We start from the raw sequence: 57,108 nt of genomic DNA, 5'->3' as shown, positions 1-57,108 counted from the left end.
TTCCTGTTATGCCCTGGCGTTTACGTTAGAAAATTACAGCGCTTCGCCATCAGCGACAAAAAAGCCCTGCGAGGTTTCCCTGGCAGGGCGTGAACGGATTAGGGGGCGATTAGCTGAACAGGGCGGTGATGGATGCGCTGCCGAGGCTATGGAAGTGCACGTTGAAGCCGACCATCGCGCCGCTGGCACCTTCATCAACGTCAATGCTTTCAACGTCCATCGCGTGGACGGTGAAGATATAACGGTGGGTTTCGCCTTTCGGCGGTGCCGCGCCGCCGTAGCCCGCTTTACCGAAGTCGGTCCGGGTTTGCAGGGCGCCTGCCGGTAACCCGACCAGACCAGAGCCCGCACCGGTTGGCAGTTCACGGGTGTCGGCTGGAATATTGGCAACGATCCAGTGCCACCAGCCGGAGCCGGTTGGGGCATCCGGATCGTAGCAGGTTACGACAAAGCTTTTGGTGCCCGCAGGAACGTCATCCCAGGCCAGATGGGGAGAAAGGTTTTCGCCATCGTAGCCCATGCCGTTGAACACCTGGCGATGAGGGAGCTTTTCACCGTCACGCAGGTCGTGGCTGACTAATTTCATCAACTGCCTCCTTTGTTAATCAACTGATTAACAAAGGAGTGTAGCGGTAACGTGGGGAGATTACCGCAGCTTATTGGATAAAAAATGTTTCCTGCTCAACCGCGAGACATATCGCCCGCGTCAGACGCGTCAGCTGCTGCGGCGTAATAGGGTACGGTGGCATCAGATAAATCAGGCGGCCAAACGGACGGATCCACACCCCTTGTTCGACGAAGAAGCGCTGGAGCAACGCCGGGTTCACCGGATAGCGCGTCTCGACGACGCCAATAGCCCCCAGCACGCGGACATCGGCGACCAACGGCGCGTCGGCGGCCGGGGCGAGTTCGCGCTTGAGCTGACGTTCAATTGCCGCCACCTGCGTTTGCCACTCGCCGCTCTCCAGCAGCGCCAGGCTTTCTGTCGCGACGGCGCAGGCCAACGGGTTGCCCATAAAAGTGGGGCCGTGCATAAAGCAGCCCGCTTCGCCGTTGCTGATGGTCTCGGCAACCTCACGGGTGGTGATCGCGGCGGAGAGGGTCATGGTACCGCCGGTTAGCGCTTTTCCGAGACACAGAATATCGGCGCTGATGCCCGCATGATCGCAGGCAAAGAGCTTGCCGGTACGGCCAAAGCCGGTGGCAATTTCATCGGCAATCAGCAAGATCCCTTCGCGATCGCACATCTTACGAATCCGTTTGAGCCACTCCGGATGATACATCCGCATGCCGCCCGCGCCCTGAACCACAGGCTCAAGAATAACGGCAGCAATTTCGTGACGATGCGCGGCCATCAGACGGGCAAAGGCCACCATATCGTACTCGTCAAACTCCCCGTCAAAGCGGCTATGCGGCGCGGGCGCGAAGAGGTTCTCCGGCAGGTAGCCCTTCCACAGGCTGTGCATCGAGTTATCCGGGTCGCACACCGACATCGCGCCAAAGGTATCGCCGTGATAGCCGTTGCGGAAGGTCAGGAAACGCTGGCGCGACTCGCCTTTGGCTTGCCAGTACTGCAACGCCATTTTCATCGCCACTTCCACCGCCACCGAACCCGAGTCGGCAAGGAACACGCACTCCAGCGGCTCCGGGGTCATCGCCACCAGTTTACGGCACAACGCCACGGCGGAAGGGTGGGTAATACCGCCAAACATCACGTGCGACATCTGGTCGATCTGCGTCTTCATCGCCGCGTTCAGACGTGGGTGGTTGTAGCCGTGAATGGCTGCCCACCACGAGGACATGCCGTCCACCAGATGCTCGCCGCTGGCGAGGTGCAGCTCGCAGCCCTCGGCGGAAACTACCGGGTAGACCGGCAGCGGTTTAGTCATTGAGGTATAGGGATGCCAGATATGGCGGCTATCGAAGGCAAGATCGTCCGTTGTCATAATCGACTTGTAAACCATTTTGAAAAGTTTTAGGTTTACGAGTATAAACCGAACCGAAAATTAACAAAACCCCGGAGAAGCCAATGGCTAACCCTTTACGCTGGACAATGTCGCAGGTCACCGCTCTTTTCGATAAACCGCTGCTCGATTTACTGTTTGAAGCTCAACAGGTTCACCGCCAGCACTTCGACCCTCGGCAGGTGCAGGTGAGCACGTTGCTGTCGATCAAAACCGGCGCGTGCCCGGAAGACTGCAAATACTGCCCGCAGAGCTCACGCTACAAAACCGGGCTGGAAACCGAACGCCTGATGGAAGTGGAGCAGGTGCTGGAATCGGCGCGCAAAGCCAAGCTGGCGGGCTCGACCCGTTTCTGCATGGGCGCGGCGTGGAAAAACCCGAACGATCGCGATATGCCGTACCTGGAGCAGATGGTCCAGGGCGTGAAAGAGATGGGGCTGGAAGCTTGTATGACGCTGGGCACGTTGTCCGATAGCCAGGCGAGCCGGCTAGCGACGGCGGGGCTGGATTATTACAACCACAACCTCGATACCTCGCCGGAATTCTACGGCAATATCATCACCACCCGCAGCTATCAGGAGCGCCTGGACACGCTGGATAAAGTGCGTGATGCCGGGATTAAAGTCTGCTCCGGCGGCATTGTGGGCCTTGGTGAAACCGTCACCGACCGCGCCGGGCTGTTGCTGCAGCTCGCCAACCTGCCAACGCCGCCAGAGAGCGTGCCGATTAACATGTTGGTGAAGGTGAAGGGTACGCCGCTGGCGGATAACGACGATGTTGATGCCTTTGATTTTATTCGCACCATTGCCGTGGCGCGCATCATGATGCCAACCTCCCACGTCCGCCTCTCCGCTGGCCGTGAGCAGATGAACGAGCAGACCCAGGCGATGTGCTTTATGGCGGGCGCGAACTCCATTTTCTACGGCTGCAAACTGCTGACGACGCCGAACCCGGAAGAGGACAAAGACCTGCAGCTATTCCGCAAATTAGGTCTTAATCCGCAGCAGACCACGGTGACGGCGGGTGATAACGAACAGCAGCAGCGTCTGGAGCAGGTACTGATGACGCCAGACACCGAGGATTATTACAACGCGGCGGCGGTATGAGCTGGCAGCAGCGCATTGAACAGGCATTAAGCGAACGTCGGGAGGCCCAGGCTTTCCGTTCTCGTCAGCCTTTGGAGCAAGGTGCAGGCCGCTGGCTGGTGCGCGGTGAGCGTCGCTACTGCAACTTTTCCAGTAACGACTATCTCGGCCTCAGCCAGCATCCGCAGGTGATCCAGGCCTGGCAGCAGGGCGCGCAGCGGTATGGCGTGGGCAGCGGTGGGTCCGGGCATGTGACCGGCTACCACCAGGCCCATCAACGCCTTGAAGAGCAATTGGCTGACTGGCTGGGCTATGACCGCGCGCTGCTGTTTATCTCCGGTTTTGCTGCCAATCAGGCGACGATCGCCGCACTTGCCGGGCGCGAAGACCGGATCGTTGCCGATCGTCTCAGCCACGCGTCGTTGCTTGAAGCCGCTACGCTAAGCCCGGCGCAGCTGCGCCGCTTTCAGCATAATGACAGCCAGCATCTCTCCAGGCTGCTGGCAGCCCCCCTCGACGGCCAGCAGCTTGTGGTGACGGAAGGGGTATTCAGCATGGATGGCGATAGCGCGCCGCTGGCGGATATCGCTGCGGCCGCGCGCGACGCTAACGCCTGGCTGATGGTCGATGATGCGCACGGCATTGGCATCAACGGCACAAACGGGCGGGGGAGTTGTCAGCAGCAGGGCGTTCATCCTGAGCTGCTGGTGGTGACCTTTGGCAAGGCGTTTGGCCTGAGCGGTGCGGCGGTGCTGTGCAGCCATGACGTGGCGGATTACTTTGTGCAGTTCGCCCGCCATCTCATTTACAGCACCGCCATGCCGCCCGCCCAGGCGGTTTCGCTACAGGCGGCGCTGGCAGTGATTCAGAGCGATGATGGTCAGCAGCGACGCGAAAAACTGGCGCAGCACGTGGCCGCGTTCCGTCACGGCGCACAGGGGTTGGCTTATACCTTAACCGACTCGCAAAGTGCGATTCAGCCGCTGATCGTCGGTGATAACCAGCACACTCTCAACCTGGCCGAACAACTGCGCGAGCAGGGCTGTTGGGTGACGGCGATTCGCCCGCCGACGGTACCCGCCGGGACGGCACGCTTGCGCTTAACGCTGACCGCCGCGCACGAAGCGCAGGATATCGACAGACTGCTGGAGGTGCTGCATGGCAACCGTCAATAAACAGGCGGTGGCGGCGGCATTTGGCCGTGCGGCGGCGCACTACCATCAGCACGACGAGTTACAGCGCCTGAGCGCACAGCAGCTGCTGTCCCAGCTGCCGTCGCGGGCGTTTGACCGCGTGCTGGACGCAGGCTGCGGGCCGGGCAGCTACAGCCGCTACTGGCGTAACAAAGGTAGCCACGTAACGGCGCTGGATCTCTCGGCTGAAATGCTTGAGCAGGCGCAGCGTCAGCATGCAGCCGACCGTTATCTCCAGGCCGATATCGAAGCTATTCCACTGCCGGAAGGCGGCTTTGATCTGGTGTGGAGCAATCTGGCTATTCAGTGGTGCAGCGACCTCCACGTGGCGCTGGAGGGGTTGTATCACCAGCTTAGCCCCGGCGGCACGCTGGCCTTTACCACGTTGACGGCAGGCTCACTGCCAGAGCTGAATCAGGCCTGGCGCGCCGTTGACCAGCGTCCACACGCCAACCGTTTTCTTCCCGAGACGGCGCTACAGGAGGCGCTGGTTGGCTACCGCAGCCTCAGCGTTGCTACCTCCATCACGCTGGCCTTTCCCGATGCGCTGAGCGCCATGCGTTCCCTGAAAGGCATTGGCGCGACGCATCTCCACGAGGGGCGCAGCCAGCAGCCGCTGACGCGCAGCAGGCTCCAGCAGCTTCAACTGGCGTGGCCGTCTCAGGCGGGAGAATTCCCGCTGACTTATCATCTTTTTACAGGAGTGATCTCGCGTGACTGAACGCTTTTATGTAACCGGCACCGACACCGAAGTCGGAAAAACCGTCGCCAGCACCGCGCTGCTCCAGGCCGCAGGTTCGCTTGGGCGGCGTACGGCGGGGTACAAGCCGGTGGCTTCCGGCAGCGAAATGACCGCCGACGGTTTGTGCAACAGCGACGCACTGGCGCTGCAACGCAACAGCGTGCTGCCGTTACGCTATGAGCAGGTGAACCCGTATACCTTTGCCGAGCCGACCTCTCCACATATCGTCAGCGCCGACGAGCTGCGGCCTATCGAGGCCAGCGTGCTTTCCGCTGGGCTGCGCGCGCTGGAGGCCGAAGCCGATTGGGTGCTGGTGGAAGGGGCTGGCGGCTGGTTTACGCCGCTCTCGCCAACGCTGACCCTGGCGGATTGGGTGAAAACGGAACAGATGCCGGTCATCCTGGTGGTGGGCGTGAAGCTTGGTTGCATCAACCACGCGGTGCTGACCGCGCAGGCAGTACAGCAGGCAGGGCTACGGCTGGCGGGCTGGATTGCTAACGATGTGACGCCGCCGGGGCGTCGCCACGCAGAATACCTGAGCACGCTCCAGCGGATGCTTCCCGCGCCGCTGCTCGGTGAGATCCCGTGGCTTGGCGATGAGGTTGAATCCCAACCGCTTGGGCAATACCTTGACCTGAGCGCTCTGTAAGCTGCTTTTCTGGCACGCCTTTTCCATCTTCATTCGTAAGCGCTAACCCGCAGATAACGTAAGGAAATCGCCCATGTTGATGGACAAAATGGGCGTGCTTTTTCGCTGATAAATATCAAAATCGGGGATAAAATATTTTTTTGCTTTCTCGTTGACACGCCGTTGCGCAAATCGCCGGGTGCCGGGGGATAGGGGCTAGCGGCAGTTATCCACTATTCCTGTGGATAACCCTGTGTATTAGAGTTAGAAAACCTGCGGTAAACGAGAGAACATGCGGCCTGCGCCTGAATTGATGCGAAACGCGGCTTTTCGATGTTTTTTATAAATTTCAACAAGATAAATAAAAGCAATGGCGTAATAAAAAGTGCTGCGGATTGCCATAAAACTTTCATGACCTATATTGACAAATGTTAAAAGAGAAAAAATTCTGGGGATAACCTTATCTGGCTGGTGTTTTATCTTGTCAGAGGATAAATTTCAGCCGCTCTTGCGTGCCGTTGCCCCTGGAACACGAAATACAGTAAGTGATTACTGTTTTTATATCCAGTATTTTTTATTGGCAATTCGGCAGGCGGCGAGTAGAATTAATCTCCAGCCCGGCCCATTCGTCATCAGGTAGCGTTGTCCATGAGTAAACCCTTCAAATTGCATTCTGCGTTTAGTCCTTCAGGCGACCAGCCTGCTGCCATTTCACGCCTGAAAGAGGGGCTGGAAGACGGCCTGGCGCACCAGACGCTTCTGGGCGTAACGGGGTCGGGGAAAACCTTTACCGTCGCCAACGTCATCGCTGACCTGCAGCGCCCGACAATGGTGCTGGCGCCGAACAAAACGCTGGCGGCCCAGCTGTACGGCGAAATGAAAGCGTTCTTCCCGGAAAACGCGGTGGAGTACTTCGTCTCCTACTACGACTACTACCAGCCGGAAGCGTACGTCCCAAGCTCGGATACCTTTATCGAAAAAGATGCCTCGGTGAACGAACATATCGAACAGATGCGTTTGTCCGCCACCAAAGCGCTGCTCGAACGCCGCGACGTGGTGGTGGTGGCCTCGGTGTCCGCTATCTACGGTCTGGGCGACCCTGACCTGTACCTCAAAATGATGCTGCACCTGACGGTGGGCATGATTATCGATCAACGCTCCATTCTGCGCCGTCTGGCTGAATTGCAGTACACCCGCAACGATCAGGCGTTCCAGCGCGCGACTTTCCGCGTGCGTGGCGAGGTTATCGACATCTTCCCGGCAGAATCTGACGATCTGGCGCTGCGCGTTGAACTGTTTGACGAAGAGGTGGAACGCCTCTCGCTGTTTGACCCGCTGACCGGCCACGTTGATTCGACCATTCAGCGCTTTACCATCTACCCAAAATCGCACTACGTGACGCCGCGCGAGCGTATTGTGCAGGCGATGGAAGAGATCAAAGTGGAGCTGGCGGACCGCCGCAAGGTGCTGCTGGCGAATAACAAACTGCTGGAAGAGCAGCGGCTGAGCCAGCGTACCCAGTTTGACCTCGAAATGATGAACGAGCTGGGCTACTGCTCCGGCATTGAAAACTACTCGCGTTTCCTCTCCGGGCGCGGGCCGGGCGAGCCGCCGCCGACGCTGTTTGACTACCTGCCAGCTGACGGCCTGCTGGTGATTGACGAATCCCACGTCACCATTCCCCAGATTGGCGGCATGTACCGTGGCGACCGCGCACGCAAAGAGACGCTAGTGGAATACGGCTTCCGCCTGCCGTCGGCGCTCGACAACCGTCCGCTGAAGTTTGAAGAATTTGAAGCGCTGGCGCCGCAGACAATTTACGTGTCGGCAACACCGGGCAACTACGAGCTGGAAAAATCCGGCGGCGATGTGATTGACCAGGTGGTGCGTCCAACCGGGCTGCTTGACCCGCTGATTGAAGTGCGTCCGGTTGGCACGCAGGTAGATGACCTGCTGTCGGAAATTCGTAAACGTTCGGTGATTAACGAGCGTGTGCTGGTGACTACGCTCACCAAACGCATGGCGGAAGACTTGACGGAATATCTGGAAGAGCACGGCGAGCGGGTACGCTACCTGCACTCTGATATCGACACCGTGGAGCGTATGGAGATCATCCGCGACCTGCGTCTGGGCGAGTTTGACGTGCTGGTGGGGATCAACCTGCTGCGTGAAGGCCTCGATATGCCGGAAGTCTCGTTGGTGGCGATTCTGGACGCCGATAAAGAAGGCTTCCTGCGTTCCGAACGCTCGCTGATTCAGACCATTGGTCGTGCGGCGCGTAACATCAATGGTAAAGCGATTCTCTACGGGGACAAAATTACCCCGTCGATGGCGAAAGCGATTGGTGAAACCGAGCGCCGTCGCGAGAAACAGCAGCGCTATAACGAAGAGCACGGCATCGTGCCGCAGGGGCTGGTGAAAGACGTTGTTGATATTCTGGCGATGGGTGAGGGGCTGGCGAAAACCAGGGCCAAAGGTCGCGGGAAGTCGAAAAACGCGGTCACCATCGTCGAGCCGGATGTTCAGGCGCTGACGCCAAAAGCGCTGCAGCAGCAGATTACCTCGCTGGAAGCGCAGATGCTCAAACACGCACAGAACCTGGAGTTCGAAGAAGCGGCAGAGATTCGCGACCGGTTGCATCAGCTGCGCGAACTGTTTATCGCCACGTCCTGAGTGGGTGCCGCCCCGGCGGCGCTTCGCTTGGCCGGGCTACAGTCTGGTGCGTGAAAATTAAGAAGGCCTGATAAGCGTAGCGCCATCAGGCGTTTGTGTAGCCCGGGCGAGGCGTTAACGCCGACCCCGGGGTGGCTCGAACGCCGCCCTGGGCACTATTTCTCTAAAATTGCGGCAGCCATCACGGGCCGGGAACCAGCCTTAAGGTTCGCTTAATATAATCTACTGATACTATCCGTAAAATTATTGAGGGTAGTGTTATGTCGAATCTGAACGTCCAACAGCTGTTCACCGTGCTCGTCTCTGTTGCCATCGTTGCCGGCTTTGTTTGCCACTGGATGCTCACCTTCTGAAGCGCCTTAGCGCTTCGTCGGTTGAAACTCTACCCATGCCCGCGTCCCGGTTGCGGTGTCGCGGTTTTGTAAAAAGAACGCCGCCTCATGTAGCTGAGCGATGCGCGTAACGATACTCAACCCCAGACCAATACCGCCATACCGGCTGTCCATGCGCACAAACGCCTGGCTCAGTTCGCCCACCTTCGACTCATCAATCCCCGGACCTTCATCTTCCACGACCAGCATCGGTCGCGCGCCCTGAACCAGCGACAGCGTAATCGCTGACGTTTTTGGACTATAGCGATGGGCATTCTCAACCAGATTTCGCAGCAGCAGGCGCATCAGCGTGGCATCGCCGGGAACGGTCACCGTCGGTGTCGGTTCTGCAATCACCAGCGTTTGCGCGCGCGTTTCCAGCATCGTTTCCAGCTCGCCCTTCAGTGGCTCAATCACGTCGCTCAACAGATTTACCTGCTGATAGCTCCCCGCGGAGAACGACTGGCCGACGCGAGCGAGCAGCAGCAGTTGCGCCACGCTATCGGTCATCTGGTCCAGGCGCTGTACTAACGGGGACAGGTTGAGCTTCTGGGTTTTCTCCAGCAGCTCAAGGTGCAGCTTTAATCCCGCCAGCGGCGTACGCAGCTCGTGGGCGACGTCGGCGGTAAACAGGCGCTCTCGGTTAAGCGTCTGCGTCAGGTTATCAACAAGCTGGTTGATAGCGTTGGTCACCGCCTCAACTTCGACGGTGGTCTGTTGAAGAAAGATGGGTTGCAAATTTCCCGGCGTCCGTGAATCCAGCTCTTGTTGCAGGTCGGCCAGAGGGCGGGTGATCCGCTTTACCGCCTGCAGGCAGAGGAAGAGCGCAAGGCCAATGATCAGCAGGCTGGGCACCAGCAGGCTGGCAATCGCTTCACGCACCTCGTGGCGGATGTGTTTGGCGTTATTGTGGTTATGCATCAGCATCGCCACTTCCAGCTCAATCTGCTCTTTGCTCTCATGCCAGAGCCAGAACACGCTAATGAGCTGACACACCACCAGAATCACGCCGATGGTGAGCAACAGCTGATGCCGCATTGGCCACTTGCGGATGGAAAATAGCGCCATGCCTTACTCCGCTTTACTGATTGCGTTAACCAACTGGTAGCCAAACCCGCGCACGGTGCGAATCCGCGCTTTACCCACCTTGTCACGCAGATTATGGATATGCACTTCCAGCGTATTGGTCGCCGGTTCGTTATCCCAGTTGTAGATATCGTTGTAGAGGATCTCGCGGTGCACCGGGCTGCCCGCTTTCAGCATCAGCCGTGAAAGCAGAGCGTACTCTTTCGGCGTCAGCTCCAGCAACTCTTCATCAAGCCAGACCTGACGGCGGGTGACGTTAAGACGCAGATTCTCGACCGTAATTTCGTTATCGCCCTGGTTCAGGTTACGTCGCAGCAGGGCGCGAATGCGGGCATTCAACTCTTCCAGCGCGAATGGCTTCACCAGATAGTCATCGGCGCCGGTATCCAGCCCCATCACGCGGTCTTCCAGCGTATCGCGGGCAGTCAGAATCAGCACCGGCACGCTCATTTTTTCCTGCCGCATGCGGTTTAAGAAGTGCAGGCCGTCTTCGTCTGGCAGACCTAAATCCAGCACTACCAGGCTGTAATGTCCGTTAGCCAGGCTCAGCGCTGCCTGCTGTGCGGTTTCTACACCATCACAGGCGTAGCCTTCGCTCTGCATTGCCAGAATCAGCCCCTGTAATAATAGGGTGTCATCTTCCACGACTAATATTTTCATCTGCTGGCCTCTATTTACAGGTGGCTAATATATCATCCGCTGCGCGATATTCCTGAGTCTCTACGCCCGTTAATCCCAGCATTGTAGAGAACAGATTATCCTGCGAGTAGTCATTTTCTTTGGCCTTTTGCTGCAGGCAGGCGTAATTAACGCCATAGCGCTTCTGATAATCATCAGATAACCATAACAGCATTGGCACATGTTTTTGCGTTTCCGGGGCAATGGAATAAGGCAGCCCGTGTAAATAAACGCCATTTTCACCCAGAGATTCACCGTGGTCGGAAAGGTAAACCAGGCTGGTGGTGAATTTATCCTGTTTTGATTGCAGCAGTTTTATCGCTTTATCGACAATATGGTCGACGTACAAAATCGTGTTGTCGTAGCTATTTTTCAACTGCTCCTGAGTACAGGACTGGATTTCGCTGGTATCACAGGTTGGCGTGAAGCGGCGGAATTCCGGCGGATAACGGTTGTAATAGGTCGGGCCGTGGCTGCCGATGGTGTGCAGCACGATGACGCCGTCACCCTGCATACTATCAATGGTTTTTTCCAGGTCGTGGAACAGCACGTCATCGTAGCATTCGCCGTTGATGCACTGCCCTGGTAGGTTCAGCGCGGTGACATCCTGGTGCGGCACGCGGTCGCAGGCGCCTTTACAGCCGCCATCGTTATCGTTCCACTGCACCTGAATCCCGGCCCGCTGAATGATATCCAGTAGCCCTTCCTGGTGGTGCGCTAACGACTCGTCATAACCAGTGCGCGGCATATTAGAGAACATGCACGGAACCGAGACCGCCGTGGCCGTCCCGCAGGAGGCTGTTTTCGGGAAATAGACGACGTTATCTTTTGCCAGCAATGGGTTGGTTTCACGTTCGTAACCGCCCAGTGAGAAGTTAGCGGCGCGTGATGTTTCGCCGACGATTAATATCGTCAGATTTTTACGCGGGCCGTTTTTCATCACCGCTTTTTGTTTGGCATCTTCGCCAATTTTCACCAGCGGCAAGTTATCCATCTCATGGTGAAAATACCAGGAGTTCATCGCCACAATGCTGTTCGACGGGTTAAGCGATTTCACCAGCTCTTTATTATTGCGGAACAGCGACGCGTAATCTTTATAGAACAGGCCGGCGACCAGAAGAATTAACAGCGCCGATACGAGAACGGTGCCCGCACGCATTATTGTGCCGCGCCACACGCTTGCTGCCGGTTTAATTTTGATCCACCAGGCCAGCGCAATAGAGAGCAGAGCGGTAAAGGCAAATACCATAATCATCTGCCCGGAGAGCAGGGCGTAGCTTTCCGCAGGGGTGGTATCGAGAATATTGGTAATCATCGAACGGTCGACAATGATGCCGAAGTTCATCATGAAATACTGCGCGCTGGCGCTGAGCAAAACAAACAGCGTCGCGGCAACTTTCTCTAAGTGAATCACCGAAGCCAGGGTCAGCAAAATAGCCATCACCGCGAAGGCGACTACCGGCATGGACAGGAACACCAGCGCGTTGTGCAGGCCATCGACCGGCAGCAGCGTAAAGGCCTGGCGATAGAATACGATGTTCAGCGCCAGAGCGATGTACAGCGAAAACAGGATGATGTAGGTCAGTCGGCTGACGGCAGGACGATGGCGAAACAGGCGAAGCATAGCGTTGAACCCAAATAGATTGATGTTCGCTATGCTGCCCGACGTTTTTTAAGACAACCTTAAGATTTTAAGGAAACGCGACCAAAAGCCTGAAGCGCCTCTTCTAGTGCAGCACGTAACAGATGGCGATCGTGGCGATACGGAATGTCGCTGGCCTCCAGCGGTTGCTGGATCACCAGTTTCCCTTCTACGCCGCTGATATCGGTTTTGGGGCCAGCAATTACGGCATCGATAACGGGTTTACCAATGTAGTGCTCCAGCAGCGCAAGGCGGTCGCTGAGGGTCAAGTGGCCTGCGGGGCTATGCTCCCGACCCAGGTTTTCAATGTAAACCATTTGTGCCGGGGTGCGGCGCAGCGCCTGGGCAATCTCTGGCAGCAGCAGAATAGGCAGCAGGCTGGTGTAAAAACTGCCGGGGCCAATCAGAATCAGATCCGCCTCGGCGATAGCCTGCACCGCCTCGCGGGTCGCGGAAACCGACGGCGTTAGCATCAGCTCCTGCGGCGGCAGCGCAAGCTGATCGATATTCACTTCGCCGTAGATTTCATGCCCCTCGCTATCGATCGCCATTAAATCGACCGGCTGCTCGGACATGGGAATCAGTGAAGCCTCAACTTTCAGCAGATTTCTTATTAAATTGATCGCCTCTAAAGGCCGTACGCTCAGGTGGTCGAGCGCTTTTAACATCAAATTTCCGAGGTTATGTCCAGAAAGTTCGCCGTTACCGCCAAAACGATACTCAAACATCGTCGAAGCAACGCTGGGTTCGGTAATTAACTGATTAAGACAGTTGCGCATATCGCCCCAGGCGATGCCGCCTTCCGAACGACGGATACGCCCCGTTGAGCCGCCGTTATCGGTGGTGGTGACAATGCCGGTCAGGCGAGAACCAAGGGAGGAGAGAGACGACATCACGCGTCCAAGTCCGTGCCCGCCGCCGAGCGCCACAACGCGGTCGAGATCGGCAAAAGTGCGATTGCGCATACAACTTCCTTATGTCTGAAAAACCTGCTTACATTAGCCTAACTACCTCTAAAAGACGATGCTCCACCCCCAGCAAAATGACGTATATCAATGCAAAAACGTGATTTTTACGTATTCTGTAGGGAAAGTGCACGATAGGCTCGCTATATACAAGTTTATATAGCGAAAGCGAAAATGGCGAAACCTTTATTCTCGCGCTACTATTCGGCATAACATGGTTCAGTCATCCTGCCATGCAGGTTGAACAACACACTCTAGCCTCTGTGCCTAAGTTGAAAAATAGGGCGCTTTGGCCGCAACAGCCAACGCTGTTGCCAGGGCGAAGGAAGAAATGATCTCGCCTCCCGTATTTGGAAAGGTGTCTATGGCTTCACAACTCACTGATGCGTATGCACGCAGCTTCTACTATCTGCGTTTGTCGATTACCGACGTATGCAATTTTCGCTGCACCTACTGCCTGCCAAACGGCTACCAGCCTAACGGAGTCACCAATAACGGATTTCTGTCTCTGGACGAAATTCGCCGGGTGACGCGCGCCTTCTCGGCGTTGGGTACGGAAAAAGTGCGTCTGACCGGCGGGGAACCCTCGCTGCGTCGCGACTTTACCGACGTTATCGCCGCTGTGAGAGAGAATGCCGCTATCCGCCAGATTGCCGTGACCACCAACGGTTACCGTATGGCGCGCGACGTCGCGGGCTGGCGCGATGCGGGCTTAACCGCGATTAACGTTAGCGTCGACAGTCTGGACGCGCGTCAGTTTCATGCCATCACTGGTCAGGATAAATTCCGCCAGGTTATGGACGGCATCGATGCCGCCTTTACCGCGGGCTTTGAAAAAGTGAAGGTCAACACCGTGCTGATGCGCGATGTTAACCATCATCAGCTCGACACCTTTCTGGCGTGGATCAAACCGCGCCGCATTCAACTCCGCTTTATTGAACTGATGGAAACCGGCGAAAGCAGCGAGCTGTTCCGCAAGCACCATATCTCTGGCATGGTGCTGCGCGATGAACTGCTCAAACGCGGCTGGATCCATCAAATCCGTCAACGCAGCGACGGCCCGGCGCAGGTCTTCTGTCACCCCGACTACGAAGGGGAAATCGGCTTAATTATGCCGTATGAGAAAGACTTCTGCGCCAGCTGTAACCGTCTGCGCGTATCGTCCATTGGGAAGCTGCATCTGTGCCTGTTTGGCGACGGTGGCGTTGACCTGCGTGAACTGCTGGCGGATGACGCTCAGCAGCAGGCGCTGGAAGCGCGTATTGCCGAAGCGTTAACCCACAAAAAGCAGACCCACTTCCTGCATCAGGGCAATACCGGAATTACGCAGAATTTGTCCTATATTGGTGGATAATTCCAAATCAAGGAGCACGTAAATGAGTCAGGTGAGCGCTGAATTTATCCCGACACGCATTGCTATTCTTACTATTTCCAACCGTCGCGGCGAAGAAGATGACACCTCCGGCCACTTCCTGCGCGACTCTGCCCAGGAAGCCGGGCACCAGATAGTCGATAAGGCCATCGTCAAAGAGAACCGCTATCAGATTCGCGCCCAGGTTTCCGCCTGGATTGCCCGCGACGACGTACAGGTGGTGCTGATTACCGGCGGTACCGGTCTGACCGATGGCGACCAGGCCCCGGAAGCGCTGTTGCCGCTGTTCGACCGCGAAATTGAAGGCTTTGGTGAAGTGTTCCGCATGCTCTCCTTTGAAGAGATTGGCACCGCGACGCTGCAGTCCCGCGCCGTCGCCGGTATGGCGAACCGGACGCTGATTTTCGCGATGCCGGGTTCAACTAAAGCCTGCCGTACCGCGTGGGACAACATTATTGCCCCGCAGCTGGATGCCCGTACGCGTCCGTGTAACTTCCACCCTCATCTGAAGAAATAAACGATGTCGCAACTGACCCATATCAACGCGGCGGGTGAAGCCCACATGGTGGATGTCTCCGCCAAGGCGGAAACCGTTCGCGAAGCGCGCGCTGAAGCGTTTGTTACCATGCAGCCGGAAACCCTGGCGATGATTATCGAAGGCAGCCACCACAAAGGTGATGTGTTCGCCACGGCGCGCATTGCCGGTATTCAGGCGGCCAAGCGCACCTGGGATCTTATCCCGCTGTGCCATCCACTGATGTTGAGCAAGGTGGAAGTTAACCTGCAGGCCGAACCAGAACATCACCGCGTGCGCATTGAATCGCGCTGTCGCCTGACCGGGAAAACCGGCGTTGAAATGGAAGCGCTGACGGCCGCCTCGGTCGCCGCGCTGACGATTTACGACATGTGCAAAGCGGTGCAAAAAGATATGGTCATTGGCCCGGTTCGTCTGCTGGCGAAAAGCGGCGGAAAATCGGGCGATTTCAAGGCGGATTCCTATGATTAATGTGCTGTTTTTTGCTCAGGTCCGCGAGCTGGTGGGCACCGATTCGCTGGCGCTGGCGCCTGAGTTTGCAACGGTTGAAGCGGTACGCCAGCATCTGGCGGCGCAGGAAGGGCGCTGGTCTCTGGCGCTGGAAGAGGGCAAGCTGCTGGCGGCGGTGAATCAGACGCTGGTGAGCTTCGACCATCCGGTTGCAGACGGCGACGAAGTGGCATTTTTCCCACCGGTAACAGGAGGTTAAGATGAGCGAGACCCGAATTATCGTCCGCCACGAACGCTTCAGCGTTGGGGATGAATACCCGTGGCTTGCCGAGCGCGATGAAGATGGCGCGGTCGTGACCTTTACCGGCAAGGTGCGTAATCACAACCTGGGCGATAGCGTCAAAGCGCTGACCCTGGAGCATTATCCTGGCATGACTGAAAAAGCGCTGGCGGAAATCGTTGATGCCGCGCGCGAACGCTGGCCGCTCGGCCGCGTTACGGTCATCCACCGTATTGGTGAAATGTGGCCTGGCGAAGAGATTGTGTTTGTCGGAGTGACCAGCGCGCACCGCAGCAGCGCGTTTGACGCCGGCGAATTTATCATGGACTACCTGAAAACCCGTGCGCCGTTCTGGAAGCGAGAAGCCACGCCGGAAGGTGAGCGCTGGGTAGAAGCCCGCGACAGCGATAAACACGCTGCCGAGCGCTGGTAAGCCGTGAATGTGATACGCTTAGAATAAGTTCTACTCACACTCAGGAGAAAGTCATGGAACGATTCCCTCGGTCCGATTCAATTGTGCAGGCGCGTAGCGGCCTGCAGACCTATATGGCTCAGGTATATGGCTGGATGACCTGCGGGTTGCTGCTGACGGCGTTTATCGCCTGGTATGCGGCAAACACTCCCGCGGTGATGATGTTTGTCTTTTCCAGCAAAATTACCTTCTTTGGGCTGATCATCGCACAGCTGGCGCTGGTGTTCGTGCTTTCGGGCATGGTTCAGCGTCTTAGCGCAGGCATGGCGACCACGCTGTTTATGCTCTATTCAGCGCTCACCGGGCTGACGCTATCGAGTATTTTCATCGTCTATACCTATTCGTCCATCGCCAGCACCTTCGTGGTGACCGGCGGGATGTTCGGTATTATGAGCCTGTACGGCTACACCACGAAGCGCGACCTGAGCGGCTTTGGCAACATGCTGTTTATGGCGCTGATTGGTATCGTACTGGCGTCGCTGGTGAACTTCTGGCTGAAAAGCGATGCGCTGATGTGGGCGATTACCTACATCGGGGTGATTGTGTTCGTTGGCCTGACCGCCTATGACACCCAGAAGCTGAAAAATATCGGCGAGCAGATTGACGTTCGCGATTCGTCGAACCTGCGCAAATACGCCATTCTCGGCGCGCTGACGCTGTATCTCGACTTCATCAACCTGTTCCTGATGCTGCTGCGTATTTTCGGTAACCGCCGTTAAATACCTCCTCGACGTCGCTGCGCTCGGCCGGACTACAGACTCGAATTTGTAGCCCGGCCGAGCGCAGCGACGCCGGGAATCTCACCTAATCCCCTGCATTTTCCTCTTCGTTAAATGAATGTTTAGGCACAATTCATCACTCTGTTGGTGAAAATAGTGACAACAGCGTCACAAAAAGCACCACTATTACGGAATTTTCCGTAGACTTGAGTACTCTGAATAAGCGAATAAAATTCTTCAGGAGAGAAGCCATGAAGTGGCAACAACGAATTCGTGTCGCAACGGGACTCAGTTGCTGGCAGATTATGTTGCATTTACTGGTCGTCGCCGCACTGGTGATGGGCTGGATGGGCGGCGCGCTGGTACGCGTTGGCCTCGGGCTCTGCGTGCTGTATGCCGTGACCGTCGTATTGATGCTGGCGCTGCAGCGCCACCCTGAGCAGCGCTGGCGTGCCTTCGCCGACGTGCTCGAAGAGTTAACCACCACCTGGTATTTCGGCGCGGCGATGATTGTCGTCTGGCTGTTGTCACGCGTGCTGCACAATAACTACCTGCTGGCGCTGGCCGGGCTCGCTATCCTCGCAGGCCCAGCCGTGTTCTCGCTGCTGGTGAAAGAGAAAGCCTCAGGCGATCTTGCGGCGAAACATCGCGTACGCCACTGATCCCGTCGTGGCCGCTATAAACAGTAGCGGCCACAAACTCCCCCAGATAATCGACAAACTCGCATCCTTCAAATAGATCTGCTTGGTGATATCGGTAAAGTGACGAATCGGGTTTATCCACGTCAGATGCTGCAGCCACAGCGGCATGTTCTCCACCGGCGACACGTACCCTGAAAGCAGAATCGCGGGCATCATAAAGACGAATACGCCGATAAACGCCTGCTGCTGCGTCGAGCACAGCGACGAGATAAGCAGCCCAAAGCCCACCAGCGAGAGTCCGTAAATCACCATCGTAAAGTAGAACAGCGCCAGCGACCCGGCGAAGGGGATCTGATAGGCCCAGATCCCGACTGCCAGCACGATGCTTGCCTGGAAGGTCGCCACAATCAGCGCGGGCACCGCCTTGCCGACGAAAATTTGCCAGGTGGCGAGCGGGGAGACCAGCAACTGGTCAAGCGTGCCCTGTTCGCGTTCACGCGCCACCGACAGCGAGGTCACGATCATCACGCCGATGGTGGTGATCATGGCGATCAGCGATGGCACTACAAACCATTTGTAATCGAGGTTGGGGTTATACCAGTTACGCACCACCAGCTCGCTGTTATTGGGCTTCGCTTTCCCCTCCAGCAGCTCCTGCTGATAGTTTTTGACGATCTGCTGGAGATAGTTAGCGGCAATCTGGGCGCTGTTCGAGTTACGCCCGTCGAGCAGCAGCTGCATCGGCGCGGTCTGGAACGTGTCGAGGTTACGTGAGAAATCAGCCGGGAAGCGCACTAATAGCAGCGCCTTCTGGGTGTCGATGGTCGGTTGGATCTCCTGCGGGCTTTGCAGCAGCAGAACGTGGGTAAACGCTTTGGCGCGGGCGAAGCGCTGGGTCAGCTCTACCGAATGTTTACCGTTATCCTCGTTATAGACGGCGATGGTGGCGTTGGTCACCTCTAGCGTGGCGGCAAAGGGGAACAGCAGTACCTGGATCAGCACAGGCATGATCAGAATGGCACGCGTCTGCGGCTCGCGCAGCAGCGACTGTAGCTCTTTGCGGATAAGCGTCCATAAGCGGTACAGCATGTGAATTCTCCATTGTCCCCGGGCGAGCGCAGCGACCCCGGGAAAGCATCAATCCAACCGACGTTTGGTTTGCATCCACGTCAGACCAATAAACATCACCGCCGAGGCAATCAAAAACAGCGTGTTGACCATCAGCACCACCGGAATATTCCCCGCCAGAAACAGGCTTTGCAGGGTGCTGACGAAATAGCGCGCCGGAATGATATAGGTCACCACGCGAATCGCCGCTGGCATACTGTCTATCTGGAAAATAAACCCGGACAGCATAATCGACGGCAGAAACGCGGCGTTGAGCGCCACCTGCGCGGCGTTAAACTGGTTGCGGGTGATAGTCGAAATCAGCAACCCCATTCCCAGCGTGCTGAGCAAAAACAGGCTGGTGATGAAAAACAGAATCACCAGCGAACCGCGATACGGCACGCCGAGCACAAACACCGACACCAGCATACAAAGCAGCATCGCCAGCATGCCGAGGAAGTAGTAGGGGATAAGCTTGCACAGCAACAGTTCGACGCGGGTTACTTCGGTGGAGAGCAACGCCTCCATGGTGCCGCGCTCCCATTCGCGGGCGATCACCAGCGAGGTCAGGATCGCGCCGATGACCGTCATAATGATGGTTACCGCCCCCGGAATAATAAAGTGCTGGCTGATGGCCGCCGGGTTAAACCAGTAGCGGGTTTGCACGTCGATAAGCGGTTCGAAGCTTTGTCCGTTGTCCTCGGCGCGCTGTTTCTGCCACAACTGCCAGATCCCCTCGACGTAGCCCTGCACAAAGTTGGCGGTATTAGGTTCGCTGCCGTCGGTGATCACCTGAATCGGTGCATCGTTGCCTGACCGGACCATATTTTTGTCGAAGTCGACCGGCACCACCACGAGGCCACGAATGCGCCCGGCCTGCATCATCTCAATCAGCTGCTGGCGGTTGTCGCTAATAGTGGCGTCGATATAGGGCGAGCCGGTGAGGGTATGGGTGAAGTCCAGCGCCTCTTTGCTCTGCTGTTCGAGCAGCACGCCAACCCGCAGCTTGCTGGAGTCGAGGTTAATGCCGTAGCCAAAAATAAACAGCAACATCAGCGGGATCACTACCGCAATCAGCCAACTGCTGGGATCGCGGACGATCTGCCGCGTCTCCTTCACGCACAGCGCACGCACGCGCCGCCACGATAGCCCTTTAGCGCTCATCGGCATGCTCCTTATCCCAGTCGTGGATGAGGGTGATAAACGCCTGCTCCATGGTGGGGTCAGGCTGTTGCTCATCCGCGGCTTTGGCTTTCAAATCGTCCGGCGTGCCGCTGGCAATCAGCTTGCCGCGATAGACCAGGCCAATACGGTCGCAGTACTCCGCTTCATCCATAAAGTGAGTGGTCACCATCACGGTGACTCCTTTTTCCACCATGCTATTGATATGCAGCCAGAATTCACGGCGAGTGATGGGGTCAACGCCCGAGGTGGGTTCATCGAGGAACAGAATATCCGGCTCGTGCATCAGCGAGCAGGCCAGCGCCAGACGCTGCTTAAAGCCCAGTGGTAAGGCGTCGGTGGTGTGGCGAGCAATCTCCTTCAGGCCAAACGCCTCGCTCATCCGTTCGATTTTGTCGTTCTGCACCCGACCGCGCAGGCCATATACGCCAGAGAAGAAGCGCAGATTCTGCTCGACGGTCAGGTTGCCGTAGAGGGAGAATTTCTGCGCCATATAGCCCAAATGCTGGCGAGCTTTGCCTGAACCGGTTTTCAGATCCATATCCAGCACTAACGCATTGCCGGATGTTGGCACCAGCAGGCCGCACATCATCTTGAAGGTGGTGGATTTTCCCGCGCCGTTTGGCCCGAGCAGGCCGAAAATCTCGCCGCGCTTGACGGCAAAATTCACGTGGTCAGTGGCGGCGAAATCGCCAAATTTCTTGGTGAGCTGTCTGGCTTCGATCACCGTCTCATCCGCCGTGCCCTGAACGGTGTGCAGAATCGCCCCCAGCGGAGACTCTGAGGTGCCCGCACCGCCGAGCAGATCGATAAACGCATCTTCAAAGCGTGGCGTCGTTTCTTCAATCTCCAGTTCCGGCATCCCCGGTGCGCGCTTAAGATCGTCCGCCGTTGCCGATTTCTTCAGGATAACCCTTACCGAGCGCCCTTGAATCATGCCGTCGCTGACCATCTCCTGCTTCAGCGCATGCTGTAGCAGCCGGCGGTTATTCTCCACCGGGCTATGCATTAAAAAGCTGCGCCCGGCCATGGTGCGTGTGAGGGCGGTGGGTTCGCCCTGATAGAGCAGCTCGCCTTCGTTCATCAGCAGCACGTCCTGGCACTGCTCGGCTTCATCGAGATAGGAGGTGCTCCAGAGGATCAGCATCCCGTCGCCTGCCAGTTCATGCACCATCTGCCACAGCTCGCGGCGGGAGATGGGGTCAACGCCAACGCCGGGCTCATCGAGCAGCAGCACCTTCGGTTCGCCAACCAGCGTACAGGCGAGCCCCAACTTCTGTTTCATACCGCCTGAGAGCTTACCGGCTAGCCGCGAGGTGAACGGGCCGAGCGCGGTAAACTCCAGCAGGCGAGCGAAGGTTTTCTCACGCGCTTCGCCGGTGACGCTGCGCAGGTCGGCGTAGAGGTTGAGGTTCTCCATCACCGTGAGGTCTTCGTAAAGACCGAACTTCTGCGGCATGTACCCCATCACTGAGTGCAGGGCGCTATCGTCTCGAATCGGGTCGAGCCCCAGCACCACAGCGCTGCCGTCGTCAGGCTTCAATAAACCCGCCAGCATGCGCATCAGCGTGGTTTTCCCCGCACCGTCCGGGCCGACCAGCCCGGTGACGTAGCCGGCGTTAATCGTGCAGTCCAGCTTCGCCACCGCCGGTTTATTCATGCCTGCGAACTGTTTAACCAGCCCGTGCAGCTGAATCTGCTGGTCACTCATGGCGCGACCCATCGCTAAAACGCAGGGTGACTGGCATCCCCTGGCGCAGGCTATCGTCGGCATCGGTCACGATAATGCGCAGACGGTAGACAAGGTCGGTACGCAGGTCCGGCGTTTCAACGGTTTTCGGGGTGAATTCTGCGGTAGGCGAAACAAAGCCAATTTTACCGTGGTATGGCTTATCAGGGCGACCGTCGGTATAGAGCAAGATTTCGCGTCCCGGCTGCGCCTGACTGAGATTTTTTTCATCGACATAGGCGCGAACCCAGACCGGGCGAGTCAGGGAGAGCGTCAGCACCGTGCTGCCTGCGCTGAGCATGCTGCCGGGTTCCACGGCGCGGGTGAGCAGCGTACCGTCGGAAGGGGCGGTGAGCACGGTATCCTGTAAGTCCAGCGTGGATTGCGCCAGCTGCGCCTGCGCTTGTTCCAGATTGGCTTTGGCTTGGGCGATTTCCTGCGGACGGTTACCGGCGCGGTACTGGCTCAGTTTATCCTGCGCAGATTTCAGCGTTGCCAGCGCCTGGTCACGTGAGGATTTCGCGTTTTCCAGATCGTTTGCCGACAACAGCCGTTTGCTCCACAGTCCCTGCTGGCGCTGCAAGAAGCTCTGCGCGTAGTCATAGGCGGCCTGCGCCTGTTTGACGGCCGCTGCCGCCTGCGCAATCTCTTCGGCCCGGTAGCCCGCCATCATCAGGTCGTACTGCGCCTGGGCGGTGGCGACGTTGGCTTTTGCCTGCATCAGCGCGTTTTCAAACGGTGCTTTATCCAGTTCGCCCAGCGTCTGCCCCTGTTTGATGGCGTCACCCTCGTCAACCGATAGTGACTGTAGGCGGCCGCCGACGCGGAAGCTCATATTGACGGTGCGGATATCGACGTTCCCGTACAGGGTCAGGCCGTTATTTTGCCGACTCTGATACCACCATGTTCCGCCGCCAATCAGGGCGACGATGACCACCACGACCAGAATAAGCGCTACCGGTTTTTTCATGACTTCAGGCTCCTTTGCGTCAGTCCTTGCAAAATCAAATCGATGTGGCAGGTCACCACCTGGAAAATCTGCTCGGCCTTGTCGGCATCAAACTGTGACCAGCCGGTACGCATCAGGATGGTTTCCCGTCCGAGGCGAAAGGCCAGCACTTCGCCGAGCAGCGCGTGGGTATGGAGGATCATCTGTGTACTGTTGGCGTCGCAGCCAGTATAGGCGGCAATCAACCGGGTGAGGTGCGCGTGCAGCGGGGCGATGACCTGATCGTGGATCCGCTGGTAGGCGGCGGTCGGCGAAAGCTGCTCGCGGGAGATAAACTTGCTGAGGTTCAGGGTATCGTCCTGGGTCAGCAGCAAAATCATGTTCTGGCAGGCATGGAGGATCAGCGTGCGCATGGCGTCTCTGTCCGGCTCTGGCTGGGCAAAGAGCTGTTCTGCCGCTTCGGCATGCGATCGGAAATTCTCACCGATAAAGTCGGCAATCCACTGCGCGCAGGCCTGGTATAAATCTTCTTTTGAGCCAAAATAGTAGGTAATCGCCGCGATATTCTGCCCGGCCTGGGCGGCGATGTCTCGGGTGGTGGCATGGAGCCCGTACTCGCCAAACTGGGCGAGCCCCGCGGCTATCAGCTGGCTTTTGGCCTGTTCACCTTTGCTGGTTATTGGCGTTGTGCTCATGGCGTCACCAAAATTAATCAAACGATTGATTAAGATTATGCCGCGTTTTTAAACTTGTCCAGTCTGGTGAATAATCTTGTTTTCTCCCCCGGAGGGGATAATTTATGCGGTGCATCACAAAAACTGCTACACTCCGCCCCTTCATGACATTGTGGTTTTTGTCATTCCCCCGTTTTTTATCCCCTCGAAAACTACACCGCGTGCGGTCGGGGTGGGTGTGGAGTATGTATGTCTTTTGATTCCCTCGGACTGAACCCCGATATTCTGCGTGCCGTTGCTGAGCAGGGCTACCAGGAACCCACTCCTATTCAGCAGCAGGCGATTCCTGCTGTACTGCAGGGCCGTGACCTGATGGCGAGCGCGCAGACCGGCACCGGTAAAACCGCAGGCTTTACCCTGCCACTGCTGCAGCTGCTGGTTTCCCGCGAGCCGCACGTTAAAGGCCGTCGCCCGGTGCGCGCGCTGATCCTCACGCCAACCCGTGAGCTGGCCGCCCAGATTGGCGAAAACGTCCGTGAATACAGCCGCTACCTGAACATCCGTTCGCTGGTGGTTTTCGGCGGCGTGAGCATTAACCCGCAGATGATGAAGCTGCGCGGCGGCGTTGACGTGCTGGTGGCAACGCCGGGTCGACTGCTGGACCTCGAACATCAAAACGCCGTGAAGCTGGACCAGATTGAAATTCTGGTGCTGGACGAAGCGGACCGCATGCTGGATATGGGCTTTATCCACGATATCCGTCGTGTGCTGACTAAGCTGCCAGCCAAACGCCAGAACCTGCTGTTCTCCGCGACCTTCTCTGACGACATCAAAGCGCTGGCTGAAAAGCTGCTGACCAACCCGCTGGAAATCGAAGTGGCGCGTCGCAACACCGCTTCCGAGCAGGTGACGCAGCATGTGCATATGGTCGATAAAAAACGTAAGCGCGAGCTGTTGTCGCAGATGATTGGCCAGGGTAACTGGCAGCAGGTGCTGGTTTTCACCCGTACCAAACACGGTGCGAACCATCTGGCAGAGCAGTTGAACAAAGATGGCATCCGCAGCGCGGCAATCCACGGCAACAAATCGCAGGGTGCGCGTACGCGTGCGCTAGCAGATTTTAAATCCGGTGATATTCGCGTGCTGGTGGCAACCGACATCGCGGCGCGTGGCCTGGATATCGAAGAACTGCCGCACGTGGTGAACTACGAGCTGCCGAACGTGCCGGAAGATTACGTGCACCGTATTGGCCGTACCGGCCGTGCGGCGGCCACCGGTGAAGCGCTGTCTCTGGTGTGTGTTGATGAACTCAAACTGCTGCGTGACATCGAACGTCTGCTGAAGAAAGAGATCCCACGTATCGCCCTCGATGGCTATGACGTCGATCCGTCAATCAAAGCAGAGCCGATCCAGAACGGTCGCCAGCAGCGTGGCGGTGGCAACGGCGGCGGTCGCGGTCGCGGCCAGGGTCAAGGTCAGGGGGCCGGTCGCAGCCAGCAACAGCCGCGTCGTAACGACGGCGGTGCGCCGAAAGCCAAACCGCGCAGCGCAGAGGGCAAGCCGGCTGGCGATAAGCCACGCCCACCGCGCCGTCCGCGTAAACCTGCAGCAGCGCAGTAAATTGCGAGCCCGGCCGAAAGCCGGGCTTTCTTTTTTGCGGCGGCGTACAGAAAATGCCACAATAGTGGCTGTTTATACAGTATCTCAGGTTTTCTCATGGCTTTGACCGCTGCGCTAAAAGCGCAAATCGCCGCCTGGTACAAGGCGCTTCAGGAACAGATCCCCGACTTTATTCCCCGCGCGCCGCAGCGGCAGATGATTGCGGACGTCGCCAAAACGCTTACCGGAGAAGAGGGACGGCACCTGGCGATTGAAGCGCCGACCGGCGTCGGGAAAACGCTCTCGTATCTGATCCCCGGTATTGCCATTGCCCGCGAAGAGCAAAAAACGCTGGTGGTCAGTACCGCCAACGTCGCCTTGCAGGATCAGATCTACAGTAAAGACCTGCCGCTGCTGCGCAAAATTATCCCCGACCTGCGCTTTACCGCTGCTTTTGGCCGTGGGCGCTACGTCTGTCCGCGTAATCTGGCGGCGCTGGCCAGTACCGAGCCGAACCAGCAGGACCTGCTGGCGTTCCTCGACGACGAACTCACGCCAAACAATCAGGAAGAGCAGAAGCGCTGCGCGAAGCTGAAGGGTGACCTCGACGGCTACAAGTGGGACGGCCTGCGCGATCACACCGATATCGCCATTGACGACGATCTGTGGCGTCGCCTGAGCACCGATAAAGCCAGCTGCCTGAACCGTAACTGCCACTACTACCGCGAATGCCCGTTCTTCGTCGCTCGCCGCGAAATTCAGGAGGCGGAAGTGGTGGTTGCCAACCATGCGCTGGTGATGGCCGCGATGGAGAGCGAAGCGGTGCTGCCAGAGCCGAAAAACCTGCTGCTGGTGCTGGATGAAGGCCACCATTTGCCTGACGTCGCCCGTGACGCGCTGGAGATGAGCGCGGAGATTACCGCGCCGTGGTATCGGCTGCAGCTCGATCTCTTCAGCAAGCTGGTGGCGACCTGCATGGAACAGTTCCGCCCGAAAAGCACGCCGCCGCTGGCGCTGCCGGAACGGCTAAACAGCCACTGCGAAGAGCTGTACGAACTGATTGCCTCGCTCAACAATATTCTGAATCTCTATCTGCCGGTCACTCAGGAGGCTGAACACCGTTTCCCGATGGGGGAACTGCCCGACGAGGTGATGGAGATTTGCCAGCGTCTGGCCAAGCTGACCGAGATGCTGCGCGGGCTTGCCGAGCTGTTCTTAAACGATCTGAGTGAAAAAACCGGCAGCCACGACATCGTGCGGCTGCACCGCATTATTTTGCAGATGAACCGCGCTCTGGGCATGTTTGAATCCCAAAGCAAGCTGTGGCGGCTGGCTTCGCTCTCTCAAGCGTCAGGCGCGCCGGTCACCAAGTGGGCGACGCGTGACATGCGCGATGGGCAGATGCACGTCTGGTTCCACTGCGTGGGCATTCGCGTGAGCGATCAGCTCGAACGTCTGCTGTGGCGCAGCGTGCCGCATATTGTGGTCACTTCGGCAACCTTGCGTTCACTGAACAGCTTCTCCCGTCTGCAGGAGATGAGTGGTCTGAAGGAGAAAGCTGGCGATCGCTTTGTCGCGCTGGATTCACCGTTCAACCACGTCGAACAGGGCAAAATCGTTATTCCACAGATGCAATATGAACCGCTTATCGACAACGAAGAGCAGCATATTGCTGAGATGGCGGCCTACTTCCGTGAGCAGGTTGAGAGTAAAAAACATCACGGCATGCTGGTGCTGTTTGCTAGCGGGCGCGCGATGCAGCGTTTCCTCGAGTACGTCACCGACCTGCGGCTGATGCTGCTGGTGCAGGGCGATCAGCCGCGCTATCGGCTGGTGGAACTGCACCGTAAGCGGGTGGAGAACGGCGAGCGCAGCGTACTGGTTGGCCTGCAATCTTTTGCCGAGGGTCTGGATCTAAAAGGTGACCTGCTCACCCAGGTCCATATCCACAAAATAGCCTTCCCACCGATTGATAGCCCAGTGGTGATCACCGAAGGGGAGTGGCTGAAAAGCCTCAACCGCTATCCTTTTGAGGTGCAGAGCCTGCCCAGCGCATCGTTTAACCTGATTCAGCAGGTTGGGCGCCTTATCCGTAGCCACGGCTGCTGGGGCGAAGTGGTTATCTACGATAAGCGGTTGTTGACCAAAAACTACGGTAAGCGTTTACTGAATGCGTTACCGGTTTTCCCGATTGAACGCCCGGAAGTGCCGGAAGTGAAGCAAAAAGCCCCCACGGCGAAACCCAAATCGCCGCGTCGTAAAAAACGGTAGCCCGGTCGAGCGTTGTGCCGTCGGGACGAAGCCGCCGAATGAGCATGTAAAAGGAGCAGCACATGGATTATCGCAAAATCATCAAAGAGATCGGGCGCGGTAAAAATCACGCTCGTGACCTGGACCAGGAGACCGCGTGCGGCCTGTATAGCCACATGCTGGATGGCGACGTGCCGGACCTGGAAATGGGTGCGATTTTGCTCTCCATGCGTATTAAGGGCGAAGGTGAAGCGGAGATGCTTGGCTTCTACGACGCGATGCAGCAAAAGACGCTGCGCTTAACGCCGCCGGCAGGCAAGCCAATGCCTATCGTCATTCCGAGCTATAACGGTGCGCGTAAGCAGGCCAACCTGACGCCGCTGCTGGCGATGCTGTTGCACAAACTGGGCTTCCCGGTGGTGGTGCACGGCGTGAGCGAAGACCCGACCCGGGTCATTACAGAAACCATTTTCGCCCTGATGGGCATTGAGCCTACCCGTCACGCCGGTCAGGCGCAGGCGAAGCTCGAAGGCCATCAACCGGTCTATATTCCGGTTGGCGCGCTGTGTCCGCCGCTGGAACGGCAGTTGAATTTCCGCTGGCAGCTTGGCGTGCGCAACAGTGCCCATACGCTGGCGAAGCTTGCCACGCCGTTTGAAGAGAATGCCGCGCTGCGACTGTCCAGCGTGTCACATCCCGAATATGTAGGGAAGGTGGCGAAATTCTTTGCCGATATCGGCGGACGCAGCCTGCTGATGCATGGGACGGAAGGTGAGGTGTACGCCAACCCACAGCGTTGTCCGCAGATTACGCTGATTGATGCGGAGGGGGCGCGAGTGGTCAATGAACGTCAGAGCGAGCAGCCGGAGACGGAAGTGGTGCTCCCGTCGAGCAAAGATCCTGAAATCACCGCTCAATGGATTGAACGCTGTGTGGCGGGCGTTGAGCCGGTGCCGCATTCGCTGAAAATTCAGCTCGCGTGCTGCCTGCTGGCGACGGGTGAAGTGCAGAGTATTGAAGAGGGGCTGGCGCGAGTGGCGCAGTCGTATTGAGCCGTAGTGCTTTCCCAGGGGCACAGTGTTCGCCCGGACGGGTAATGTAGCCCGGGCGAGGCGTTTACGCCGACCCCGGGAAATCACCATTCTCAAATTCCACGCAAAAAAAGCCCGGCGTGGCAGCCGGGCAAACAAGGGTATCAACAAGTTCAATGAGGGTTGGAGCACCCGTGAGAGGTTAGGCTCACGGGGTATTGCATCGGTTGGTTATTTGTAGATAACTGCGGTGCCGCTAACTTTGTTGTTGGTGTTAGCGGAGGTGATGCTGTAACCGGATGCGCCAGCGTCAGCAGCTTTCTGAGCCAGTTTTGCTTCCAGACCATCCAGCGTGCTTGCACCGTTCGCAGATACCACACCAATTTCATTCATTTTTTGCGCTTGTTCCTGAGTGACCGGTTGTGCAGCGAAAGCACCGAAAGACAGGGTAGAAAGGGCAATAGCAGCAACAGCATATTTAATCGTTTTCATCATTAATCTCTCGCAGGTGATGTTGTTCGGATGACGTTGTTTCCGTCGATGTGAGAAGTATCACGTTTTTTTTCGACGGAATAAATCGAAGAGAATTGATGTCCATGCTCAAAAAAATTGAATGATTATTAATGTATTGATTATTAATAAAATATTCATGAAATGAATGTGTTTGCGGAGAGTCTAGCGGTAAGAGCGCGATCTAGCGCACAATTTGCCACTTTATTTGCCAAAAAGCGTGCTCGTAAAGATAACCGATTGCTCTGTATATTCAGGTATAGATTTGTCACCAGGGCTGGGTTAATCGCCTTTAATTAGCATTATATTCCAATAAATGAATTAGACGTAAACTTTTGTCATGAGTTTGTTTTTTGATGGAGCGGTTTACCGTTGATAGCCACTGATAGCCGTATCATCCGCTGATCCCGTTTATCTCCATCATAAAATTTGAGAAATATTTTGGGCTAAATTTCCGACCATTCCCGCAGCAGGTTATGGTAGAGATTAAGCAGCGAAAGCGCCTCGTCCGACTCACCGTAACGACGTTTTAAAGACTGAATATTGCCATCAAGCTCAAACAGCATGGCGCGACGTTTGTCATCGCGAATCATTGACTGAATCCACATAAAGGAGGCAATGCGGACGCCTGAGGTCACCGGCGTGACGCAGTGCAGGCTGCTGGAAGGGTAGAGCACCAAATCGCCCGCCGGAAGCTTCACCGCGTGCTGGCCGTAGGTATCGTTAATGGTCAGTTCGCCGCCCTCATAGCTCTCTGGGGCGGACAAAAACAGCGTGGCCGAGAGGTCGGTGCGCATCCAGCCGCTTTGCGGATGCTGGCGTACCGCGCCATCGACGTGAAAACCGTAGGTCTCCTGCTGCTGATAGCGGTTGAACAACGGGCTGGAGATCGTTTTGGGCAGCGCTGCGGCAAAGAACAGCGAGTGGCGATTCACCGCCTCCAGCACTTTCGCCTGCAGGCGGACATAGCGTTCGCTGCGAGTGTCGACCTGCTGATTTTGCTTAACCTGCGCCCCCTGCGCGCCGACGGTCGCTCGACCGTCTACCCACTCCGCCTGGTCCAACTCTTCAACAAGCAGGCGAACCTCGTCAGCGTTCAACACGCCAGGAATGCGGTACATCATGGGAATCTCTCCTTAAAAAAAGTGGGGCTTGCGCCCCACGATGATACTTAGAAGTGTACGTTAGCCGTTAACACGAAGGTTCTCGGCTCGCCCGGATGATAGCGATAGCCGCTCTTGTTAATCGAGGCAACATAGTTGGTATCAAACAGGTTGTAGGCGTTCAACTGCAGGTCGAGCGTGCTGTTTACGCGATAGCCAATCTTGGCATCGGCAACCCAGTAGCTGTCGGTGGAGTCTGGCGTGCCGACGGCACCGTCTTTGCCGCGGTGCATGCTACCAATATAGCGTGCGCCCGCGCCGACGGAAATGGCATCGGTTGCCTGATATTGGCTCCACAGGGTGAACGCATGCTCCGGCGTGTACGGGAGCGAAGATGAACCGTCCTGCGCGACATCGGCACCCTGCTGGACGGTTGCGCGCTGCTGCGTAAAGCCGCCAATGACCTGCCATTCTGGGGTGATGTTGCCAGCAACGGAGATCTCATAGCCTTCTACGCGCTTGGTGCCGTACTGCGAATAGGTGCCGTCGTCGTTGGCTTCAACATCATTTTCAATATCGGTGCGGAACAGGGCTGCCGACAGCAGCAGGCGTTTATCCAGTAACTCCCACTTGGTGCCCGCCTCGCTGGTTTTGGCTTTCTGCGGCTTAAAGTCGGTACGGTTGGCGTTGTTACCCGTGCCGCCAGCAGCCAGCGCGAAGTTGCTGCCGCCCGGAGGCTGCTGGGAGATGGCATAGTTGACGTAGACGTTGCCGTTCTGCGTCAGGTGATACAGCGCCCCCGCTTTCCAGTTGACCAGATTACCGGATTTGGTCGCATCGACGGTGGTAACCGGCGTATTTTTGGCAACGCCCGCTGGGCAAGCAACCGCGCCACGTCCCGTACCGCCACACAGTGAGGCGCTGTCATATTCGGTGTGATAGCTATCCAGGCGAATGCCGCCGTTCAGCTCGAAATCACGGGTAATTTGCAGCGTGTCGAAGGCGTAGACGCCAAAGGTATCGGTCTGGCCGTTAGCGTTAGCGCCGCTACGACTCAGGTTGCCGATGTTGACGTTACTGTTCGGATTATACAGATTCACCGCCGGGGCGGTCATCGGATAGACGCCGTAGTTGGTCTGCTGCTCGTGGGTAAACTCAACGCCGGTGCTGATATCGTGGCCGATAGTGCCGGTGTAGAACTTCGAGGTCAGGTTGGTCTGGTTGGTCAGGATCTTGTTGCTGACGTCTTTGGTGTTGACGTTGCGCGTCCAGGTCCAGGTACCGACATCGTTAGGGTTTGGTTGATCGATGTTAGTTGCCCCGCCCATCACCGCCGTCATCAGATAGTCCTGCTTAATCTGCGACCAGCGGGTGGTGTTGCGGAGGGTGGTGGTGTCATTGAAATCATGTTCAAAACGCATCGTCACCGTATCGGTAGTGGAGTCGTCGTAGTCTGAGTTGGTACCGTAGAAGTTGTGCGTATCCACCTTGCCCGAGCTATTGAGCGCCGATGTCGCCGCATTTGGCGCGGAGTAGCCCGGCAGACCCACGGTTGGTACACCACCATCCGGCGTGTTGTGCTGGGTGACGTGCAGATAGTTCAGGTACAGACGGTTTTGCGTCCCGAGACCAAAGGCGATGGAAGGGGCAACGCCGTAGCGCTCGTTTTTCACGTTATCACGCCCGGCGTCGTGGGTCTTTTCCCCCATCAGGTTTAAGCGCACGGCGGTGGTGTCGCCGATGGCTTCGTTCAGATCCAGTGCGCCACGGCGATACCATGCGCTGCCTACGCTTGCTGAAGCATCGATACCAGAGTCCAGGCGCGGCTGCTTGCTGATCATGTTGATCGAGCCCGTCGGCGCGCTGCGGCCATAGTCTGAACCAGACGGGCCTTTAATCACTTCTACCTGTTCGGTGTTGAAGGTGTCACGCGTCACGCTGCCGATATCACGAATGCCGTCGATGTAGATACTGTTCGACGTATCCGCACCGCGCATATAGATGGTATCGCCAGTCGATGAACTGCCGTTTTCACCCGCAAAGAATGCGCCCACACCTGGCACGTTTTTCAGCGCGTCGGTCAGGTTAGTTGCACCCTGATCTTTAAGGACCTGCTCGGAAATTACCGTCACAGTACGCGTGGTGTCGGCAATTGGGCGGCTGAATTTCGGATCGGCTGATTTTGTCGGGGCATATAGCGACGGGGCTTGCGCTTCAACAACCAGCGTATCTCCCTGGCCTTTTTCTTTACTGTCCGCAGCCTGGGCAGCAGGCGTCAGGCCAATGCACAGTCCGGTAAAGAAGGTGAGCGAGCCAAAGCTGCTGAACGGGGTAGTGCGATTTTTATCCATATCAATGAGCGTCTTATAATTTTTAAAAGCGATGTTTAAGATGACAACCGGGCACACCATGTCCCCTTTGCCACTGCAGGTTGCTTAATTTTTTTAAATGATGTTGATAATGATTGTGAGAAGCATTATCAAAACGCGTAACTTTTTATCACTCATTGAGCTAAAAATAAATACATTGCTTTACAGTTTCTTCATTTTTTATACATAAGAATTACACATTAAGGGGGCTCTCGGGCGACAGGTTCATAGCCCGAACGAGGCGTTTACGCCGACTCTGTGGCGGCTCGGCGATAAAATTTGCGTGCTATTATCCACAAGAAAAACTGATGATTTGTGCCATACAGCGTTGAGGATTATGTTGTCGCAAGTGTGATAGGCAAGGCGCTATAACGGTACAAACCGGAAACATAGGTAACACTTTAGCGCGTAGCCCGGGCGAGGTGTTTACGCCGACCCCGGGGAGGTATTGCTCAGGCCTGACGGGCATCCGGGCGGATTAAGTCAAACCGATGACGCTCATCAATGGTGTAATAGGCCGACGGGCCACCGGCGCGGAGCACCGGCTGCGCTTTGGCGGTTTGGTAGATACCATTTTCCAGCAGCGATTCGTCAATGTGAATGCCGACCACTTCGCCGAGCACCAGCCAGGTTTCGACGGCGGTACCGTCCGCACCGGTGAGCTGAATGCACTGCGACAGGCGGCACTCGAAGTTAACCGGACTTTCAGCCACACGAGGCGCTTTCACCAACCGGCTGTCGATGGCCGTGAGCCCGGTGCGGGCAAACTCATCCTCGCCGTGCGGCAGCGAAGCGGAGGTTTCGTTCATGGCGATGGCTAAATCGCGCGTGGTCAGATTCCAGACGAACGCTTTGGTTTCGACAATATTCTGCACGCTATCTTTCCAGCCGCTGCTGGCGAAACCGATGATCGGTGGGCGATAGTTAAAGCAGTTAAAAAAACTGTAGGGCGCAAGATTGCGCCGCCCCTGCGGGTCGACGGAGGAAATCCAGCCGATAGGTCGTGGCCCGACGATGGCGTTGAGCGGGTCGTGGGGCAGCCCATGTCCGTGGGAAGGCTCATAAAAATACATAGCGCACCTGTTATTTAGAAGCAGGAATCCAGACTCCCTTATTTACCGCACCGTCGTCAACGGGTATCTTACGCCGCATTACGACAGGAGAAAGTCATGAGTACCCAAAAACCGGGTTTACACCCGCGTAACCGTCATCATAGTCGCTACGATCTTGAGGCGCTGTGCCAGGCCGTTCCCGCACTGCGCGATTTTATTACCCTCAGCCCGGCGGGCGAGCAGACTATCAACTTCGCTGACCCGCTGGCGGTGAAGACGCTGAACAAAGCGCTGCTGGCGCATTTCTATGCGGTCAAAGAGTGGGATATTCCAGAAGGTTTTCTCTGCCCACCGGTACCGGGGCGCGCGGATTATATCCACCACCTGGGCGACCTGCTCAGCGATGAGAGCGGTAACGTAGTAAAAGGAGCCAACATTCTGGATATCGGCGTCGGCGCGAACTGTATCTATCCGCTGATTGGCGCGCATGAATACGGTTGGCGCTTCACTGGCAGCGAAACGCACGCTGAGGCATTTACCAGCGCGCAGGCTATTCTGAGCGCGAATCCATCGCTGAACCGCATGATCCGTCTGCGTCGCCAGAAGGATATGACGGCGATGTTCAACGGCGTGATCCACAAAAACGAACAGTACGATGCCACCCTGTGCAACCCACCGTTCCACGACTCTGCGGCTGCGGCACGTGCGGGTAGCGAGCGTAAGCGTCGTAACCTGGGTCAGGACCGTGACGATGCGCTGAACTTTGGCGGCCAGCAGCAGGAACTGTGGTGTGAAGGTGGGGAAGTGGCCTTTATCAAACAGATGATCGCGGAGAGCAAAGGTTTTGCTCGCCAGGTGATGTGGTTTACGTCGCTGGTATCCAAAGGCGAAAACCTGCCGCCGCTGTACCGCGCTTTGACCGATGTAGGTGCGGTGAAGGTCGTCAAAAAAGAGATGGCGCAGGGGCAGAAGCAGAGTCGCTTTATCGCCTGGTCGTTTATGGATGACGAACAGCGTCGTCGTTTCCTGGCGCGCAAACGCTAAGAAAAAACGCCGTTTATCCCAAGGGAATAAACGGCGTTAGCATCAGGAGACGTGCTGCAGGAATTCTTGCAGACGCTGGCTTGGTGGGTTCTTCACCAGCTCCTGCGGGTTGCCATCCTCGGCAATCCGGCCTTTATCAATAAAGATCAGACGAGATGCCACTTTCTCGGCAAAACCGATTTCATGGGTCACGATGACCATCGTCATGCCTTCTTCCGCCAGATCCTGCATCACCTTCAGCACCTCATGGCGCAGTTCCGGGTCAAGCGCCGACGTAGGCTCATCGAACAGCATCATCTTCGGTTTCACCGCCAGCGCACGGGCAATGGCTACGCGCTGCTGCTGGCCGCCGGAAAGCTCAGAAGGGTAGTGATGAGCACGCTCGGCAAGGCCGACCTTCGCCAGCAGATCTTTGGCCAGCGTCTCCGCAGCGGCCTTATTAAGACCACGCACGCGGGTTGGGCCAAACATCACGTTCTCCAGCGCTGTCAGGTGTGGGAACAGATAGAACTGCTGGAACACCATGCCCGCTTCCTGGCGAATCAGGCGTTCGTCCACTTTCGGGTCGTTGACCTTCAGACCATCGACGATCAGGTCACCGCTGGTTATCTCTTCCAGCTTGTTGATGCAGCGCAGCAGCGTCGATTTACCGGAACCGGATGGCCCGATAATCACCACGACTTCACCCTGCTTGACGTTGAGATCGATGTTATGCAGCACCTGGGTTTGGCCAAAGTGCTTAGAGACGTTTTTAAATTCAATCACAGGATTTTCATCCTTCTTTCAAGAACGCGGAGCACGATGTTGAGTACCTGCGTGATAATGAGGTAGATAACGCCAACAGCGGTCCAGATTTCCAGCGCGCGGAAGTTCCCGGCGATAATTTCCTGACCGCTGCGGGTCAGCTCTGCGGCACCGATAACGATAAACAGCGAGGTATCTTTGATACTGATGATGAGCTGGTTGCCGAGCGCGGGCAGCATGCGGCGCAGGGCCAGCGGCATAATCACGTGACGAATGGTTTCGCGGCGGGAAAGACCAAGCGCGAGACCGGCTTCGCTGAAACCTTTATGGATCGACAGCACCGAGCCACGGGTGATTTCGGCAATGTAGGCGCCGGAGTTGATCATGATGGTGATCACCGCTGCGGTGAAGGTGTCGATGCGAATATCCGGGAAGGCCATCGGCAGGGCGAAGTAGATATACATCACCTGCACGACGATCGGCGTACCGCGGATCACTTCAATGAACACGAGGGCAATGTGGTTAGCAATCCAGCCGCCGTAGGTGCGGGCCAGGCCCGCCAGCAGACCGATAATAATACCGCCTGCCAGGCCAAGGATCGAAATCCACAGAGTCATTTTGGCGCCGTCCAACAAAATTGGAATGGCTGGCCAGATGACGCTCCAGTCAAACTGCATGATGTATTCCTGTATACCGTGGTGAAAATAAAAAATGAGTCAACGTGTGCTGACTAAAATTGTAGGCCCGGTAAGCGCAAGCGCCACCGGGCGTTACAGAACCTGAACAGTCAGGTGGGTTTATTTAGGTTCAGTACCGAACCATTTTTTGTAGATTTCGTTGTAGGTGCCGTTCTCGCGCAGCGTTTTCAGCGCGCCGTTAACTTTGGTGCGCAGCTCGTCGTTGCCTTTAGAGAACGCAATACCGTACTGCTGCGCTTCCAGAGATTCGCCTACCGCTTTGAACTGACCGTTACCGGCAGTTTTGATGAAGTAGAGAATGTTTGGCGTATCGTGCAGCACCGCGTCAGCGCGGTTGGTGCCTAATTCCATGTACGCGTTATCGATGTTCGGGAACTGACGCAGGTCTTTGGTTTTGATGTTGGCTTTCGCGTAATCAACAGAACCGGTACCGCTCTTCACGGCAACCACTTTGCCGTCGAGATCTTTCACGCTTTTAATGTCGTTGTTGTTGGCTTTCACCATCACCAGCAGGCCGCTTTTGTAGTAGCCGTCGGAGAAGTCGACCGCTTTTTTACGTTCGTCGGTAATGGTAATGCCTGCCAGCGCCAGGTCGATATTTTTGGTCTGCAGCGCGGGGATAATGCCGCTAAAGTCCATTGGCTTCAGGGTGTAATCCAGCTTCAGTTCTTTCGCAATCGCGGCCCACAGATCGATATCAAAGCCGACGTACTTGTCGCCTTGTTTGAATTCAAACGGAACGAACGCCGTGTCCGTTGCCACAACCAGTTGCTTGTCTGCAGCATGAGAAGAAACTGCAAAAGCCAGGGTGAGTGCAGCCAGTGAAACTTTAAACATAGACTTCATAGCATTTCCTTTTATATCCACGGGGCGATCCCCTGCGAGAACAATCGGTATATGAAAAAATCGTGCCAACATTACAATTCATTGTTTATCAACAAATAATGCTTTTGGCTTTGCACAATTTCGGCAGGATAAATGTCCATATGCACCATAAAGGGGCACCAAAGTAGTGCGTGAAAAGGATGTTGTTAAGTATGGTGATTTTTAGCGCAAACGTAGGGGAGAAAACAATCTTTTATTAACGATTGTGTGAGGTGATTATTACAATTGATTTACTTTGGCGGGGTTTATAACCGTTGTTGTGCACTTTTTTGGTGCGAAAGCCTTCCCGCCGGGCGACGGGAAGGAGACCGGTTTTCCTTAAGGTTATTCAATATTCGCTTCGATGAACCACAGGAATTTGTCGAGATCGCGAGACGCGGCGGTGAAAATGTCTGCGGTATCTTCATCTTTTGCTTCGCTAATGGCTTTACGCACGTCGTTAGCCACGATGGCGTAGCGTTCGGCCAACGCTTTCAGGTGGTCCTGCACGCTGGTGATATCCAGCGGATAGCTTTTCAGCGGGGTCTGGGCATTGATAACCTGAGTGGTCCCGAGCGCAATACCGCCGAGCTGCACGGCACGTTCTGCCATGGTGTCCAGATGATCGGTCAGTGCAGTACGGAAGCCGTCGAGCATCTCATGAACGGCGATAAAGTTGGCGCCGCGCATGTTCCAGTGCGCCTGTTTGGTAATCAATGACAGATCGATAAACTGCAGAACCTGACGATTGAGTAACGCAACGGTCGCCTGTTTTTCGCTATCCGGAACGTCGTTACGCGTATAGAGCAGATGGGCATTTTTCGTTTTAACCAGTTTTGCAGTACTCATAATCATATATCCTCTTGATCTGATACACCTATAAAGTCGTGTGTATCTGCGTCCTCATGAATTAACGAAAACAAGTATAGCACCGTCACCGGAACGGTATTTTCTGATTCTGCCTATAGGTTTGATAGTAACGGCAATGGATTTAATATTCTTCATTTAAAACAGATGGTTATAATATTTATTGCGGGGTGGTAATATTTTTAGGACTGTTTTATTGATATGAAATAAAAAATTATGCAATCGCATGGGGTTATTATGCATAGTGGCGTGCACTATGCATAATATAAAAAACTTAACTGACATCGACCTCTTTAATTTTACTTTCCTGCCGCATGGTTAGCGTTGAACCCATCGACGCAATAATAATGGCACCCATCGCCAGCGTCTGATTGAAGGTCAGCATCTCGCCGAGAAAAACCATCCCGGAGAGAGCGGCCAGCGCCGGTTCCATGCTCATCAACGTCCCGAAGGTTCGCGTCGGCAAACGGGTGAGGGCAATCATCTCCAGCGAGTAGGGCAGCGCTGTGGAGAGCACGGCGATAGCAAGCCCCAGCGGTAATATCGACCAATGCCACAGCGCGTCCGTTGCCTGCAATGCTCCCAGCGGCACAAACACGATGGCCGCAATCAGCGAGCCCATGGCCACCGTTGCCGGGCCATGCTCTTCACCGGCACGTCGTCCGCTCAGAATATACACCGCCCAGCCTGCACCGGCACCCAGCGCCAGCAGTGCGCCGGTTAAATCAACGTGCGCCACATCCTGGCCCAGCGGCAGCAGGAACCAGAGACCGGCGACTGCCAGAATCACCCAGATAAAGTCGATCGGGCGACGCGAGGAAAAAAGCGCCACCGCCAGCGGGCCGGTAAACTCCAGCGCCACCGCGATACCCAGCGGAATACGCTGCAACGATAAATAGAAGAGGTAGTTCATGGCGCCTAGCGAAAGGCCATAAAAGATCAGCGGCAGTCGCTGTTCTTTGGCAAAGCGCAGTCGCCAGGGCTTAAACACCACGACGAGGATTAGGGTGCCTAACGCCAGACGTAACGCGGTAACGCCAGGAGCACCGATCAGAGGAAACAATGATTTAGCCAGCGAAGCTCCGCTCTGGATAGAGACCATTGAGATAAGAATAACGAGTATGGGTAACCATGACGGTACCTTGCGGGGCGTGCCGGGCATCTTCTTCCTGTCAGCTTTTGTCAAAAGAGGTAAAACCGGCAGTGTAATTGAAATAGTCGGCTACGGTTGAGGGATTGTTGAAAAAAAAGTGTCATGGAAGGGGTAGAATTTCTTCAGTCGAGGACATTTTGGCCTGTCAAACCAGGAATAATCTGGAAAAATTAACCTGGATTTTACCGACGTAGAGATAAGACTTAAGGTAAAAATATGTGGTTAATGAAAGGGATAGCGATAGATGGAAACAAAGTGTTACATCATTGATGCCCTTAGACAGCGTTTGGCCGAAAGAGTTTCTTAACAATTTTTGATATATTTAAAACTTAGGATTTATTAGAAGCACATTTGAGGTGGTTATGAAAAAAATTGCATGTCTTTCAGCACTGGCCGCTGTACTGGCTATCTCCGCAGGTACTGCCGTAGCTGCAACTTCTACCGTTACTGGTGGTTACGCTCAGAGCGATATGCAGGGCGTTGCTAACAAAGCGGGCGGTTTCAACCTGAAATACCGCTACGAAGAAGACAACAGCCCACTGGGTGTGATCGGCTCCTTCACCTACACGGCTAAGAGCGACACTCAGAACGACTTCTACACTAAAGGTCAGTACTACGGCATTACTGCTGGTCCTGCTTACCGCATCAACGACTGGGCTAGCATCTATGGCGTAGTCGGCGTTGGTTACGGTAAAGCACAGTACAACCAGTTCCCAGAAAACAACAACAGCACCAGCGACTACGGTTTCTCCTACGGTGCTGGTCTGCAGTTCAACCCGATCGAGAACGTCGCTCTGGACGTATCCTACGAGCAGTCTCGCATTCGTAGCGTTGACGTAGGTACCTGGATCGTGGGTGCAGGTTACCGCTTCTAATCACTTCGGTGATGTAAAAAAGGGGTCTTGATGACCCCTTTTTTTATGTCCATTTTTCAGCAGGCTAGCAGCCTGCCGCGATGTAATCCCCGTTAGCGCTGATAGGAATGACCGTTAAAAACAGCACGGTTGCAAAGAGAATCAGCATCACGCCTCCGGCCACTTTAATTGCCGGCATCACCCAACGCTGTCCCGCCGCGCCGCCAAAAAAGGCGACCGTCCGTTCGCGCGCATAGCGTACGGCAAGCGATAGCCCAAGAATAGACAGCGCTGTACCAAAGGCCATTGTCATCACTGCCGCAATCCCCCAACTGACAATACCGAGCGCATTGGCGAACATCAGAATCATAATCGCGCCGCTGCACGGTCGGGCACCGATCGCCAGAATGACCCCCAGACGGGTTTTCCAGTCGCTTTGCGTCAGCGCGGCCCCCACGCCGTGGTGCCCGCAGCCGCACTGTTCATCGTGCTGGTGCAATGGTTTGAGCGATGAGATGGTCATTTTGCGCGGGCGCAGGCTTTTCAGCGCCTGATAGATAACGAATAACCCAAACGCACCAATCATGACCGCGCTGATTTTTTCAACGTACCAGCGACTGGTGCTGAGATCGCCGGAGGCCAGGTTAAAGCCCACCGCCAGAATAAAGACAAACAGAATCGCGCTGATGCCCTGCATCAGGCTGCCGATAAAGGGCACCACGCGGGCGGCAACCAGGCTCTCACGGTTGGTACTGAGATAGGTCGTGACGATAAATTTGCCGTGTCCTGGCCCAACCGCATGCAGCACGCCATAGAAGAACGCGCCGGTTAAAAGCCATAACCCACCGCTGTATTCGTGATTATTGAGCTGGAGTAAATACATCACCAGATAGCGGTGTAGGGTGATTTGCGTCGCCAGACACCACTGAATAAAGGCGTTCCAGTGGGTGTGCAGGCTGAATGCGGTAGCGAGGAAGAGCAGCAGCATCAGCCCGGCAGTAGGAATACGCCAGTCGCGCGTAAGACGTTGTGCGATCATCATCAGGCTCGCGGTGAGAGGAGTTGAGAACAGTATAGTAATGCAGAGTCTGGCGGGTTTGCTATCCGCCCGCAGGATTTCACAGCGAGCGGATAGCAAGAGCAGGGCAGGAGTGAATTAGCTTTTGGGATCAAATAGATCTGTTTTCAGCGTGTCGTAGTCTACTTTTTGTAACTGGAAGTTGGTGATGTAGACCTTGCCAGCTTTCTGCGAAGAGACGAAGCGGTACTTCGGCACGATCTCCTGGGTCTGGATCCCCGTCCACTGGGAGAAGAAGCTTAGGAAATCATTAGCAGAACGGCGCGCCTTGATGACGTTGTGCTTTTTGTCATCGCTGGACAGCACCATAAACGGCACCTGGAAGTTCTGCTGGTACTTATCATCATGCGCCAGATACTGCACCGCTTTACCGCGCTCTTTAAACGCCAGCCCATGGTCGGAGAAATAGACCATGGAGAAGCTATCCGTATTGCGACGCAGCTGATCGTACAGTTGGCTGAGCAAGCTGTCGGTTTGTGTCATGGTATAGAGGTAGCATGATGTTTCTTTTGACTGCACAAACTGCGCATATTTGCCCTGGGTGCGGTCGCAGGCCTGCGGATGGGAACCCATCAGGTGCAGCACAATCAGCTGCGGCTGGCTACGGGCGGTCGACAGAACCTGCTCGGTCATTTTCAGCAGCGCTTCGTCGCGAGTATTTTTGTCCGCTTCGAAATCACCGTTTTTCAGGAAGTGCACTTCATCCGCGCGTTTGGCGATACTGGCAATTGCCGTATCGTATTCACCAATCTGCCCCTGGTTGGAGAACCACCAGGTCTGGAAGCCCGCACGGTTGGCGAGGGTGACGAAGTTATCCTGGTATAGCGGTTTACCATCCACCACGCGGTTCAGGGTCAGCCCCAGCGATTTCTGCGTTGAGCCGCTGGCGGCAATATAGTTGGTGAACAGGTTGCCGTTCACCGAACTGGCAAACGGTGTATTGTCCCAATGGCCGCCAAACGCGCCCAGCGCATCGCGGCGCGCGCTTTCGCCAATCACCACCACGTAGGTGTGATATTTCGGCTTCACGGCGAGCACATTCCAGGTGTCTTTCATATTGGAAAGCTCAGCCATGCGCCGCTGCTCGTCAATCACCTCGTTGTTGTTCACGATGATGTCTTTGACGAAACGGAAGGCCGGGTAGCCGGTATCTCTTAGTTTAAAGCCCCAGCCGGTCATCTGGTTTTGAATCGGCTGGACGAAGAACACACCGATGCAGAACACCAGGCACAGCGTTTCCATCATTCCCCAGCGCTTTTTGTCGGTGACTTTACGGCGAACGGCAATGACCCCGAGCGCAAAAATAAACAGGCCAACGAGGTAGCTGTACCACGGGAAGATGGTGAAGATTTCCGTCGACTCTTCGACGTTGGTGGAGTGCAGCGCCAGCAGGGTGTTGAAGTTCGGTGCGCCATAGGCCTGGCTAAAGGGGAAATAGAGCGCCCCTACCAGAGAATAAACCCCCAGAATGACCTTCTGCGTTTTCGGCACTGTGCACCACAGCAAATGCAGGACGCCGGTAAAGGCGACGGCATAGAGCAGGCTAAAGGGATAGCCCAGCGCCAGGTTAATCAGGATCGATTGTAAAAAATAAAATCCCGTCCACGGGCTCAGGGCAAGCCCACGTGCAGCGAGGGTTTCTTTCAGGGTTAGATTCATAGATAGCAACTATAAAAACGCCATGCGCATCCCCTGGCGTCAAGGGGTCTTTATTGGCCAGACAATGCGTGAAGAGGGGGAAGCAAAGTACAGGGCTGCGCAAAGATAAAGCGTGCTTATTATTGGGTCAACTACTGATAACGAATTGTTTTGGGAGGAGGATTGCAAAACCAGAAAATAATCGGGGTTTTTGGGCGAAATAGGGTAGGTTGCCACCGAATTGTGACGGAAAGATGAAGCGGCGATGCGCTCGCCGCTTAGCGGGACGGAGTGTCCTGTTGCGGTTTATTGTTGAACAGGTCGCACAGCATACCGATCAACATTAACCGGACTTTAAAAGGAGAATGACTAAACACGCTAATACACCTCTTGAATTCGTTCATGGTTCCTCCTGCGATTTGGCCCGTCATTCCGTGATGGGCGTTTGCATTACATACAGATATAGCACAGGCTATATTTTATAGCTATGGCTAAAACGTTAAATTTTTGTGCTCGGGTCACAATCCATTACAATGGGCCCACTTGATATGACGCGTTCAGGCGTCACACAGATGAGGAAGTGCTATGAGCCGCCGCGCAGGTACGCCAACAACAAAAAAAGCGACGCAGCTGGTTAACGTTGAAGAACACGTCGAAGGGTTCCGTCAAGTGCGTGAAGCGCATCGTCGGGAGCTGATTGATGACTATGTTGAGCTAATTTCTGATTTAATCCGCGAAGTAGGGGAAGCGCGACAGGTGGATATGGCCGCCCGTCTTGGCGTCTCGCAGCCGACGGTGGCGAAAATGCTTAAACGTCTTGCTGGCGTAGGGCTGATTGAACAGATCCCATGGCGTGGTGTATTCCTGACGCCGGAAGGGGAGAAGCTGGCGCAGGAGAGCCGCGAGCGTCATCAGGTGGTGGAGAACTTCCTGCTGGTGCTGGGCGTCAGCGCCGATACCGCCCGCCGCGACGCGGAAGGCATTGAACACCATGTCAGCGAAGAGACGCTGGACATGTTCCGCCAGTTTACCCAGAAACACGGGCAATACGTGGAATGAACCTCCCTTTTATACGGTCGCTCGCCCGCGACCGTTTTCTGCATCTGCTGATTATCGTCGGCGTACTGCTGAGCTTTTTCGTTCCCTTCACGCCATCACGCTGGCCTGCGGCCATTGATTGGCACACCATCATTACCCTGAGCGGCCTGATGCTGCTGACCAAAGGGGTAGAGCAGAGCGGTTATTTTGATGTCCTCGGACGCAAAATGGCGCGTCGCTTCGCCACCGAGCGGCAATTGGCACTGTTTATGGTGCTGGCGGCAGCGCTGCTCTCAACGTTTCTCACCAACGACGTGGCGCTGTTTATCGTGGTGCCGCTGACCTTAACGCTGAAAAAATGGTGTGCGTTGCCGATTAATCGGCTGATTATTTTCGAAGCGCTGGCGGTTAACGCCGGGTCGCTGTTAACGCCTATCGGTAATCCGCAGAACATCCTGTTGTGGGGGCGCTCTGGCCTGTCGTTCCCGGCGTTTACCCTGCAAATGCTGCCGCTAGCGCTGGCGATGATGGCTACGCTGCTGGCGCTATGTTGGTTTTGCTTCCCGGCGAAAAGGCTGCAGTTTCAGAGCAGTGACATCACACCGAGCTGGCAACCGCGGCTGGTGTGGAGCTGCCTGGCGTTCTACCTCGTCTTTCTTACCGCACTCGAAATGAAGCAGGAGCTGTGGGGCCTGGCGTTTGTGGCCGTCGGATTTTTGATTCTGGCGCGACGCGTCGTGTTCGGTGTGGACTGGACGCTGCTGCTGGTGTTTATGGCGATGTTTATCGACGTACACCTGCTGACCCAGCTTCCCGCGTTGCATCAGGTGTTGAGCGGGGTGAGCGGGTTGTCTGATGCGCCGCTCTGGCTTACGGCGATTGGGCTGTCGCAGGTTATCAGTAACGTCCCATCAACCATCCTGCTGCTCAACTACGTGCCGCCGTCGCTGCTGCTGGCGTGGGCGGTAAACGTCGGTGGCTTCGGGTTGCTGCCCGGCTCGCTGGCGAACCTGATTGCCCTGCGCATGGCGGCGGACCGACGCATCTGGTGGCGCTTCCACCTGTACTCTATTCCGATGCTGCTGTGGGCGGCGGCGGTAGGGTACGGGCTGCTGTTGATCCTTCGCTGATCTTTCCCCGGCGGGCCGGGCTACATTTGAAGCGCCGCCGGGAAAAAACCTCTCCGACTCACAAAAAACGATCTCCAGGGTTGCGCGCTTTTTCATCTTTGCGTTATATGACTAGTCATGAAATTTAAATGACTAGTCATATAGGAGCCGAACCATGAAACCATCACTGCCCGCCAACTTCCTTTGGGGCAACTCTGTTTCCAGCATGCAAACCGAGGGCGCCTGGAATGAAGGCGGCAAGGGGATGTCGGTATACGATATTCGCGAACCGAAAGAGTTCGCCTCTGACTGGAAGGTGGCGACGGATTCTTATCATCGCTATGAAGAAGATTTCGATTTAATGAAAGACCTGGGCATGAACTGCTACCGCTTCCAGATTGCCTGGAGCCGCGTGTGCCCAACCGGCGACGGCGAGTTCAACGAAGAGGGCCTTGCCTTTTACGATCGTTTTATCGATGCCCTGATTGAACGCGGCATTGAGCCGATGATCTGCCTGTACCACTTTGATATGCCGCTGGCGATGGCAGAAAAATACAACGGCTTTACCGACCGTCGCGTGATGGACGCGTTTATCCGCTACGGCAAAAAAGTGATCGACTGCTTCGGTGACAAGGTGACCTGGTGGCTGACCTTTAACGAGCAGAATCTCTACCATATGCCGGAAACGTTCCTGATCTCCGGCTATATGCGCGGCGACAAAACCCTGCGCGAGCTTTATGAAATCCAGCACCACGTGATGATGGCCCACGCGCATCTCACCAATTACTTGCATGAGACCAAACCGGGCAAGCTGATGGGTGGTATGCTGGCGCACGCTCAGGTTTATCCGGCCACCTGTAAGCCGCGCGATGTGTTCTGCGCCCAACAACTGGATGAGTTCTTCAACCAGAACCTGCTGCGTGCCTTTGCGGGCGAGGGCTACAGCCCGGAAGTGATGCACTTCGTTAAGCAGTCCGGCTTTGATGACATCTATCGCGAGGAAGACCTGGCGGTGCTGGCGACCATGAAAAACGATTACATGGCCTTCAGCTACTACGCCAGCCGCACCCTCAACAGCGACGCTGTTCCGGAAGGCACGGCGGTGAACAATTATATGCTGTTTGGCGACACGCCGAACCCGCACCTGAAAGCGACGGAGTGGAACTGGCAGATAGACCCGCTCGGTTTTCGCAGTATTATTACGCGCTATTACAATGACTGGCGTCTGCCGGTATTCCCGATTGAGAACGGCATTGGGGTGATCGAATCCTGGGACGGCGAACATATCATCGAAGATGACTATCGTATTGCCTATCATCGTGACCATATCAACGCCATGAAAGCGGCGATGTTTGAAGATGGCGCGCAGGTCATTGGCTATCTTGGCTGGGGGCTGATTGATATTCTGAGCTCGCAGGGAGATATGCGTAAACGTTACGGCGTGGTCTACGTCAACCGTGAAAACCACGATTTAAAAGACCTGAAGCGTGTGCCGAAGAAAAGCTATGAATGGCTGAAAAAGGCGATTCATAGCAACGGCGAAGAGATGTAATAACAGGAGTGGGTCATGGCGGCGAAATACATCGCGATAGCGCGGGAAATTAAAAAACGAATTATCAGTCGGCAGTATTCCGCCTCTGAACCATTGCCCGACCAGTTTGCACTGGCGGCGGAGTTCGGTACCAGCCGGATGACCATTCAGCAGGCTATGCGCCAGCTGATCGTCGAAGGGCTGGTGTATACCCGTCAGGGCCAGGGCACGTTTGTGCGTAAGAATTTCCTACAGCTTTCACAGTGGGACGTTCCCGGCGCCGACTACTCCGGGGCCACCGAAACCTGGGAGCATCTTGGCACCGTGGAAAGCCAGGTCATTCGCTTTGAACTGCGTTTTCCTACGGAAAAAGAGCAGGCTTCGCTGCTGGTTAACGCCGATGCGCCGGTCTATGACTTTGTCCGTCTGCGTCAGCTCAACGGCGAGCCGCTGTCGCTGGATATGACCGTGATGCCGGTGTCGCTGGTGCCGGGGTTAAGCAAAACGCATCTTGAAAGTTCGGTGTTTCGCTATGTGCAGGAAAATCTGGGTCTGAAGATGATGGGATCGTATCGGGTGGTGCGGGCAATCAAACCCGATGCGCTCGATCAGCAGCATCTAAGCTGCGAGCCCGGCGACCCGGTGCTGGAGGTGGAGCAGGTTATTTACCTGGATGACGGCACGCCGCTGGAGTACGCGCACTGCCACTATCGCTACGATCATGGCGGCATAGTGATAGTGAATAACGGATAAAAAAATGGCGGGTAATTAACCCGCCATTTTTATTTCGTCAGGCAATTAGTTCAGACGAACTGGCATACCGGAACGGTTTTTAACCGCCTGGTCAACGATGCTCTGGTCAACGTCAGCCTGGCTGGTCACGCTCTGCACCGCTTTAGTCAGCACAACCGGAACGGTTTCGCCGCCTTCAAACTGGGCTTCGGTGGTAGACAGTGGGTTGTGAACTTCCATAAAGCGGCTGCCGTCTGGTTCGGTGGTCACTTTTACAGGCTCATCAATGAACTGTACGCGAGTACCGACCGGCACGTTCTGGAACAGGAACTTGATGTCTTCGTTACGCAGACGTACGCAGCCGTGGCTTACGCGCAGGCCAATACCGAAGTTGGCGTTGGTACCGTGGATAGCGTACAGACGGCCGATATACAGCGCGTACAGACCCATCGGGTTATCCGGGCCAGCAGGAACGACGGCTGGCAGCGGGTTACCGGCTGCGGCATATTCAGCGTGCATTTTCGCCGTTGGGGTCCAGGTTGGGCCCGCTTTCTTACGTTCTACCTTGGTGGTCCAGTTGATAGGCGTATCTTTGCCCAGCTGGCCGATACCGATTGGCAGCACGATCACGGTGTTGGTGCCCTTCGGATAGTAGTACAGACGCATTTCTGCGCTGTTAATGACGATACCTTCATGCACGGTGTCCGGCAGGATCAGCTGCTGAGGAATGTTCAGCACGCTACCGCCTTTCGGCAGGTAGGTATCCACGCCAGGGTTAGCTTCCAGCATGTTAGACAGACCCATCTGGTACTGGGCCGCGAAGTATTCCAGCGGTTGCTTATTGTCTTCAGGAATGGTGATTACCTGATTCTGACCGACAATGCGGCTTCCATCGGTTGGCAGCGGGTAGGTTACCGCCGATGCCGAATTACAGAAGCCTACGACAGCAAGCGCCGCAGCGAAAAGCGTAGTTAATTTCATGTTCATGTTGTGCGAGGTATCAGTGCCATTACAGCGGTTGTTTGAGAATTCAGACTGTTGGTAGGAGCGCATTATATGTGCATTCCTCCCCGCAGGGAATTCGGATGTGTACGAAATCACATTTTTTTCACTTGAGTTACAGTTTAGTCACTGGCGAAGGCGGGCGCTTTTTATTCGGAATTGTGGCAGAATAGGCGGTTTGTCACATTCTTCAGGATACTCCCGTGTTAGTTACCAGCAACGTTACCATGCAGTTTGGCAGTAAGCCGCTGTTCGAAAATATCTCCGTCAAATTTGGCGGCGGCAACCGTTACGGCCTGATTGGCGCAAACGGGAGCGGCAAATCTACCTTTATGAAAATCCTCGGCGGCGACTTAGAACCGACGCTGGGCAACGTTTCCCTCGATCCGAACGAACGTATCGGTAAGCTGCGTCAGGATCAGTTCGCCTTCGAAGAGTACTCCGTACTCGATACCGTGATCATGGGTCACGGCGAACTGTGGGAAGTGAAGCAAGAACGCGACCGTATCTACGGTCTGGCTGAAATGAGCGAAGAAGACGGCTACAAAGTGGCTGACCTCGAAGTGCTTTACGGCGAAATGGACGGTTACTCTGCGGAATCACGTGCGGGCGAACTGCTGCTGGGCGTGGGCATTCCGCTGGAGCAGCACTATGGCCTGATGAGCGAAGTGGCTCCGGGCTGGAAACTTCGTGTGCTGCTGGCGCAGGCGCTGTTCTCTAATCCAGACATTCTGCTGCTCGATGAACCGACGAACAACCTGGACATCGACACCATCCGCTGGCTGGAGCAGACGCTGAACGAACGCGACAGCACCATGATCATCATTTCGCACGACCGTCACTTCCTGAACATGGTCTGCACCCACATGGCTGACCTCGACTACGGCGAACTGCGCGTGTACGCCGGTAACTACGACGAATACATGACCGCAGCGACCCAGGCGCGTGAACGTCTGCTGGCCGACAACGCCAAGAAAAAAGCGCAGATTGCTGACCTGCAGTCCTTCGTGAGCCGCTTTAGCGCCAACGCCTCTAAATCTCGTCAGGCGACCTCTCGTGCCCGTCAGATTGACAAAATCAAGCTTGACGAAGTGAAAGCCTCCAGCCGTCAGAACCCGTTCATCCGTTTCGAACAGGAGAAGAAACTGTTCCGTAACGCGCTGGAAGTCGAAGCGCTGACCAAAGGTTTTGATAACGGCCCGCTGTTTAAAAACTTCAACCTGATGATGGAAGTGGGCGAGAAGATCGCCATTATCGGTGCCAACGGCGTCGGTAAATCCACCATGCTGAAAACCCTGGTTGGCGAACTGGCACCAGATAGCGGTACCGTGAAATGGTCCGAGAACGCCAACATTGGCTATTACGCGCAGGATCACGCCGAAGATTTCGATAACGATCTCTCCGTGTTTGACTGGATGAGCCAGTGGAAACAGGAAGGCGACGATGAGCAGGTCGTGCGTGGCTTCCTTGGCCGTCTGCTGTTCAGTCAGGACGATATCAAGAAGCCTGCGAAGGTGCTGTCCGGTGGTGAGAAGGGCCGCATGCTGTTTGGTAAGCTGATGATGCAGAAACCAAACATTCTGGTGATGGATGAACCAACCAACCACCTGGATATGGAATCTATCGAATCTCTGAACATGGCGCTGGAAATGTATCAGGGCACCCTGATCTTCGTTTCCCACGACCGTGAGTTCGTGAGCTCGCTGGCGACCCGCGTGATTGAAATTACCCCTGAGCGCGTGGTGGACTTCAGCGGCAACTACGAAGATTACCTGCGTAGCAAAGGCGTGGAGTAATCTTTTCGTCGGCGCCATCCCGGCGTCGCGATGCTCGGCCGGGCTACAATAAACGTAGCCCGGCCGAGGCGTTTACGCCGACGCCGGGGACTCTCCGGCGCGGGTATTACTGCCATTCATTTCCTTCTTCGCCGTTAATCAACAGCCGACGTTTTTCCCCTTCCGGCAGCGTTACCTTCAACGCCTTCCACGCCGGACGATAATCGCCGCGCGCATTGACCTTCAGATCAATGGTACTGCCGGTGCAGACCATCTCCCACTCCAGCCACAGCGCGTTGCCCTGCTGGTATCCCCACGACTCGCCGTCATCCTCAAACAGCAGACCGGACGAACTGCCCACGCCTTTCAGCGGGTACAGCTTCAGCTCGCGCTGCGTATCCTCGGCGGCGTTAACAAAGGTAATGCGTTCGCTCATGGGAATACCTGCCCCGGCGCGAACCAGCAACGGCAGTTTCTCCAGCGGTGCATCAACCGTTATCCACTGACCGCCGCTGAACCACTCGCTGGTGTAAAAATCGTACCAGCCGGTCTCGTTATCCGGCAGCCAGACGCGGCGCTCGCGCTCGCCTGCTTCGACGACGCTGGCGACCAGAATATCGCGACCGAGCAGGAAATCGTCGCACTCCGCAAACGTCTGTTCATCGTGCTCGTGATCGAGGAACGTAGGGCGCAGCATTGGCTCGTCGTCGGCGTGCGCCTGCCACAGCAGGGTGTAGAAGTAGGGCAGCAGGCGGTAGCGCAGTTCAATGGCGCTGCGGATGGCTGGCGTGATGGCGGGGTACATCCACGGTTCGTTGACGGTATGGTCATCGTTCCAGGAGTGGATGGTAAAGCGTGGGTGCATCACGCCGTTTTGTACCCAGCGCACAAACAGTTCCGGGTCTGGTTTATCGCCGGAAAAACCACCGACGTCATGACCGAGGTTGTAGAGGCCAGATAGGCTCATGCCCAGCCCCATGCGGGTGTTGTAGCGCAGGGTATCCCAGTTGGTGCGGTTATCGCCGCTCCAGGTCTGCACGTAGCGCTGCATCCCGGCGCAGCCAGAGCGGGAAATCAGGTATGGTCGCTTGTTCGGTGCAAAGCGCTGCTGGGCTTCCATTGAGGCTCGAATCATCAGCAGCGGCATTACCGGGCGAATATGCTTGATGGCAATCTCTTTGCCAAATCCGTGGCAGCGCGCTTCGCCGTCCCAGACTTCAAACTCGTTGTTATCGTTCCAGGTGGAGTCGATGCCCATCTCCAGCAACTGGTTGGTGACGCCGTTCTGCCACCAGACCACGGTCTGCGGGTTGGTGAAGTCGAGGTGTGAGCCTTCGTCATCCCAGAAGCTGGAACGTTCCGGGCCGTCGCTTTCGGAATCGCGAATAAACAGCGACTGTTCCGCCACCTCGCCGTAGCGCGGGTGATCCTGCAGCAGACACGGCTTAATGTTCGCTGCCAGGTGCAGCCCGGCGTCGTGGAACGCCTGGCTCATCACCTTCGGCTGCGGCACCTTATCGTCGTTCCAGTTGAACACGTAGCGCTTGCCGTTAATCGAGGTGTAGCCGGAAGAGAGTTGGAACGAGTCGCACGGAATCGCATGCTCGTCGCACAGCCGAATAAAGTTCATCAGCTGATTCTGCGCGTCCGGCGCGTCGGTGTAGTGCATGGTGGAGCCGCTGTAGCCGAGGCTCCATTTTGGCCCGAACAGCGTTTTACCGGTTAAGCGGACGAAGGCTTTGGTCACGTCGAGCACGCGTTCGCCGGTAAACAGGTAGTAGTCGATATCCCCGGCCTCGGCCTGCCAGCGGCGGTAGGCGGTGTGGTAGTTGTCGATCTCGTTGCCGAGATCCAGCCAGCAACTGCTGAGGTTGTCGTAAAACAGCCCGAAGCTCACGTCATCGCGACGGGTGATGGTAAACGGAATGTGTTTGTACAGCGGGTCGGTGCTGACCGCGTTATAGCCCATCGCATCGAGGTTACGCATCTCATAGCGTTTGCCGGTGCGCTGCAGGTCACCCGCTTTATCGCCGAGGCCATAAAAACGTTCGTCCTTGCGGCGGCTCTGGTAGTGCGCTACGCCGTCGCCGTGGGCGTTGACCAGGTAGGCGCTAGTCGGGCGGTCATTCACCAACGGCTGCCACTCGCCCTCGGCGTTACGGTAATGCCATTCGATCCACAGCGGCTGGTGGACGGTAGCACGCAGGGATTCGGTCGCCACCTTCACGGTGTCGTCCTGCTGGCTCAACGTCCAGGCCGGTAGGGTAAAACCGCTGAGATCCTCACGGTCACGTCCTTCCCACGGCACATCCTGCGCTGGCGCGATACTCCAGGTGCGGTCCAGCGCCAGCTCGCCTTTGCGTTTTAACAGCACGCGGAACAGATTCTCCTCCAGCACGTACAGGCACAGCGTGTGCTGGCCGTCGACCAGCAGCTCGACGTGATGGGTTGACTGTTTTTGCAGGGTCCAGTTTTTCAGCGTTTTCATATCTACATCCACTCTCAGGCGCGTTTTGCGCGACGTTCAGCAATAAAGGAAACCAGGAAGATGGCGCCAATCAGGTCGAAGAAGCCCATGGCGATAAACAGCGGGTTGAAGCCGATTTTGTCGGCGGTCACCCCGATAATCAGGGAAAAGATGAAGCTCGCGATCCACGCGGCGGATCCACGCATGCCGTTCACGGTTGCCATCTGGCCCTTATCGAACGACTCCACCACTAGGGCACTCAACATGCAGGAGATGATCTGGTGGCCGAAGCCGCCAATCGACATCAGCACCACGGCGACGATAGGATCTTTGGTCAGTGCGACCACGGCGAGTGACACCATCAGGAACGCGCCGGTCACGGAGCTTGCCACGGTGGAGTTGACGCGTGAGCAGCCAAACAGACGGACATACAGGCGGGTTAAGTAACCGCTGGCGACGCTGCCGAGGTCGGCGGCGAGGAACGGCAGCCAGGCGAACAGGGCGATCTGCTTGAGATCCATGTTGTACTGTTTGGCGAAGTAGAGCGGCATCCAGAAGCTGAATACGGCCCAGGCCGGTTCCGCCATAAATGCCGGAATGGCAATACCGTAGAAGCGTTTGTTTTTGCCGACGGTTTTCAACGCGGTGAGGAACGGCAGCTTGACCGGCGGCGCTTCGTTATCCTGGCGGATATAGTCCAGTTCGGCCTTGCCCAGGTTCGGGTGTTTGTCCGGGTTATGGTAGAACACCCACCACAGCACCACCCACGCCGCTGCCAGCACGCCGGTAAACATAAATGCGCCCTGCCAGCCGAAGGAGGCATGGGCAAAGTAGATAATCGGTGGCGCCAGCATCGCGCCGATAGAAAAGCCTACGCCCGCCCATCCTGCCGCTACCGGGCGCTCGGATTTCGGGAACCACTCGCCAATCGTCTTGGCGTTTGCCGGGGTTGCCGCCGCTTCCGCGCCGCCCATAAAGAAGCGTAACAGCGCCAGATGCACCCAGTTACCGGCTCCCGCATGCAGCAGGCAGGCCAGTGCCCACAGACTGGCGCAGATCATAAAGCCCAGTTTGAGGCCAATTACGTCAATCAGCCAGCCGCACAGCGGCTGGAACAGGGTGTAGGCAATCTGGAAGGCCCCGACAATCCACGAATACTGTTCGGTGGTGATCCCAAGGCTGGTTTTCAGCTCCGGGGCCAGAATACCCAGCGAGTTGCGGGTGATGTAGTTGACGGTCACACCAAGTAAAAAGAGGACCAGCATCCACCAGCGCAGGTTTTTCACTACGCGGCGCGTTTTGCTGACGGCCATATCATTATTGATACCCTGGCTCATAGGGTTCTCCACAGGATGATGTAGGGGACGGTGCGCCAACTGCGTGGGGGGAGTTGTCACACCACTTTTATTAAGATTTTGATTGTTATCGTTTTTGTTTTTGTTCACTTCCACCGTTCTTGTATGGAAGTTGTTCTACCAATTCACAGTAGGAGACAATAAAAGCGGGGGAAAGCGGGTTTTGTGCACGTTTTTTCATAACTGGCTGATATAGATTACGTACAAGCATTCAAATCCCGTCAGCGTGCGGTTCTTATGTCATGAAAATTCTTTCATTTCTGAATTAGAGGCGGATCACATAATGGAAAAGAAGCTAAAAATCGCGGAAATTGCCATGCGAACTGGGCTCTCCGCCAGCACCGTTTCGCGGGTATTAGCAGGGAAAGCCAACACCAGCGACCGTGCCCGAGAAAAGGTGCTGGCCTGTGCGCGTGAACTGGGGGTAATGGACGGCATGGCAGCAGGCCGCATGTTGCTGAACAACCTGATAATTTTTGCGCCGCCAAGGGCGTTTGACGAGCGTTCGGATATCTTCTACTACCGTGTGATTCAGAGCATCAGCAAGGCGCTGGCGCCGCACGAGGTGCGCCTGCGCTATTGCCCGCTGGAAGAGAACGACGGTGACCCGATGCTATTTTTGTCACGTATGAATGAACCGGAGACGCAGGCGGCCATTCTGTTGGGTATCGACGATCCGCATATTCACGATCTGGCGGCCGATCTCGGCAAGCCCTGCGTGCTGATCAACTGCCGCGACGATCGTATGCGATTACCTGCTATCGCGCCGGATCACCGCACGATCGGCGCGTTTGCCGCCCGTTATCTGTTTGAAATGGGCCACCGCGAGGTGATGAACGTGATGTGCCTGCGCCGCTACACTATGGAGCAGCGACTGGCGGGCATTAAAGAGTCGTGGCGGCAGCACAACCTCGTTTTTCAGCATGAGCGTGACCTGCTCAATATCGGCAGCTTTAGCGCCAAAGGGGCGGAGGAAAAGGTGGGGGCGTGGCTCGACGCGCTGGGCAGCCGTCCGATGCCAACGGCGTTCCTGGTCGGCGGTGATTTTATGGCGGCGGGCACTATCAACGCGCTGCGTCAGCGCGGGCTGCGCGTGCCGCAGGATGTTTCGGTGATGAGCATCGACGGCTTTAACCTGGCGGCGATTGAAGATGTGCCGCTAACGGCGGTTCACGTTCCGCGTGATGAGCTGGGCGTTGAGGTGGTGCAGATGCTGCAACAGCGCTTAATTCGCCCGAATGCACCGGTGGGTTCACTGCTGTTGCACGGGCGGCTGGCGGTGCGGGAGTCGGTCAGGCGGGTGCGCCCCGGGAAAGGGCACACCGCCGTAGAGCGGGAAGGGCTGTACGACAATCAGCCGTCGATACCGAGCGCCCGTTTACCGTGAATGTTAAGGTCGGCGAGGGTGAAACGCCCTTGCCAGTCGGCTTCGTAATCTTCGCGCGGGAAGTCGCCAGGCGAGGCACCGCGCTCCAGCGCAGCCTTCACCTTATGGGCGTAGGCGAGGTTTTTCGCACACATCGGTGCCGCTGGAATATACATCACGTTGCCCCAGCCTTGCTGATTCTCGACCGGTGCTACCGAGTGAATCACGTCGCAGTGCCACCATACTGAATCCCCGGCCTCAATGGCAGGAATGGCGGTCAGCGCGCTGATTAACAGCGGGTGCCACTTCTCGGAAATCGGCAGTACTTTCCCCGGCGCGACGCCGCACAGTTCATCGTCCGGCACGTCATCCAGCAGTGGACGTAGCAGCACATAGGCCATCGCTTCTGGAATCGGCACGACGTGCAGCAATCCCTGATCGGGAATCATATCGGAGAGCGCCGTCCAGCCCTGGAAGGTGCGGAATACCGAGCATTTGGTGGTGTTATCGACGGTGTACTCTTCCACATCAGTGCGGTGCGCGGCGTTCCACGGATCGTACTGTTCAATATTGCCGTTAAACACGTTGGCAAACACCTGCTGGTAGGCCGGTAGCAGCCAGCGCTCCAGCGCACCAGAATCAGTATGCGCGCCCAGACCTTTAGAGGTGGTGCCCGGCGGGCGGCGGCGAATACGATCCGGGTAGATAACGCTGATATCCGGGTTAAACCACTGCTTACCGTCGCTTTCCACCTGCCACAAACGGTTCAGGAATGACTGCGCTTGCGCCATTTCCGGGCTCTGGCGGGCCTGCATCTGCGCCTGTGACCAGTAGATGGGGTAAATCTCCGGGCGTGAGGCATCAAGCGACCCGAAGAAGGTGTCGCCGGGACCTTTGTAGACATCGTCAAAGTGATTGAGGTCGAGGTAGTCTAGCATCGAACGATCCCAGGCTAATGCCTGTTCGCGAGGGAAATGACCTTTGATCACCGCACAGCCGCGACGCTTCACCTCAGCGCGGGTGGCTTCCGTTATCTTTCCGGCCGCGAGTTCGGCATACGGGATCTCCGGCCATACCGGCTGACCCTCAGCCTTCAGTGCGTTAATTTCCGCCACGCGGGCTTCAATGGTGGCGCTCAGGCGGTCGAACACCGCCTGCACATCGCCAATCTGGGCGCGCAGCGCCTGCTTCATCTGGCGAATCGCCGCTTTCGGGTCGGCGGGCAGCGTTTCGTGGGTAAAGGACATCGTCATATCAACCTCGCAATCTTTCATTCGAAAGTAAAATGCATTACAGGTGATACTTTAAGTTAAAATAAGGTTAATGCAAGTTTAAATTCTTGCGTTCGATCACGAAGGGGAAAAGTCGCCAGGCCGAGCGTAGCGACGCCGGGAAGGCACAAGATCTGGAAATGGGGAGAATCCCCGGAGTCGGCGCTGTGCGCCTCGTCCGGGCTATCTTCAGGAAGAGAAAGGCGCGGTGCTATCCAGCACGGCCTGAATCACATTCAGCGCGCCGTCGTGGTTGTTATCGTCGGTCTGATAGTCGGCGATGGCTTTAATGCTCTCGCCCGCGTTGCCCATTGCGAAGGCGTACTTCACAAGCTTAAGCATTTCGGCATCGTTGCCGCTGTCGCCAATCGCCACGCACTGCTGTGGCGAAAGCTGCCAGCGTTTCAGCAGTCGGCTGATGCCGTTGGCTTTGTGAAGGCCAGGAATAATGAGATCGACAAAGCCGAAGCCGCTGGTGACGGGCTTCATAATGCCGTCGAGGGAGACGTGCAGCTTATCAATCAGATCGGGAATGTCGCTATCCGGCAGGTTCAGCGAGAACTTGAACATTTTGTCATCGACGTCGTGGAAGTTCGCTACGCGCTTTAAGCGGTAGTAGTGTTTGGACATCAGCTCGACCAGCGCATCTGGCGCGCTCTCGCTGATGTAGGCGCTTTCCAGACCGCAGGCGACGAAGTACATCTGCGGGTCTTTCAGCAGCTCACCAATCACCACCTGGTACTCATGCTTCGTCAGCTCACCGTGGAAAAGCTGCTGCCCGTGTTCGTAAACCAGCGCGCCATTTTCAGCGACAAAAGAGATGCGGTCACGGATTTCAGGGAAGAAGGTAATCAGCTGGTAATACTGGTTGCCGCTGGCAACGACGAATTCAATGCCACGCTGTTGAAGCTGTTCAAACTGCGCCAGAAACCGCGAACGGTCGTAGGTCTTGGCGTCATTAAGAAAAGTTCCGTCCATGTCTGTGACGATAACTTTAACGGTCATGCGGGATGCTCCTGGAGTAACTTCGGCCAGAAACAATTTAATTACAATGTGAGCTAAAGCACAAATTTATTTCATTCGAAAGAAAACCCGGGGTCACTGCGGTACAAACCGGAAACATAGGTAACACTTTAGACCGGATACATGGGTAACAGTTATAACTGGCATAGAAGAGGAGACTCGCTATGCCCTGGACTGAGACCCGACCTATGCAAAAAACAAAAAAAGCTCGCCGAAGCGAGCTTTTTGAAAATGGCTGGGGTACGAGGATTCGAACCTCGGAATGCTGGTATCAGAAACCAGAGCCTTACCGCTTGGCGATACCCCAACGGGTGCGTCCACAAAAGTGAACGACTTTTTGAAAATGGCTGGGGTACGAGGATTCGAACCTCGGAATGCTGGTATCAGAAACCAGAGCCTTACCGCTTGGCGATACCCCAACAATTTTTTTTCGAATGTATCGATAACT

52 protein-coding genes, 2 tRNA genes and 1 riboswitch are annotated in these 57,108 nt (G+C 56.1%); of the genes, 23 read left to right on the top strand and 31 right to left on the bottom strand.

Going from position 1 to position 57,108, the window contains the following annotated elements; all coding sequences use genetic code 11:
* Positions 1–109: 109 nt before the first annotated feature.
* The gene (locus FHC49_RS01775) at positions 110–586 is read right to left on the bottom strand and encodes a kinase inhibitor (RefSeq protein WP_185666717.1); all 477 of its coding nucleotides are present in this window, start codon (positions 584–586) and stop codon (positions 110–112) included.
* A 70-nt stretch (positions 587–656) separates the two neighbouring features.
* Positions 657–1,946, bottom strand: coding sequence for an adenosylmethionine--8-amino-7-oxononanoate transaminase (gene bioA, locus FHC49_RS01770; RefSeq protein ID WP_220438411.1), 1,290 nt, complete (start codon positions 1,944–1,946; stop codon positions 657–659).
* 83 nt (positions 1,947–2,029) lie between these two features.
* Here bioA and bioB point away from each other — a divergent pair, with 83 nt between their 5' ends.
* The 4 genes from bioB to bioD are packed head-to-tail and all read left to right on the top strand — an operon-like array spanning position 2,030 to position 5,633.
* Positions 2,030–3,070, top strand: coding sequence for a biotin synthase BioB (bioB, locus tag FHC49_RS01765; RefSeq protein ID WP_185666715.1), 1,041 nt, complete (start codon positions 2,030–2,032; stop codon positions 3,068–3,070).
* Positions 3,067–4,224: an 8-amino-7-oxononanoate synthase gene (gene bioF, locus FHC49_RS01760; RefSeq protein WP_220438410.1), complete on the top strand. Its 1,158-nt coding sequence runs from the start codon at positions 3,067–3,069 to the stop codon at positions 4,222–4,224. The genes bioB and bioF overlap by 4 nt, the downstream gene beginning before the upstream one ends.
* Positions 4,208–4,963 (top strand): malonyl-ACP O-methyltransferase BioC, encoded by a 756-nt coding sequence (gene bioC / locus FHC49_RS01755; RefSeq protein WP_220438408.1) that lies wholly within the window; start codon positions 4,208–4,210, stop codon positions 4,961–4,963. The genes bioF and bioC overlap by 17 nt, the downstream gene beginning before the upstream one ends.
* Positions 4,956–5,633: a dethiobiotin synthase gene (gene bioD / locus FHC49_RS01750; protein ID WP_220438406.1), complete on the top strand. Its 678-nt coding sequence runs from the start codon at positions 4,956–4,958 to the stop codon at positions 5,631–5,633. Before bioC ends, bioD begins: the two co-directional genes overlap by 8 nt.
* Positions 5,634–5,876: 243 nt before the next feature.
* Here the strand turns inward: bioD and FHC49_RS01745 are convergent, their stop codons facing one another.
* Complete coding sequence (locus FHC49_RS01745; protein ID WP_220438404.1) at positions 5,877–6,014, bottom strand: hypothetical protein; 138 nt, start codon at positions 6,012–6,014, stop codon at positions 5,877–5,879.
* Between the two features lie 246 nt (positions 6,015–6,260).
* Here FHC49_RS01745 and uvrB point away from each other — a divergent pair, with 246 nt between their 5' ends.
* Positions 6,261–8,285, top strand: coding sequence for an excinuclease ABC subunit UvrB (gene uvrB, locus FHC49_RS01740; RefSeq protein ID WP_220438402.1), 2,025 nt, complete (start codon positions 6,261–6,263; stop codon positions 8,283–8,285).
* Positions 8,286–8,644: 359 nt separating this feature from the next.
* Here the strand turns inward: uvrB and pmrB are convergent, their stop codons facing one another.
* Genes pmrB through yvcK form a run of 4 tightly spaced genes read right to left on the bottom strand, consistent with a single transcriptional unit; the run spans position 8,645 to position 13,027 of the window.
* The gene (gene pmrB, locus FHC49_RS01735; protein WP_220438401.1) at positions 8,645–9,724 is read right to left on the bottom strand and encodes a two-component system sensor histidine kinase PmrB; all 1,080 of its coding nucleotides are present in this window, start codon (positions 9,722–9,724) and stop codon (positions 8,645–8,647) included.
* A gap of 3 nt (positions 9,725–9,727) precedes the next feature.
* Positions 9,728–10,402, bottom strand: coding sequence for a two-component system response regulator PmrA (gene pmrA / locus FHC49_RS01730; RefSeq protein WP_185666708.1), 675 nt, complete (start codon positions 10,400–10,402; stop codon positions 9,728–9,730).
* A gap of 10 nt (positions 10,403–10,412) precedes the next feature.
* Complete coding sequence (eptA, locus tag FHC49_RS01725) at positions 10,413–12,044, bottom strand: phosphoethanolamine transferase EptA (RefSeq protein WP_220438396.1); 1,632 nt, start codon at positions 12,042–12,044, stop codon at positions 10,413–10,415.
* Between the two features lie 59 nt (positions 12,045–12,103).
* Complete coding sequence (gene yvcK / locus FHC49_RS01720; protein WP_185666706.1) at positions 12,104–13,027, bottom strand: uridine diphosphate-N-acetylglucosamine-binding protein YvcK; 924 nt, start codon at positions 13,025–13,027, stop codon at positions 12,104–12,106.
* Positions 13,028–13,267: 240 nt separating this feature from the next.
* Positions 13,268–13,404, top strand: a riboswitch (molybdenum cofactor riboswitch).
* Between yvcK and moaA the strand changes: the two genes are divergently transcribed.
* From moaA to FHC49_RS01685, 7 genes are all read left to right on the top strand, one after another.
* Positions 13,392–14,381 (top strand): GTP 3',8-cyclase MoaA, encoded by a 990-nt coding sequence (gene moaA / locus FHC49_RS01715; RefSeq protein WP_220438394.1) that lies wholly within the window; start codon positions 13,392–13,394, stop codon positions 14,379–14,381. (Overlaps the previous riboswitch by 13 nt.)
* Before the next feature lie 22 nt (positions 14,382–14,403).
* Positions 14,404–14,916, top strand: coding sequence for a molybdenum cofactor biosynthesis protein B (gene moaB / locus FHC49_RS01710; RefSeq protein ID WP_035892242.1), 513 nt, complete (start codon positions 14,404–14,406; stop codon positions 14,914–14,916).
* Positions 14,917–14,919: 3 nt separating this feature from the next.
* On the top strand, positions 14,920–15,405 hold the full coding sequence (gene moaC / locus FHC49_RS01705; RefSeq protein WP_185666704.1) for a cyclic pyranopterin monophosphate synthase MoaC: 486 nt from the start codon (positions 14,920–14,922) through the stop codon (positions 15,403–15,405).
* Positions 15,398–15,643 carry a molybdopterin synthase sulfur carrier subunit gene (gene moaD, locus FHC49_RS01700; RefSeq protein WP_185666703.1) on the top strand — a complete coding sequence of 82 codons (246 nt, stop codon included), beginning with the start codon at positions 15,398–15,400 and terminating at the stop codon, positions 15,641–15,643. Before moaC ends, moaD begins: the two co-directional genes overlap by 8 nt.
* A 1-nt stretch (position 15,644) precedes the next feature.
* Positions 15,645–16,097, top strand: coding sequence for a molybdopterin synthase catalytic subunit MoaE (moaE, locus tag FHC49_RS01695; protein ID WP_035892247.1), 453 nt, complete (start codon positions 15,645–15,647; stop codon positions 16,095–16,097).
* Between the two features lie 53 nt (positions 16,098–16,150).
* Positions 16,151–16,855, top strand: a complete 705-nt coding sequence (locus tag FHC49_RS01690) for a Bax inhibitor-1/YccA family protein (RefSeq protein ID WP_035892249.1) — start codon at positions 16,151–16,153, stop codon at positions 16,853–16,855.
* Between the two features lie 251 nt (positions 16,856–17,106).
* Positions 17,107–17,517, top strand: a complete 411-nt coding sequence (locus tag FHC49_RS01685) for a YbhQ family protein (protein ID WP_220438392.1) — start codon at positions 17,107–17,109, stop codon at positions 17,515–17,517.
* Here the strand turns inward: FHC49_RS01685 and FHC49_RS01680 are convergent.
* The 5 genes from FHC49_RS01680 to cecR are packed head-to-tail and all read right to left on the bottom strand — an operon-like array spanning position 17,479 to position 23,158.
* Positions 17,479–18,585 carry an ABC transporter permease gene (locus FHC49_RS01680; RefSeq protein WP_185666701.1) on the bottom strand — a complete coding sequence of 369 codons (1,107 nt, stop codon included), beginning with the start codon at positions 18,583–18,585 and terminating at the stop codon, positions 17,479–17,481. The genes FHC49_RS01685 and FHC49_RS01680 overlap by 39 nt on opposite strands.
* A gap of 48 nt (positions 18,586–18,633) precedes the next feature.
* The gene (locus tag FHC49_RS01675; RefSeq protein ID WP_220438390.1) at positions 18,634–19,767 is read right to left on the bottom strand and encodes an ABC transporter permease; all 1,134 of its coding nucleotides are present in this window, start codon (positions 19,765–19,767) and stop codon (positions 18,634–18,636) included.
* Positions 19,757–21,496 (bottom strand): ATP-binding cassette domain-containing protein, encoded by a 1,740-nt coding sequence (locus tag FHC49_RS01670; protein ID WP_220438389.1) that lies wholly within the window; start codon positions 21,494–21,496, stop codon positions 19,757–19,759. Before FHC49_RS01670 ends, FHC49_RS01675 begins: the two co-directional genes overlap by 11 nt.
* Positions 21,489–22,484 (bottom strand): secretion protein HlyD, encoded by a 996-nt coding sequence (hlyD, locus tag FHC49_RS01665; RefSeq protein WP_220438382.1) that lies wholly within the window; start codon positions 22,482–22,484, stop codon positions 21,489–21,491. Before hlyD ends, FHC49_RS01670 begins: the two co-directional genes overlap by 8 nt.
* The gene (cecR, locus tag FHC49_RS01660; RefSeq protein ID WP_220438381.1) at positions 22,481–23,158 is read right to left on the bottom strand and encodes a transcriptional regulator CecR; all 678 of its coding nucleotides are present in this window, start codon (positions 23,156–23,158) and stop codon (positions 22,481–22,483) included. Before cecR ends, hlyD begins: the two co-directional genes overlap by 4 nt.
* Positions 23,159–23,386: 228 nt before the next feature.
* On the opposite strand from cecR, the gene rhlE reads away from it, so the two are divergent.
* The 3 genes from rhlE (at position 23,387) to ybiB (ending at position 28,038) form a co-directional block, all read left to right on the top strand.
* Positions 23,387–24,757, top strand: coding sequence for an ATP-dependent RNA helicase RhlE (rhlE, locus tag FHC49_RS01655; RefSeq protein ID WP_220438380.1), 1,371 nt, complete (start codon positions 23,387–23,389; stop codon positions 24,755–24,757).
* A gap of 96 nt (positions 24,758–24,853) precedes the next feature.
* Positions 24,854–27,007, top strand: a complete 2,154-nt coding sequence (gene dinG / locus FHC49_RS01650; RefSeq protein WP_220438379.1) for an ATP-dependent DNA helicase DinG — start codon at positions 24,854–24,856, stop codon at positions 27,005–27,007.
* A gap of 62 nt (positions 27,008–27,069) precedes the next feature.
* Positions 27,070–28,038 carry a DNA-binding protein YbiB gene (ybiB, locus tag FHC49_RS01645; RefSeq protein ID WP_220438377.1) on the top strand — a complete coding sequence of 323 codons (969 nt, stop codon included), beginning with the start codon at positions 27,070–27,072 and terminating at the stop codon, positions 28,036–28,038.
* 210 nt (positions 28,039–28,248) lie between these two features.
* Here ybiB and ybiJ read toward each other — a convergent pair whose 3' ends face one another.
* From ybiJ to FHC49_RS01625, 4 genes are all read right to left on the bottom strand, one after another.
* Positions 28,249–28,509, bottom strand: coding sequence for a DUF1471 family protein YbiJ (gene ybiJ, locus FHC49_RS01640; RefSeq protein ID WP_185666760.1), 261 nt, complete (start codon positions 28,507–28,509; stop codon positions 28,249–28,251).
* Positions 28,510–28,973: 464 nt separating this feature from the next.
* Positions 28,974–29,651 (bottom strand): PKHD-type hydroxylase YbiX, encoded by a 678-nt coding sequence (ybiX, locus tag FHC49_RS01635; protein ID WP_220438376.1) that lies wholly within the window; start codon positions 29,649–29,651, stop codon positions 28,974–28,976.
* A 47-nt stretch (positions 29,652–29,698) separates the two neighbouring features.
* Positions 29,699–31,981: a catecholate siderophore receptor Fiu gene (locus FHC49_RS01630; RefSeq protein ID WP_220438375.1), complete on the bottom strand. Its 2,283-nt coding sequence runs from the start codon at positions 31,979–31,981 to the stop codon at positions 29,699–29,701.
* Between the two features lie 470 nt (positions 31,982–32,451).
* Complete coding sequence (locus FHC49_RS01625) at positions 32,452–33,072, bottom strand: flavin reductase family protein (protein ID WP_220438367.1); 621 nt, start codon at positions 33,070–33,072, stop codon at positions 32,452–32,454.
* 96 nt (positions 33,073–33,168) lie between these two features.
* Here FHC49_RS01625 and rlmF point away from each other — a divergent pair, with 96 nt between their 5' ends.
* The gene (gene rlmF / locus FHC49_RS01620) at positions 33,169–34,095 is read left to right on the top strand and encodes a 23S rRNA (adenine(1618)-N(6))-methyltransferase RlmF (RefSeq protein ID WP_220438366.1); all 927 of its coding nucleotides are present in this window, start codon (positions 33,169–33,171) and stop codon (positions 34,093–34,095) included.
* A 42-nt stretch (positions 34,096–34,137) separates the two neighbouring features.
* Here rlmF and glnQ read toward each other — a convergent pair whose 3' ends face one another.
* The 5 genes from glnQ to rhtA form a co-directional block, all read right to left on the bottom strand.
* Positions 34,138–34,860 carry a glutamine ABC transporter ATP-binding protein GlnQ gene (gene glnQ, locus FHC49_RS01615; protein WP_185666689.1) on the bottom strand — a complete coding sequence of 241 codons (723 nt, stop codon included), beginning with the start codon at positions 34,858–34,860 and terminating at the stop codon, positions 34,138–34,140.
* Positions 34,857–35,516: a glutamine ABC transporter permease GlnP gene (gene glnP, locus FHC49_RS01610; protein ID WP_185666688.1), complete on the bottom strand. Its 660-nt coding sequence runs from the start codon at positions 35,514–35,516 to the stop codon at positions 34,857–34,859. Before glnP ends, glnQ begins: the two co-directional genes overlap by 4 nt.
* 120 nt (positions 35,517–35,636) lie before the next feature.
* Complete coding sequence (gene glnH, locus FHC49_RS01605; protein WP_185666687.1) at positions 35,637–36,383, bottom strand: glutamine ABC transporter substrate-binding protein GlnH; 747 nt, start codon at positions 36,381–36,383, stop codon at positions 35,637–35,639.
* A 363-nt stretch (positions 36,384–36,746) separates the two neighbouring features.
* Complete coding sequence (dps, locus tag FHC49_RS01600; RefSeq protein WP_123651747.1) at positions 36,747–37,250, bottom strand: DNA starvation/stationary phase protection protein Dps; 504 nt, start codon at positions 37,248–37,250, stop codon at positions 36,747–36,749.
* A 292-nt stretch (positions 37,251–37,542) separates the two neighbouring features.
* A complete protein-coding gene (rhtA, locus tag FHC49_RS01595) occupies positions 37,543–38,430 on the bottom strand; it encodes a threonine/homoserine exporter RhtA (protein WP_185666686.1) in 888 nt (295 codons plus the stop codon).
* Positions 38,431–38,783: 353 nt separating this feature from the next.
* Between rhtA and ompX the strand changes: the two genes are divergently transcribed.
* The gene (gene ompX / locus FHC49_RS01590) at positions 38,784–39,296 is read left to right on the top strand and encodes an outer membrane protein OmpX (RefSeq protein ID WP_185666685.1); all 513 of its coding nucleotides are present in this window, start codon (positions 38,784–38,786) and stop codon (positions 39,294–39,296) included.
* Between the two features lie 64 nt (positions 39,297–39,360).
* Here ompX and FHC49_RS01585 read toward each other — a convergent pair whose 3' ends face one another.
* The 3 genes from FHC49_RS01585 to mntS form a co-directional block, all read right to left on the bottom strand.
* Positions 39,361–40,314 carry a nickel/cobalt transporter gene (locus FHC49_RS01585; protein WP_220438665.1) on the bottom strand — a complete coding sequence of 318 codons (954 nt, stop codon included), beginning with the start codon at positions 40,312–40,314 and terminating at the stop codon, positions 39,361–39,363.
* 117 nt (positions 40,315–40,431) lie between these two features.
* Complete coding sequence (locus FHC49_RS01580) at positions 40,432–42,012, bottom strand: phosphoethanolamine transferase (protein ID WP_220438364.1); 1,581 nt, start codon at positions 42,010–42,012, stop codon at positions 40,432–40,434.
* Positions 42,013–42,269: 257 nt separating this feature from the next.
* Positions 42,270–42,395 (bottom strand): manganase accumulation protein MntS, encoded by a 126-nt coding sequence (gene mntS / locus FHC49_RS01575; protein WP_185666683.1) that lies wholly within the window; start codon positions 42,393–42,395, stop codon positions 42,270–42,272.
* 181 nt (positions 42,396–42,576) lie between these two features.
* Between mntS and mntR the strand changes: the two genes are divergently transcribed.
* The 4 genes from mntR to FHC49_RS01555 all read left to right on the top strand — a co-directional run bounded on the left by mntR (position 42,577) and on the right by FHC49_RS01555 (position 46,422).
* Positions 42,577–43,050 carry a manganese-binding transcriptional regulator MntR gene (gene mntR / locus FHC49_RS01570; protein WP_185666682.1) on the top strand — a complete coding sequence of 158 codons (474 nt, stop codon included), beginning with the start codon at positions 42,577–42,579 and terminating at the stop codon, positions 43,048–43,050.
* A complete protein-coding gene (locus tag FHC49_RS01565) occupies positions 43,047–44,159 on the top strand; it encodes an anion transporter (RefSeq protein WP_220438362.1) in 1,113 nt (370 codons plus the stop codon). Before mntR ends, FHC49_RS01565 begins: the two co-directional genes overlap by 4 nt.
* Before the next feature lie 154 nt (positions 44,160–44,313).
* On the top strand, positions 44,314–45,690 hold the full coding sequence (locus FHC49_RS01560; protein WP_185666680.1) for a glycoside hydrolase family 1 protein: 1,377 nt from the start codon (positions 44,314–44,316) through the stop codon (positions 45,688–45,690).
* Positions 45,691–45,705: 15 nt separating this feature from the next.
* Positions 45,706–46,422 carry a GntR family transcriptional regulator gene (locus tag FHC49_RS01555; protein ID WP_220438360.1) on the top strand — a complete coding sequence of 239 codons (717 nt, stop codon included), beginning with the start codon at positions 45,706–45,708 and terminating at the stop codon, positions 46,420–46,422.
* A gap of 45 nt (positions 46,423–46,467) precedes the next feature.
* On the opposite strand, the gene ldtB is transcribed toward FHC49_RS01555, so the two are convergent.
* Positions 46,468–47,388: a L,D-transpeptidase gene (ldtB, locus tag FHC49_RS01550; RefSeq protein WP_220438663.1), complete on the bottom strand. Its 921-nt coding sequence runs from the start codon at positions 47,386–47,388 to the stop codon at positions 46,468–46,470.
* A gap of 218 nt (positions 47,389–47,606) precedes the next feature.
* Here ldtB and FHC49_RS01545 point away from each other — a divergent pair, with 218 nt between their 5' ends.
* On the top strand, positions 47,607–49,199 hold the full coding sequence (locus FHC49_RS01545; protein ID WP_220438359.1) for an ABC-F family ATPase: 1,593 nt from the start codon (positions 47,607–47,609) through the stop codon (positions 49,197–49,199).
* 106 nt (positions 49,200–49,305) lie between these two features.
* Here the strand turns inward: FHC49_RS01545 and FHC49_RS01540 are convergent, their stop codons facing one another.
* A complete protein-coding gene (locus FHC49_RS01540; RefSeq protein WP_220438357.1) occupies positions 49,306–51,666 on the bottom strand; it encodes a TIM-barrel domain-containing protein in 2,361 nt (786 codons plus the stop codon).
* A 14-nt stretch (positions 51,667–51,680) separates the two neighbouring features.
* Positions 51,681–52,982: an MFS transporter gene (locus tag FHC49_RS01535; protein ID WP_185666676.1), complete on the bottom strand. Its 1,302-nt coding sequence runs from the start codon at positions 52,980–52,982 to the stop codon at positions 51,681–51,683.
* 301 nt (positions 52,983–53,283) lie between these two features.
* On the opposite strand from FHC49_RS01535, the gene FHC49_RS01530 reads away from it, so the two are divergent.
* Positions 53,284–54,387: a LacI family DNA-binding transcriptional regulator gene (locus tag FHC49_RS01530; protein ID WP_220438355.1), complete on the top strand. Its 1,104-nt coding sequence runs from the start codon at positions 53,284–53,286 to the stop codon at positions 54,385–54,387.
* Here the strand turns inward: FHC49_RS01530 and FHC49_RS01525 are convergent.
* From FHC49_RS01525 to FHC49_RS01510, 4 genes are all read right to left on the bottom strand, one after another.
* Complete coding sequence (locus FHC49_RS01525) at positions 54,354–55,619, bottom strand: DUF1479 domain-containing protein (RefSeq protein WP_220438354.1); 1,266 nt, start codon at positions 55,617–55,619, stop codon at positions 54,354–54,356. The two genes, FHC49_RS01530 and FHC49_RS01525, sit on opposite strands and share 34 nt — an antisense overlap.
* 207 nt (positions 55,620–55,826) lie before the next feature.
* A complete protein-coding gene (locus FHC49_RS01520) occupies positions 55,827–56,642 on the bottom strand; it encodes a Cof-type HAD-IIB family hydrolase (RefSeq protein WP_185666673.1) in 816 nt (271 codons plus the stop codon).
* 250 nt (positions 56,643–56,892) lie between these two features.
* Positions 56,893–56,967 (bottom strand) — tRNA-Gln (locus tag FHC49_RS01515).
* Positions 56,968–57,004: 37 nt separating this feature from the next.
* Positions 57,005–57,079 (bottom strand) — tRNA-Gln (locus FHC49_RS01510).
* Between the last annotated feature and the right edge of the window lie 29 nt (positions 57,080–57,108).

The organism is Kluyvera sp. EC_51, from assembly GCF_019584505.1.
Lineage (GTDB): Bacteria > Pseudomonadota > Gammaproteobacteria > Enterobacterales > Enterobacteriaceae > Kluyvera > Kluyvera sichuanensis.
Note: the sequence above shows the minus strand (reverse complement) of the source record. Positions and strands in the feature narration are given on the sequence as shown.

Bases quoted from the DNA above. Each gene is read 5' to 3' on its own strand.
- FHC49_RS01680 (WP_185666701.1), bottom strand. From the start codon at position 18,585: ATGCTGTACCGCTTATGGACGCTTATCCGCAAAGAGCTACAGTCGCTG.
- bioA (WP_220438411.1), bottom strand. From the start codon at position 1,946: ATGACAACGGACGATCTTGCCTTCGATAGCCGCCATATCTGGCATCCC.
- bioC (WP_220438408.1), top strand. From the start codon at position 4,208: ATGGCAACCGTCAATAAACAGGCGGTGGCGGCGGCATTTGGCCGTGCG.
- dinG (WP_220438379.1), top strand. From the start codon at position 24,854: ATGGCTTTGACCGCTGCGCTAAAAGCGCAAATCGCCGCCTGGTACAAG.
- FHC49_RS01540 (WP_220438357.1), bottom strand. From the start codon at position 51,666: ATGAAAACGCTGAAAAACTGGACCCTGCAAAAACAGTCAACCCATCAC.
- bioF (WP_220438410.1), top strand. From the start codon at position 3,067: ATGAGCTGGCAGCAGCGCATTGAACAGGCATTAAGCGAACGTCGGGAG.
- FHC49_RS01535 (WP_185666676.1), bottom strand. From the start codon at position 52,982: ATGAGCCAGGGTATCAATAATGATATGGCCGTCAGCAAAACGCGCCGC.
- moaC (WP_185666704.1), top strand. From the start codon at position 14,920: ATGTCGCAACTGACCCATATCAACGCGGCGGGTGAAGCCCACATGGTG.
- ybiX (WP_220438376.1), bottom strand. From the start codon at position 29,651: ATGATGTACCGCATTCCTGGCGTGTTGAACGCTGACGAGGTTCGCCTG.
- glnP (WP_185666688.1), bottom strand. From the start codon at position 35,516: ATGCAGTTTGACTGGAGCGTCATCTGGCCAGCCATTCCAATTTTGTTG.
- moaE (WP_035892247.1), top strand. From the start codon at position 15,645: ATGAGCGAGACCCGAATTATCGTCCGCCACGAACGCTTCAGCGTTGGG.
- FHC49_RS01555 (WP_220438360.1), top strand. From the start codon at position 45,706: ATGGCGGCGAAATACATCGCGATAGCGCGGGAAATTAAAAAACGAATT.
- FHC49_RS01585 (WP_220438665.1), bottom strand. From the start codon at position 40,314: ATGATCGCACAACGTCTTACGCGCGACTGGCGTATTCCTACTGCCGGG.
- FHC49_RS01685 (WP_220438392.1), top strand. From the start codon at position 17,107: ATGAAGTGGCAACAACGAATTCGTGTCGCAACGGGACTCAGTTGCTGG.
- rhlE (WP_220438380.1), top strand. From the start codon at position 23,387: ATGTCTTTTGATTCCCTCGGACTGAACCCCGATATTCTGCGTGCCGTT.
- rhtA (WP_185666686.1), bottom strand. From the start codon at position 38,430: ATGCCCGGCACGCCCCGCAAGGTACCGTCATGGTTACCCATACTCGTT.
- glnH (WP_185666687.1), bottom strand. From the start codon at position 36,383: ATGAAGTCTATGTTTAAAGTTTCACTGGCTGCACTCACCCTGGCTTTT.
- eptA (WP_220438396.1), bottom strand. From the start codon at position 12,044: ATGCTTCGCCTGTTTCGCCATCGTCCTGCCGTCAGCCGACTGACCTAC.
- FHC49_RS01625 (WP_220438367.1), bottom strand. From the start codon at position 33,072: ATGTATTTTTATGAGCCTTCCCACGGACATGGGCTGCCCCACGACCCG.
- FHC49_RS01670 (WP_220438389.1), bottom strand. From the start codon at position 21,496: ATGAGTGACCAGCAGATTCAGCTGCACGGGCTGGTTAAACAGTTCGCA.
- FHC49_RS01520 (WP_185666673.1), bottom strand. From the start codon at position 56,642: ATGACCGTTAAAGTTATCGTCACAGACATGGACGGAACTTTTCTTAAT.
- FHC49_RS01690 (WP_035892249.1), top strand. From the start codon at position 16,151: ATGGAACGATTCCCTCGGTCCGATTCAATTGTGCAGGCGCGTAGCGGC.
- FHC49_RS01580 (WP_220438364.1), bottom strand. From the start codon at position 42,012: ATGAATCTAACCCTGAAAGAAACCCTCGCTGCACGTGGGCTTGCCCTG.
- FHC49_RS01745 (WP_220438404.1), bottom strand. From the start codon at position 6,014: ATGGCAATCCGCAGCACTTTTTATTACGCCATTGCTTTTATTTATCTT.
- dps (WP_123651747.1), bottom strand. From the start codon at position 37,250: ATGAGTACTGCAAAACTGGTTAAAACGAAAAATGCCCATCTGCTCTAT.
- mntR (WP_185666682.1), top strand. From the start codon at position 42,577: ATGAGCCGCCGCGCAGGTACGCCAACAACAAAAAAAGCGACGCAGCTG.
- uvrB (WP_220438402.1), top strand. From the start codon at position 6,261: ATGAGTAAACCCTTCAAATTGCATTCTGCGTTTAGTCCTTCAGGCGAC.
- yvcK (WP_185666706.1), bottom strand. From the start codon at position 13,027: ATGCGCAATCGCACTTTTGCCGATCTCGACCGCGTTGTGGCGCTCGGC.
- pmrB (WP_220438401.1), bottom strand. From the start codon at position 9,724: ATGGCGCTATTTTCCATCCGCAAGTGGCCAATGCGGCATCAGCTGTTG.
- ldtB (WP_220438663.1), bottom strand. From the start codon at position 47,388: ATGAACATGAAATTAACTACGCTTTTCGCTGCGGCGCTTGCTGTCGTA.
- moaB (WP_035892242.1), top strand. From the start codon at position 14,404: ATGAGTCAGGTGAGCGCTGAATTTATCCCGACACGCATTGCTATTCTT.
- ybiB (WP_220438377.1), top strand. From the start codon at position 27,070: ATGGATTATCGCAAAATCATCAAAGAGATCGGGCGCGGTAAAAATCAC.
- moaD (WP_185666703.1), top strand. From the start codon at position 15,398: ATGATTAATGTGCTGTTTTTTGCTCAGGTCCGCGAGCTGGTGGGCACC.
- ybiJ (WP_185666760.1), bottom strand. From the start codon at position 28,509: ATGAAAACGATTAAATATGCTGTTGCTGCTATTGCCCTTTCTACCCTG.
- FHC49_RS01675 (WP_220438390.1), bottom strand. From the start codon at position 19,767: ATGAGCGCTAAAGGGCTATCGTGGCGGCGCGTGCGTGCGCTGTGCGTG.
- bioB (WP_185666715.1), top strand. From the start codon at position 2,030: ATGGCTAACCCTTTACGCTGGACAATGTCGCAGGTCACCGCTCTTTTC.
- FHC49_RS01630 (WP_220438375.1), bottom strand. From the start codon at position 31,981: ATGGATAAAAATCGCACTACCCCGTTCAGCAGCTTTGGCTCGCTCACC.
- rlmF (WP_220438366.1), top strand. From the start codon at position 33,169: ATGAGTACCCAAAAACCGGGTTTACACCCGCGTAACCGTCATCATAGT.
- FHC49_RS01525 (WP_220438354.1), bottom strand. From the start codon at position 55,619: ATGACGATGTCCTTTACCCACGAAACGCTGCCCGCCGACCCGAAAGCG.
- FHC49_RS01560 (WP_185666680.1), top strand. From the start codon at position 44,314: ATGAAACCATCACTGCCCGCCAACTTCCTTTGGGGCAACTCTGTTTCC.
- mntS (WP_185666683.1), bottom strand. From the start codon at position 42,395: ATGAACGAATTCAAGAGGTGTATTAGCGTGTTTAGTCATTCTCCTTTT.
- pmrA (WP_185666708.1), bottom strand. From the start codon at position 10,402: ATGAAAATATTAGTCGTGGAAGATGACACCCTATTATTACAGGGGCTG.
- ompX (WP_185666685.1), top strand. From the start codon at position 38,784: ATGAAAAAAATTGCATGTCTTTCAGCACTGGCCGCTGTACTGGCTATC.
- FHC49_RS01565 (WP_220438362.1), top strand. From the start codon at position 43,047: ATGAACCTCCCTTTTATACGGTCGCTCGCCCGCGACCGTTTTCTGCAT.
- moaA (WP_220438394.1), top strand. From the start codon at position 13,392: ATGGCTTCACAACTCACTGATGCGTATGCACGCAGCTTCTACTATCTG.
- hlyD (WP_220438382.1), bottom strand. From the start codon at position 22,484: ATGAAAAAACCGGTAGCGCTTATTCTGGTCGTGGTGGTCATCGTCGCC.
- FHC49_RS01775 (WP_185666717.1), bottom strand. From the start codon at position 586: ATGAAATTAGTCAGCCACGACCTGCGTGACGGTGAAAAGCTCCCTCAT.
- cecR (WP_220438381.1), bottom strand. From the start codon at position 23,158: ATGAGCACAACGCCAATAACCAGCAAAGGTGAACAGGCCAAAAGCCAG.
- FHC49_RS01530 (WP_220438355.1), top strand. From the start codon at position 53,284: ATGGAAAAGAAGCTAAAAATCGCGGAAATTGCCATGCGAACTGGGCTC.